Source organism: Arthrobacter sp. Leaf141 (assembly GCF_001424565.1).
In the GTDB taxonomy this organism is placed as follows: Bacteria; Actinomycetota; Actinomycetes; order Actinomycetales; family Micrococcaceae; genus Arthrobacter.
The window spans coordinates 118,316-160,452 of sequence record NZ_LMOL01000002.1 but is presented as its reverse complement, the minus strand read 5'-3'; the positions used below and the strand labels follow the sequence as shown (position 1 = coordinate 160,452).

38 protein-coding genes, 1 pseudogene and 2 riboswitches are annotated in these 42,137 nt (G+C 65.6%); of the genes and pseudogenes, 16 read left to right on the top strand and 23 right to left on the bottom strand.

Features of this window, described 5'->3' with window-relative positions:
• Both ASF72_RS21240 and ASF72_RS00970 read right to left on the bottom strand, forming a co-directional pair.
• Positions 1-195 (bottom strand): annotated as a pseudogene (locus ASF72_RS21240) (hypothetical protein); the annotation flags it as partial.
• Positions 153-599 (bottom strand): Hpt domain-containing protein, encoded by a 447-nt coding sequence (locus tag ASF72_RS00970; protein ID WP_082483888.1) that lies wholly within the window; start codon positions 597-599, stop codon positions 153-155. The gene ASF72_RS00970 and the pseudogene ASF72_RS21240, both read right to left, overlap by 43 nt.
• Positions 600-801: 202 nt before the next feature.
• On the opposite strand from ASF72_RS00970, the gene ASF72_RS00965 reads away from it, so the two are divergent.
• On the top strand, positions 802-2,250 hold the full coding sequence (locus ASF72_RS00965; protein ID WP_235504628.1) for a DUF4832 domain-containing protein: 1,449 nt from the start codon (positions 802-804) through the stop codon (positions 2,248-2,250).
• A 21-nt stretch (positions 2,251-2,271) separates the two neighbouring features.
• Here the strand turns inward: ASF72_RS00965 and galE are convergent, their stop codons facing one another.
• From galE to ASF72_RS00945, 4 genes are all read right to left on the bottom strand, one after another.
• Positions 2,272-3,300 carry a UDP-glucose 4-epimerase GalE gene (galE, locus tag ASF72_RS00960; RefSeq protein ID WP_056595853.1) on the bottom strand — a complete coding sequence of 343 codons (1,029 nt, stop codon included), beginning with the start codon at positions 3,298-3,300 and terminating at the stop codon, positions 2,272-2,274.
• Positions 3,296-4,378 carry a putative glycoside hydrolase gene (locus ASF72_RS00955; protein ID WP_056595850.1) on the bottom strand — a complete coding sequence of 361 codons (1,083 nt, stop codon included), beginning with the start codon at positions 4,376-4,378 and terminating at the stop codon, positions 3,296-3,298. Before ASF72_RS00955 ends, galE begins: the two co-directional genes overlap by 5 nt.
• Positions 4,375-6,066, bottom strand: coding sequence for a GT4 family glycosyltransferase PelF (gene pelF / locus ASF72_RS00950; protein ID WP_082483885.1), 1,692 nt, complete (start codon positions 6,064-6,066; stop codon positions 4,375-4,377). The genes ASF72_RS00955 and pelF overlap by 4 nt, the downstream gene beginning before the upstream one ends.
• 76 nt (positions 6,067-6,142) lie before the next feature.
• Entirely contained in the window at positions 6,143-7,591 is a 1,449-nt protein-coding gene (locus ASF72_RS00945) for a hypothetical protein (protein WP_235504627.1), read from the bottom strand.
• A gap of 879 nt (positions 7,592-8,470) precedes the next feature.
• On the opposite strand from ASF72_RS00945, the gene ASF72_RS00940 reads away from it, so the two are divergent.
• The gene (locus ASF72_RS00940) at positions 8,471-9,280 is read left to right on the top strand and encodes a response regulator transcription factor (protein WP_327019582.1); all 810 of its coding nucleotides are present in this window, start codon (positions 8,471-8,473) and stop codon (positions 9,278-9,280) included.
• A gap of 19 nt (positions 9,281-9,299) precedes the next feature.
• Here the strand turns inward: ASF72_RS00940 and ASF72_RS00935 are convergent, their stop codons facing one another.
• Positions 9,300-9,842, bottom strand: coding sequence for a heme-degrading domain-containing protein (locus tag ASF72_RS00935; protein WP_056595708.1), 543 nt, complete (start codon positions 9,840-9,842; stop codon positions 9,300-9,302).
• A 72-nt stretch (positions 9,843-9,914) separates the two neighbouring features.
• Positions 9,915-10,056: riboswitch (TPP riboswitch) on the top strand.
• Between the two features lie 68 nt (positions 10,057-10,124).
• Between ASF72_RS00935 and ASF72_RS00930 the strand changes: the two genes are divergently transcribed.
• The 5 genes from ASF72_RS00930 (at position 10,125) to ASF72_RS00910 (ending at position 16,112) form a co-directional block, all read left to right on the top strand.
• A complete protein-coding gene (locus ASF72_RS00930; protein ID WP_050686280.1) occupies positions 10,125-10,748 on the top strand; it encodes an ECF transporter S component in 624 nt (207 codons plus the stop codon).
• Complete coding sequence (locus tag ASF72_RS00925) at positions 10,748-12,295, top strand: ABC transporter ATP-binding protein (RefSeq protein ID WP_056595705.1); 1,548 nt, start codon at positions 10,748-10,750, stop codon at positions 12,293-12,295. Before ASF72_RS00930 ends, ASF72_RS00925 begins: the two co-directional genes overlap by 1 nt.
• Complete coding sequence (locus ASF72_RS00920; RefSeq protein ID WP_056595702.1) at positions 12,292-13,092, top strand: energy-coupling factor transporter transmembrane component T family protein; 801 nt, start codon at positions 12,292-12,294, stop codon at positions 13,090-13,092. Before ASF72_RS00925 ends, ASF72_RS00920 begins: the two co-directional genes overlap by 4 nt.
• A gap of 88 nt (positions 13,093-13,180) precedes the next feature.
• Positions 13,181-14,482: an ABC transporter substrate-binding protein gene (locus tag ASF72_RS00915; RefSeq protein WP_056595699.1), complete on the top strand. Its 1,302-nt coding sequence runs from the start codon at positions 13,181-13,183 to the stop codon at positions 14,480-14,482.
• Between the two features lie 106 nt (positions 14,483-14,588).
• Positions 14,589-16,112 (top strand): UDP-N-acetylglucosamine 1-carboxyvinyltransferase, encoded by a 1,524-nt coding sequence (locus ASF72_RS00910; RefSeq protein ID WP_050686286.1) that lies wholly within the window; start codon positions 14,589-14,591, stop codon positions 16,110-16,112.
• 96 nt (positions 16,113-16,208) lie between these two features.
• Here ASF72_RS00910 and ASF72_RS00905 read toward each other — a convergent pair whose 3' ends face one another.
• Positions 16,209-17,030 carry an endonuclease domain-containing protein gene (locus tag ASF72_RS00905; protein ID WP_056595696.1) on the bottom strand — a complete coding sequence of 274 codons (822 nt, stop codon included), beginning with the start codon at positions 17,028-17,030 and terminating at the stop codon, positions 16,209-16,211.
• Between the two features lie 210 nt (positions 17,031-17,240).
• On the opposite strand from ASF72_RS00905, the gene ASF72_RS00900 reads away from it, so the two are divergent.
• Entirely contained in the window at positions 17,241-18,413 is a 1,173-nt protein-coding gene (locus tag ASF72_RS00900) for a glutamate--cysteine ligase 2 (RefSeq protein WP_056595693.1), read from the top strand.
• Positions 18,414-18,421: 8 nt separating this feature from the next.
• On the opposite strand, the gene ASF72_RS00895 is transcribed toward ASF72_RS00900, so the two are convergent.
• Positions 18,422-19,045: a LysE/ArgO family amino acid transporter gene (locus tag ASF72_RS00895; protein ID WP_200933600.1), complete on the bottom strand. Its 624-nt coding sequence runs from the start codon at positions 19,043-19,045 to the stop codon at positions 18,422-18,424.
• A 69-nt stretch (positions 19,046-19,114) separates the two neighbouring features.
• On the opposite strand from ASF72_RS00895, the gene ASF72_RS00890 reads away from it, so the two are divergent.
• The gene (locus ASF72_RS00890) at positions 19,115-20,041 is read left to right on the top strand and encodes a LysR family transcriptional regulator ArgP (protein WP_056595687.1); all 927 of its coding nucleotides are present in this window, start codon (positions 19,115-19,117) and stop codon (positions 20,039-20,041) included.
• Here ASF72_RS00890 and ASF72_RS00885 read toward each other — a convergent pair.
• From ASF72_RS00885 to ASF72_RS00875, 3 genes are read right to left on the bottom strand one after another with little or no spacing between them, the layout of a single operon-like run.
• Positions 20,028-21,236: an O-succinylhomoserine sulfhydrylase gene (locus tag ASF72_RS00885; protein ID WP_056595684.1), complete on the bottom strand. Its 1,209-nt coding sequence runs from the start codon at positions 21,234-21,236 to the stop codon at positions 20,028-20,030. The genes ASF72_RS00890 and ASF72_RS00885 overlap by 14 nt on opposite strands.
• Complete coding sequence (locus tag ASF72_RS00880) at positions 21,237-21,647, bottom strand: rhodanese-like domain-containing protein (RefSeq protein WP_050686294.1); 411 nt, start codon at positions 21,645-21,647, stop codon at positions 21,237-21,239.
• Positions 21,644-21,901: a DUF1737 domain-containing protein gene (locus ASF72_RS00875; RefSeq protein ID WP_050686296.1), complete on the bottom strand. Its 258-nt coding sequence runs from the start codon at positions 21,899-21,901 to the stop codon at positions 21,644-21,646. Before ASF72_RS00875 ends, ASF72_RS00880 begins: the two co-directional genes overlap by 4 nt.
• Positions 21,902-21,914: 13 nt before the next feature.
• Positions 21,915-22,029: riboswitch (SAM riboswitch) on the bottom strand.
• A gap of 247 nt (positions 22,030-22,276) precedes the next feature.
• Here ASF72_RS00875 and opgC point away from each other — a divergent pair.
• A complete protein-coding gene (opgC, locus tag ASF72_RS00870; protein WP_056595846.1) occupies positions 22,277-24,664 on the top strand; it encodes an OpgC domain-containing protein in 2,388 nt (795 codons plus the stop codon).
• Here opgC and ASF72_RS00865 read toward each other — a convergent pair.
• Both ASF72_RS00865 and ASF72_RS00860 read right to left on the bottom strand, forming a co-directional pair.
• The gene (locus tag ASF72_RS00865; protein ID WP_056595683.1) at positions 24,651-25,247 is read right to left on the bottom strand and encodes a GNAT family N-acetyltransferase; all 597 of its coding nucleotides are present in this window, start codon (positions 25,245-25,247) and stop codon (positions 24,651-24,653) included. The two genes, opgC and ASF72_RS00865, sit on opposite strands and share 14 nt — an antisense overlap.
• A gap of 21 nt (positions 25,248-25,268) precedes the next feature.
• Entirely contained in the window at positions 25,269-25,523 is a 255-nt protein-coding gene (locus ASF72_RS00860; protein ID WP_050686298.1) for a hypothetical protein, read from the bottom strand.
• 227 nt (positions 25,524-25,750) lie between these two features.
• Between ASF72_RS00860 and ASF72_RS00855 the strand changes: the two genes are divergently transcribed.
• A complete protein-coding gene (locus ASF72_RS00855; protein ID WP_050686299.1) occupies positions 25,751-26,464 on the top strand; it encodes a TetR/AcrR family transcriptional regulator C-terminal domain-containing protein in 714 nt (237 codons plus the stop codon).
• 12 nt (positions 26,465-26,476) lie between these two features.
• On the opposite strand, the gene ASF72_RS00850 is transcribed toward ASF72_RS00855, so the two are convergent.
• Entirely contained in the window at positions 26,477-27,406 is a 930-nt protein-coding gene (locus ASF72_RS00850; RefSeq protein WP_056595680.1) for an aminodeoxychorismate lyase, read from the bottom strand.
• A 96-nt stretch (positions 27,407-27,502) separates the two neighbouring features.
• Between ASF72_RS00850 and cls the strand changes: the two genes are divergently transcribed.
• The gene (gene cls / locus ASF72_RS00845; RefSeq protein ID WP_050686417.1) at positions 27,503-28,975 is read left to right on the top strand and encodes a cardiolipin synthase; all 1,473 of its coding nucleotides are present in this window, start codon (positions 27,503-27,505) and stop codon (positions 28,973-28,975) included.
• Positions 28,976-28,990: 15 nt separating this feature from the next.
• Here the strand turns inward: cls and ASF72_RS00840 are convergent, their stop codons facing one another.
• From ASF72_RS00840 to ASF72_RS00810, 7 genes are all read right to left on the bottom strand, one after another.
• Positions 28,991-31,033, bottom strand: a complete 2,043-nt coding sequence (locus tag ASF72_RS00840; RefSeq protein ID WP_056595676.1) for a chorismate-binding protein — start codon at positions 31,031-31,033, stop codon at positions 28,991-28,993.
• 16 nt (positions 31,034-31,049) lie between these two features.
• Positions 31,050-31,172, bottom strand: a complete 123-nt coding sequence (gene ykgO / locus ASF72_RS00835) for a type B 50S ribosomal protein L36 (RefSeq protein ID WP_011693081.1) — start codon at positions 31,170-31,172, stop codon at positions 31,050-31,052.
• Positions 31,173-31,227: 55 nt separating this feature from the next.
• Positions 31,228-32,310, bottom strand: a complete 1,083-nt coding sequence (locus tag ASF72_RS00830) for a GTP-binding protein (RefSeq protein ID WP_056595673.1) — start codon at positions 32,308-32,310, stop codon at positions 31,228-31,230.
• Between the two features lie 59 nt (positions 32,311-32,369).
• Positions 32,370-32,903, bottom strand: coding sequence for a low molecular weight protein-tyrosine-phosphatase (locus tag ASF72_RS00825; RefSeq protein ID WP_056595669.1), 534 nt, complete (start codon positions 32,901-32,903; stop codon positions 32,370-32,372).
• A 140-nt stretch (positions 32,904-33,043) separates the two neighbouring features.
• Positions 33,044-33,667, bottom strand: a complete 624-nt coding sequence (locus ASF72_RS00820; RefSeq protein WP_050686305.1) for a LysE family transporter — start codon at positions 33,665-33,667, stop codon at positions 33,044-33,046.
• A gap of 60 nt (positions 33,668-33,727) precedes the next feature.
• On the bottom strand, positions 33,728-34,546 hold the full coding sequence (locus ASF72_RS00815) for a methyltransferase domain-containing protein (protein ID WP_056595666.1): 819 nt from the start codon (positions 34,544-34,546) through the stop codon (positions 33,728-33,730).
• A gap of 65 nt (positions 34,547-34,611) precedes the next feature.
• Positions 34,612-35,157, bottom strand: coding sequence for a MarR family winged helix-turn-helix transcriptional regulator (locus tag ASF72_RS00810; protein WP_056595843.1), 546 nt, complete (start codon positions 35,155-35,157; stop codon positions 34,612-34,614).
• 167 nt (positions 35,158-35,324) lie between these two features.
• On the opposite strand from ASF72_RS00810, the gene ASF72_RS00805 reads away from it, so the two are divergent.
• A complete protein-coding gene (locus ASF72_RS00805; protein WP_056595663.1) occupies positions 35,325-37,541 on the top strand; it encodes an MMPL family transporter in 2,217 nt (738 codons plus the stop codon).
• Between the two features lie 100 nt (positions 37,542-37,641).
• Here the strand turns inward: ASF72_RS00805 and ASF72_RS00800 are convergent, their stop codons facing one another.
• Positions 37,642-38,916, bottom strand: a complete 1,275-nt coding sequence (locus tag ASF72_RS00800; protein WP_056595660.1) for an MFS transporter — start codon at positions 38,914-38,916, stop codon at positions 37,642-37,644.
• A gap of 102 nt (positions 38,917-39,018) precedes the next feature.
• Between ASF72_RS00800 and ASF72_RS00795 the strand changes: the two genes are divergently transcribed.
• The 3 genes from ASF72_RS00795 to ASF72_RS00785 all read left to right on the top strand — a co-directional run bounded on the left by ASF72_RS00795 (position 39,019) and on the right by ASF72_RS00785 (position 42,123).
• Positions 39,019-39,342 (top strand): ArsR/SmtB family transcription factor, encoded by a 324-nt coding sequence (locus ASF72_RS00795; RefSeq protein WP_050686311.1) that lies wholly within the window; start codon positions 39,019-39,021, stop codon positions 39,340-39,342.
• A gap of 244 nt (positions 39,343-39,586) precedes the next feature.
• Positions 39,587-41,452 carry a molecular chaperone DnaK gene (gene dnaK / locus ASF72_RS00790; protein ID WP_050686313.1) on the top strand — a complete coding sequence of 622 codons (1,866 nt, stop codon included), beginning with the start codon at positions 39,587-39,589 and terminating at the stop codon, positions 41,450-41,452.
• A gap of 2 nt (positions 41,453-41,454) precedes the next feature.
• Positions 41,455-42,123, top strand: a complete 669-nt coding sequence (locus tag ASF72_RS00785; RefSeq protein ID WP_056595658.1) for a nucleotide exchange factor GrpE — start codon at positions 41,455-41,457, stop codon at positions 42,121-42,123.
• Positions 42,124-42,137 lie beyond the last annotated feature (14 nt).

The following is a 42,137-nucleotide window of genomic DNA, read 5'->3' as shown; positions in this document are numbered from 1 at the left end:
GATGGCCGGCCGGTCAACAACCGGCAGCATTTCCTTCGGCATTGCCTTGGTGGCGGGCAGGAAACGGGTCCCCAATCCGGCAGCAGGAATAACGGCCTTGGTGATGGTTTGTGATGCAGTCATGTGTGTTTTCTCTTCTGTTGTGGGATGTGTCAGCAGTGGGCGCGGAGGCTGCGGCAGGTCAGGTCGCCGCATTGTGTGATGTCGTTGATGAACCCGGCAGCATACCGCGGAAGGAGCATTGCAGCATTCGAGGAAGTGGTTTCGTCGCGGATGCCGGACTCAAGTGCTGCGGCCAGGCCGGCCAGCCGGCGGGCGCCGATCATCTGGCTTGATGATTTCAGGCTCAACACCGCATCGAGCGCACGTTCGAAGCTTCCCGCCACCAGGGCCAAGCGAAGTCTTTCGATGCGGTGCGGCATTAAATCGATGAAGGAATCAAAGAAAGCCTTCGTGTAGGCAAGTTCCTCAAGTTCCTCCGTGAACTGGTCAAGAACGGGCCGGTCCAGTAACGGCGGAATATCACTGGAATCAGGGGGCCGGCGTCCGTTGATCGATTCGTCCGGCCGTTCATCATGCCGGGTGGAGCTGTGAATCATATGTCCTTCTCTTGGTCATTTGCGGCTCCCGCAATTTCTGTTGGCTGTACTTGGGTGAAGATCCCCGGAATTGCCCTAGGATCAGTCCGAAGTGAGTGTGAAACGCCGCTTGGGTGGTGGCGTCCGCAGGTCCTGGTCTCATAGGCGCTCCGCGCCGCTCGGTCTCGTCGGTGCTGTGCGCCGTCTGTCAGGGGAAGTGCAATTGAATACTCAGAAAAACCAGCGTTGGCTGAAGCTGCCTCGACGGCGGCTCTCTGTTGGCGCCGTCGTCTCTGGTTTGGTCGCGTTTATGCTGTTGGTGGTGCCATCAGCCTCAACGGTGCCTGCTGCTGAGGCAGCGGCCACGTCCGGCGATTGGGTTCCCCTGGCCGCGGGGCCGGCACCGGCGAGCAGTCCCTTGGCTGGTTTTGTCCCGTTCGCCGGTGCTTACAGTTCGATGCCTCACTCCATGGAATGGTTCTACCTTCCCGTTAATGCGGTTGTTACCGGACCCGGTACGTTTAATTGGGCAAGCCTGGAAACCCAGTTGAACGCCATTGCGGGACGCGGCCACCAGGCGGTTTTTCGTTTTTATCTTGACTACCCGGGTAAGGCCACCGGCATCCCCGCATATCTGCTGCAGTCCGGGCTGTCCACCCACCGCTACGCAGACCATCAAAACCGTGGCGTGAGCGTCTCCCCGGATTATGAGGATCCGCGCCTCGTGTCGGCACTTGAGGGATTCGTTGCAGCCTTTGGGGCCCGTTATGACGGTGATCCACGAATCGGTTTCATCCAGATGGGCCTTCTGGGCTTCTGGGGTGAATGGCACACCTTCCCCCATGACGGTTGGGGCTCTCCGGAGAACTGGTTTGCATCAACGGCCACCCAGGGTCGCGTGCTCGCGAGCTACACCAAAGCGTTCAGGAAAACGAAGCTTCAGGTCAGGTACCCCGACGCAGCCAACAAAAGCCTGAATGTCGGCTATCACGATGATTCTTTTGCCGTGCAGACCTTGCCGGGAATTGGTTGGCACTTTGTGGACAAACTGCGTCAATCCGGGACGACGGGCAAGTGGCTCACGCAACCCGTGGGCGGGGAACTGCGGGTGGAGATCCAGGACTGCATCTTTGAAACGCCGATGCGCTGCCCCGTCATCGAGTCCGGCGCGGACAATGACTTTTCCGGAAGCGTCGCAGCCACCCATGCCTCGTGGCTGCTTAACCACCGTGCCTTCAGTCCGGGATACACCGGTCAGACCCTGGCGAACGCAAAAGCTGCCTCCCAGTCGCTGGGTTACCGGTTCCAAGCGACAGCTTTCGCACTGACCCGGGGAGCCGTCAGCGGGCAGAGCGATCTCACTGTGAAGGTTAACAATGCTGGGGTTGCACCTTTCTATTACGACTGGCCGATCCAGGTTGCTGCGGCCGATCCGGGTGGGAAGATAGTTCGGACATGGACCACCTCATGGAAGCTCTCCGGGGTGAAGCCGGGAACTCCGGCGCAGTGGAAAACAACTGTCGGCGGTGTGCCGCCGGGGTATTACACGCTGCTGATGAGGCCGGTCAACCCGCTTGCGAAGGGCGTCCCGCTACGGTTCGCCAACGCATCCCAGGACAAAACCCTGGCTGGTTGGCTCACGCTGGGACGCAAGTACCTCCCGGCGCCGTGAGCAGGCCGGGCAGCGTCCGGGTCACGGTGCCACGTTTGGTGCCCTGTATCCGTCCGGGTTTCCCTGCTGCCACCGCCAGGCATCGGTACACATGCGGTCAAGGGTCAGCGACGCCGTCCACCCCAGCTCGAGGTCGGCCTTCGACGGATCGGCAAGACTCACTGGCGCGTCTCCCGGCCTGCGGTCCACCAAGGCGTAGGGAATGGTGGTACCGGATGCGGCTTCAAACGCTTTGATTACTTCCAGGACGGAGTAGCCTTCACCGGTGCCGAGGTTCCAGGTATGCAGTCCCTCGTGCCTTGCGAGGTAGTCCAGTGCTGCTGCGTGGCCTGATGCCAAGTCCATAACGTGGATGTAATCCCTGATGCCGGTCCCATCGGGGGTGGGGTAGTCGCTGCCGAAAACACTCACTTTGTCCCTGCGGCCCACTGCCACCTGCGTCACGTACGGAAACAGGTTGTTCGGCGGCCCCTGTGGGTCCTCACCGATCAGCCCGGAGGGGTGGGCGCCCACTGGATTGAAGTAGCGCAGGAGCGCAATCCGCCACCGGGGATCGGCGGCCTGGAGATCCGTGAGGATGTCTTCGATATGCTGCTTGGTCCTGCCATACGGGTTGGTCGCGCGCAGCGGAAAGTCCTCCCTGAGCGGCATATCCGGGTTGGCACCGTAGACAGTGGCCGAGGAGCTGAAGACAAGGCGGCGGACGCCGTGAGCGTCCATGGCCTCCAGGAGGTTCAGTGTCCCGCTGACGTTGTTACCGTAATAGCGCAGTGGTTGGCTGACGGATTCCCCGACGGCCTTGAAGCCTGCGAAGTGGATGACGGCACCAATATCGGCGCGGGCGAAAATATCCTGAAGGCAGGACTTGTCCGCGATGTCCCCTTCAACGAAAGAGATGTCCCGGCCCGTAATTTTCTGTACCCGGAGCAGGGATTCAGAGAGGGAGTTGCTGAGGTTGTCGATGACAGTGATGTTGTGACCGGCCTCGAGCAGATGAAGGATGGTGTGCGAACCGATGTATCCGCAACCGCCGGTGATGAGGATGTTAATGGCTCTGCCCCCGCTGGTAGATAACCCCGCGTTGCGCGGGCAGAACCAGAGACGTCGGGGCAGGATTACCTGCGGCGTCCGCCAGTCCCGGGGGAACGCTGATCCGGCGTTTCCGGCGGCCATCCTTGTTGAAGTTCACTGCAGCCCACCCGCCGTTGAATTCACGCGACCAGACATGCTGGCGGCCTTTCGGTTTCTCCCGGGGTGCGCCAAGGGACCAGTCCAGCTCGGGGATGTGTTGGGTCCGGCTGTAGTCATCGTGTGCTGTCGCAGTGAAGGAGCCTTGGCCGCGGCCGAAAATCCAGAATGCTGCCAGCCCGTATGTGAAATTCGGGTGGTTGTCATCGCCGTTTGTAGGGACGCGCAGAATTGACAGGCCTGGGCCATCAGCCTGCGGGAGCTGTGCCTCTGCCGTCACCGGGTCAAAAAGGTCCCGGGCGCCGTAGCCAAGCCAGACTTCTTCGAACCCGCCGCCGTACGCGGCGTGGGAAGCCCACCTGCCCGGCACCCGGCGCGACTCGGCGATGTTGGGCACCAGGATTTTCCCGATGCTGTTCAGGGATTGGCCCGCTGCGTGGACAAGGTGATCGAGCCCGTCCCGAAGATCCGCCATCGAGGAAGCTGACTGAATGGGCAGGTTCAGCTGGTAGTAGTCCTCAAAAACATCGTTGTCAGCCATCACTCCGTCGAACGGCGACTCCAGGAGTTCTGCGGTGACGTTTTGAACCCAGCGCGCACGGTACCCGGCGTCGCGTACGTTCATCTGCCAGTGCCCGCCGTACCCGTTCCACTCGATGCGGGTGCCATCCAGCCGGGTAGCGAACCACGCCCCGCCCTCCTCCTCGGCTTCGTTGTACGCAACGCCCGAACTGTAGACCGGCCCGGGTTCGTAGTCACGGGTGGATGAGAGGCACTTATAACAAAGGACCGTCATGTCCGGCCGGAGCCGCTTGAGCTCTGCCGCGGCGTCCGTCTCCCAGGGTTGGAGGATGGCTGCGCGATAGTGCTTTGCCGCGAAGGCTACCTGGTCCGCAGGGATGGGATCACCGTAGCGGATCCACGCGCCCACGCCGCTCACAGTTCCACCGGAGCCAGCTCTTCGCCCCGGACCGGGGCCGCTTCCCCGATGACCGGGAGGTCGCCGAGGGCGCGGTAAATCTGGTTGTAGGAGGACATAACCTCGTGCATCTGGAACAGCTCCTGGACGCGGGTGCGGGCATTTGCCGCGTATGAGGCGTAGTTGGCCAGGTTGCCGATGACGGCCTGGATGCCGTCGGCCATCTGTTGCACGTCGCCGGGCGTGACCGTTTCGCCGCAGGGACCGATGACCCGTCCGTCCGCGGTGGTGAGGTTGTCGGAGATCTGCTGTGCGACGCCGCCCACATCGGAGCCGACGGTAGGAATTCCCGCCGCCATGGCCTCAAGAATGACAATGGGCTGTCCCTCGTTGTAGCTGGGGAGGACCAGGAGGTCGAACTGGTCCAGCATGTCCCGAACGTGGACAGTGCCGTGGACGGTGACGTGGTCGTTGAGTCCCAGGGCATCAATCTTCGCGAGGCAGGCCTCGTAGTACTCCGGCACGTGTTCGGTTGGCCCCAGAACGTCCAGGTGCAGGTTTGGATACCCGCGGTCGCGCAGGATCTCCATGCTGGACAGCAGATCCAGCAGTCCCTTGATGGGCACAACGCGGGCGATATAGACAAGGTGCCAAACGTAGTCGGGGCCTTCCGCTTCCATCTTCGCCAGTGCGTCCTGACGCGCCCGGAACTTCTCGTCGAACTCGGCAATGACCATGCCGTTTGGCACAACCACCGACTTGTCCATGTCGGCGCCGAGCCGGGCAGCTTCGGTGATGGCACTCGGGTAAAGGTACGTGATGAGTCGTGCGCTGGGGTAGCAGAAACGGCCCATCTCGGTCCACCACGCCATCCACGCGCGCTGCTCTGCGGTCACGTCGAAAGTCCGGTAATCCTCCGCCGTGATGGACAAAGCCATGTTCCGGTCCAGCAGGGTGTTGACCGTGTCGCGGACGTAGAGGTTGTGCTCGGTCAGCAGGAATGACGTGTTGTGGTCCCTTGCCGCAGCTGCGCCGAGCAGCGAGGCGTAGCCGGTGGTATGGGCGTGGTAGACACTGGCCCGGGGCATTGTTTCGCCCAGCACCGCGTAGGCCAGGGAAAAGAAGTTGCGCAGGGTCCAGAAGGAGTTTGCCAGTGACAGGTTCAACTGGGGCATACGATCCTGCAGGGTCTGCATAAACTCCCTGGAACCGAGAAGGGCCCAGAGGGGGTACTGCCGGGTGCGTTCGTTCATCCCCTCGTCAATCAGCTCCCACAGGCCCTCGACGTCGCCGTGTTCCGAAAGTGCGTACAGGGCATCAAAGAACCTGTGCGAGAGCGCTTCGCGCTCCGGTGCCGTCATTCCCAAATCCCTCGATGAGACGCCCTGGAAGTCCTGCCGGTGCTCATCCATGCTGAGGAACACGGTGCGTACCCACCGGACGTTCGACGGCATGCCGTAGAGGTCCGTCAGCGGCGCGTCCGAGTCCCACGTGATGTGGATGATGCCGTAGCTGAGATCGGGGTTGTGGGTCACGATGTCGTGAACCACGGCGGAGACTCCGCCTTTGAGGAAGGGATAGGTGGACTCCATCACGATGGCAACATCCACGTCCTCATAAACGGGCTTGGCGGCTGTTGCCGGCTCGATGGCCGCCGCCGGAGACAAGGTCCGTGGCTTCTTCTTGCCGCTTCTCGCGATCGAGTACATGGTGTTCCCCTTAGCATTTTGGAAGTCAGTCGTGGCGTTGCTGGGTAAAGCGGGTCCTTGCCGGGTGATGGGCTGGTTACCAGGTAGTGGCGTGGCGCCAGAAAAGCGTGTATTCCGGTTGGCTCCAGTGACGCTTGTAGAGCGTCCAGGCGATGCCGATGAGGACAAAGTCCACAGCGCCCAACAGCAGGTAGCCGCCGGCTGCACCGGTGAGTGGGCCAAGCAGTCCGCCGGCGGCGAAGGCAAGGACGCAGACCGCCAAGTGAACGGCTCCAATGATCTGGGGGGTGGTCTTCTCGCCGATGAAGTCCAGTTCGTAGCTGAGCAGTGTCAGGACCATAAAGGCCCAGGAAGCCAGGGTGGCGGTCACCGCCAGCAGGGACTGCTGCGGATCAACCCCGGACATCACCAGGGACACTGACAGTGCCAGCAGCGCTGCGATGGCACCCGTGAGCAACACGGAGCGGTCAACCACACGGCTCAACCGGCGCGAGCTCCCCTTCAAAGCGCTGATGGGAGCCTCCGCAATGTCCCGGTGCAGGCCGTTGAGGGCCCTGTCCACGCCGGGCGCAAGGTGGACGAAGTAGTAGTTGTAGGCGACGACAGCGGGCAGCATCGCTGCGAACACGGCGACGACGTTGAAGTCGCCTTTGGTGACCAGGAAGAGTGCAAACTTGTCAGCCCAAAGAACTGCTCCCATGAGGAGTCCGCGGACAAGGTCGAGACCGAACACCCGCATGCCGAGCCGCTGGGTAAACCCCAGGTGCCGCAGGCCGGAGCGCATGGCCAGGAGCTGCGTTGCCGTGCCCACCAGGGGCGGAAGCCACCACACTGTGGGGGCGATAAAAAGCGCGGCGGCGTAACCGGACCACGCCGCTGCCCACAGGCCCCGGCGGTTTGCCACGTTGGCCAGTACCAGGGACTGCACAAAGAGAAGATGCAGGACGCAGAGCACCACATAGTCGAGCATCACGGTGGCGGACCACCCTGAGGCCAACCACATGGGAACGGCGAAGACGGCAACCAGCGGCAGTGACTGGACGAACATCATGGGCCAGTAACGGCAGAATTTCCGGGTGATGGCCTCAAGGTTCCGCTCGGCCATCAGATCGCCGAGGACCCGGTAGATGGGAAGGCATGCCGCCTGGGCCATCCACGGCACCGTGATGGAGGATGCCAGCACCACCAGCGTCAGGGGTACCCCATCCACGTCAACGGCAGCCATTGTGGGGCTGACCAACGGGTAGACAACGTTGAGCAAAAGAACGGGTGAAAGGTACAGCAGGAGCGCAGAGCCCAACCTTTCAGTCGAGGCAACTGCCCCGCTGTTGGGACCGGCAATGCCTGGCTTGATGATCAGGGCGAGAGCCAGCAGGAACGGGACCGCTGCTGCGGCAAGAACGGGAAAACCGGCTGAGCCGGGAAAAAGCTGCACGGTTGCGGGCACAAGTGCGGACAGCGCCAGTCCCACCACAACGATCAACGACATCTGGCGGGTGTAGGAATCGTGAAATAAGGACTTCAAGATGATCTGGTTCTTTCCTCTGGATCAAGCCCCTGCCCTCGAACTGCAGGCATGGAAAAGCCCACCGGGCTCTCTCGTCAGCGATTGAGGCGCGGCAGGCGCGATGGGCACTCGTGTTGGTGTTTGGGTCGGTTCGGGCAGGAGAAGGGGAGTCGACGGCGGACTGGGGGGCCGGCCCGGTCTCAGAGGCAGGCTTCCGCCGTCGACTCCGGCTGGTACCGGCCCCACTTGGAGGCCGGAAATCTACAAATCTAATTCCACGCAAAACTTCGCGGAAAAACCCGAGTAGGCAGTACTCTATTTTTTTCCAATGCACTACTTGGTTTCTTCGCGGCGCCGCTGGAATGACCCAACCCAGCGGTCTCTGTTGGTAAACCATTGCGTCCGGTTCAGCCAACAAGAAACATTCAATCAACCACTCCTCAGAAACTACTTTGAGAAAGATCAAGATCTGATCAATGCTCGAAAAGATTCTCAGGAATTCCTCAGTATTATCCAAGGCCCGTTGCTGAGGATCTGTGCGCCCACGTCAGCAGCTGATGGCCTGCTGTTTTGCCGCGCTGTGACGCTGTTCACAAATGACCAACGCGCATTATCGTCGACCCCATTCACAACCTGGGTAATGTGATGCGGATCGCACGCCGTAAACTTTTGTCCGTATCAAATGCCGGCACCCTGCCGGGCCTGGAAATTGACGGAGAATACCATTGAAGACACCCCAGGAGTCCGCATCAGAAAGGGGCCTGACGCCAAGGCTGGTGTTTACCTGAATACCCCACTGAGCCATCCGCGGGGTTGGCGGTGCCGAATCCACTGGTAATGCATAAAGTCAGGGCCGGCTGTGCGTGCGGGGCAGTTACTACATGGAAGGAAGCAGTTGTGGAGCGCGGTGTAGCAGTAGTGATCGAAGACGACAACGACGTAAGAGCTGCGCTTGCTGCGATTTTCCGGCAGGCAGGGTTCGCCGTGCACCAGGCGTCATCGGGTGCTGAAGGACTGGACCAGGTACGGACGCACAACCCTGACATCGTGACCCTCGACATCGGCCTGCCGGACTTTGACGGGCTTGAAGCGTCCCGGCGCATCAGGACCTTCAGTGACGCTTACGTGGTGATCATCAGCGGGCGTGCAGACGAGGCGGATGCGTTGCTTGGCTTTGAGGCGGGCGCTGACGATTACATCGTCAAACCCTTCCGCGCCCGGGAACTTCGGGCCCGTATCAAGGCGATGCTCCGCAGGCCGCGGGCCTCCAGCCCGGGTGGGTCGGGCAGCAGCCAAGGGGGCGCCACTGCCGGTTCCGGCGACGGGACGTCCACGCGGGAGGCGACGTATGACAGTTTCGACTACGTCCACAAGGGCCTGGCTTTGCACGAGGGAACCCGGCAGGCTGCCGTGGACGGCGTACCCGTCGCCCTGACGCGGAGCCAGTTCGACATCCTCCTGGTGCTGATGAAAAAACGGCGGACCATCCAGGCGAAGGCCGACCTGGTGCGCTACCTTCGCCATGACAGCTACGACGGCTCCTTTGTGGGCGCCACGGAGGAACGCGCGGTGGAGGTCCACGTCAGCAACCTCCGTAAACGTCTCGGGGAAAACCCCAGGAAGCCGCGGTGGGTGGAGACGGTGCACGGTGTGGGCTACCGCCTCACGCCGCCGGTGCCGCGCCGGCAGGGCAGGCAACAGGACTGAATGCTGAACCCGCTGCTTTTCAGCTGCCCTGGGCCGGGGTGAGGATTTCGCGCAGGGCTTCGACCACCAGGTTGTGGTCCTGGACCTGCGGGAGGCCGGATACCGTGACAGTGGCGACGGACCCGACGCCGGCCACGTACAAGGGGAAAGACCCGCCGTGGGCTGCGTAGCGGGACTGGTCGAACCAGGCGTTGTCCTCGATCCGGCCGCCGTTCCGCCGGCCCCGAAGGCCGACCAGCAGGGACGGCACCTCGTAGCGGGCCGCTGTGGCCTTCTTCGCCCGGATCCACTGCTCGTTGTCCGGAGTGGCGCCGGGAAGCGCCACGTGGAAGAGCACCTGCTCACTCCTGGAAATATCAATGGCAATGGGCAGGCTCCGCTCCTTTCCCAGCTCCACCAACAGCAACCCGAGGTTCAGGGCGTCATCCAGCGAAAAGCCGGGAAACTGCAGTTCCCTGGTCTCGGCTTCGATCCTGGCAATGAAGGCGTCCAGCGAACCCTCAGGCTGGGCATCGGCGGAGTCCGGATCGAAGTCGGTCACAAGCGGTGAATTGGCGGTCATGGCCCACAATCTACCCCGCCCAGGTGTAAACTGGGCAGGCCCAACAGGGCAGCTTTAACCAACCACTGAAACATTCAACGACAGGGGAGCGCAGCCGTCGGGCATCACTGGCATTTGCCAGGATCCGCAGGTGGGCGCTGAGAGTGCGGACAGCCGCAGACCCTCGAACCTGATCCGGTTAGTACCGGCGCAAGGGAGTCGAGTTCTCGAAGTGCGCGGAAAATGGCGGCAGCAACCGCCACCCGTGTCCACTTTCCCCTCCTGTTACCCAGGAGGACCACCATGAGCACTGCAGCAATCAAGAAGACCACCAGCAGGTCCTGGCGCGTCGTGGACATCGTCGTCGCAGCCCTGATCGCGATTGCCGGCGGCATCATTTTCTGGGCCTGGTCCCAGGGTGCCGCGGCCGTTTCCGCGCCGATGAACGCCGTCTATCCGCCCCTGACCGGCCTCCTGGCCGGCGGCTGGATGATCCCGGCCGTCCTGGGCATGCTGATCATCCGGAAACCAGGTGCCGCACTTTTCTGCGAAACCATCGCCGCGACGGGTGAGCTGTTTATGGGCTCGCAGTACGGCGCGTCGGTGCTGTTTTCCGGGTTCGTCCAGGGCCTGGGCGCCGAGATCATTTTCGCCATCTTCGTCTACCGGAAGTTCAACCTTCCTGTCTCCCTGCTGGCCGGCGCGGGTGCCGGACTCTTCTGCGGCCTGAACGATTCGTTCGCGCCGTGGGGCTGGAACATTGCCTATTCGGGCGGCGACAAACTCGCCTACATCGTCTTCACCGCCATCTCCGGCGCAGTCATCGCCGGCGCCCTCTCCTGGATCGCCACCCGCGGCCTGGCCAGGACCGGCGTGCTGGCTTCCTTCGCCTCCCGGAAGGCCGCATCGGAGCCTGCCTTCTCCTGATGCCTGCACCTTCCCAGCACGGCAGCCCGGCGGTCCGGCCCGCAGCGGTCAGTGCCCACGGGTGGGGCTGGCGCCATGCCGGCCGTACCAGGCCCGCCGTCCACGCCCTTGACCTGGATATCCGGCCCGGCGAGCGGGTCCTCCTTTTGGGCCCCTCCGGAGCCGGTAAGTCCACGCTGCTTCACGCCCTCGCAGGGGTGCTGGGGGATGCGGACGACGACGGCGAAGCGGCGGAGTCGGACGAGTCCGGTTCGCTGCTGGTGGACGGCGCCCCGCCCAGGTCCCGGCGCGGGCGCGCCGGCCTGATGCAGCAGGACCCGGAAACGCAGGTGGTCCTTTCCCGGGTGGGCGACGACGTTGCTTTCGGCGCCGAAAACCTTGCGGTGCCCCGCGACGACATCTGGACCCGCGTGCACGAGGCGCTGGCCGACGTCGGGCTTTCCCACCTTTCGCTGGACCACCCGACGTCGGCCCTCTCCGGCGGGCAGAAGCAGCGCCTGGCGCTGGCGGGAATCCTTGCCATGCGGCCCGGCCTGATCCTGCTGGATGAGCCAACGGCGAACCTGGACCCGGCCGGGGTGCTGGAGGTCCGCGACGCCGTGGCCAGGTGCCTCGACAAAACGGGGGCCACCCTGGTGGTGGTGGAGCACCGCGTGGGCGTGTGGAAGGACCTGGTGGACCGGATTGTGGTGCTCCAACCGGGATCAGCGTCGGACCCGGCCGTGCTCCTGGACGGGCCACCGGATACCGTGCTGGAAGGCGCCAGGGAGATGCTGAAAACCGCCGGTGTCTGGGTCCCGGGGTATGTCCCCGCCACGCGCCACCGCACGGCGGCATCCCCGGCCGACGGCGACCTGCTCCTGGCCGCGGACAATCTGGCGGTGTCCCGTGAACGGCCCCGCCGCAGCAGGTTCCGCAAAATTCCGCCGGTTCCCGTCCAGGAAGGGATCGCCGCGCAGGTAATTTCCGGGCAGGCGCTGGCCATCACGGGTCCCAACGGTGCCGGAAAATCCACCTTCGCCCTGACGCTGGGCGGATTACTGGCTCCGGTTGCCGGGACCGTCGGGGCGGAGCCACGGCTGGGCCAGGGTGCCGGCCCGGATCCCTACCGCTGGAAGGCCGAGCAGTTGATCGAGCGGATCGGCACGGTGTTCCAGGAGCCTGAACACCAGTTCGTCACCGGCCGGGTGCTGGACGAACTGCAGTTCGGTCCCAGGCACTTGGGCCATGGCGCGGAACGGGTGGATGAGCTGCTGGAAAGGCTGCGGCTGACCGGTTTGGTGGGCGCGAATCCCTACACGCTCTCGGGTGGCGAGAAGCGGCGGCTTTCCGTGGCCACCGTCCTGGCCGCGAGTCCCAGGGTCCTGATCCTGGACGAGCCCACGTTCGGGCAGGACGCCAACACCTGGGCCGAGCTGGCATCGTTCCTCACCGAACTCCTGGACACCGGCACCGCTGTGGTCTCGGTGACGCATGATGCCGAATTCACCGCCGCCCTGGGCGGGGCCGAGCTGCGACTGTCAGCTCCGGAGCGGGTGGCGCCATGAGGCAGGAGCTGAACCTTTCCGGCGGAACCGCCGTGCTGACCCGCGCCAACCCGCTGAGCAAATTTGCCGCCGTTTTCCTGGTCACGCTGGTTCTGGCGCTGTCCATCGACTGGGTTTCCGCGTCCGTTGCGCTCGCCTGCGAACTGCTGCTGTTCCCCCTGGCGGGGCTCACGCTGACGCTGCTGTGGCAGCGTGGCTGGCCGTTGATCCTGGCGGCGGCCGTCGGCGGCTGGAGTACCTCCATCCTGGCAGCGGACAGCGGAAGGACGCTGATCGACGTCGGGATCTGGACCATGAGCGAGGGTTCGCTGGAAACCGGCGCCGGATTCCTGCTCCGCGGCCTGGCCATCGCCCTTCCCGCTGTGCTGCTGATGAGCTGTACCGATCCCACTGACCTGGCCGACGCGCTGGCCCAGAAGGCCCGGCTGCCGCACCGGTTTGTCCTGGGGACGCTCGCGGCAATGCGGCTGGTGGGGCTGATGGCGGAGGAATGGCAGACCATCGGGATGGCGCGCCGGGCCCGCGGCGTGGGTTCGCGCGGCAGCGTGGGCCAGCGGATCAAGGCCACGCTGGGACAAAGCTTCGGCCTCCTGGTGCAGGCGATCCGGCGGGCCTCCAGGCTCGCCGTGACCATGGAAGCGAGGGGTTTCGGCGGCGGCGAACGGACCTGGGCCCGTGAGTCCACCTTTAGCGCGCTCGATGTGTGGGTGGTTGCCGGTGGTGCCCTGATCTCCGGCCTTGCCGTCACTGCTGCCGTGTCGGCCGGAACGTGGAACATGGTGTGGCTGGGGCAATAGGTCCTTATCCTGTTGGCAAAACCATTGATCTTCCCGAAACACACTGATAGTTTCGGGAAATCGGTTTCTCGACAAAGGTGGATACCCAATGGCGCGTAAAAACATCCGTGGAACCCGGAAGATCATTGCAGTGGCAACAGCCCTAAGCCTTTTGGGCTTCACCGTTGCCTGCTCCAATGATTCGTCCGGCGAATCAGGCTCAGGGCAGCAGGAGATCCGGTTCGCCTGGTGGGGAAACGCCACCCGCGCGGACCTGACCAGCAAGGCCATCGCCGCCTTCGAAGCACAAAACCCCGATATCAAGGTCAAGCCCGAGTACGGCGACATTTCGGGCTACTTCGACAAGCTCGCCACCCAGGTCGCGGCCAATGACGCCCCGGATGTGATCACCATGGGCGGCGCCTACCCCGCCGAGTACGCCAACCGCGGGGCCCTGCTTGACCTGTCCACGGTGGGCGACGCCCTGGACCTGTCCGGCATCGACCAGGGCGCCCTGCAGAACGGGCAGGTGGATGGCAAGCAGTACGGCATCTCCACCGGCGCCAACGCGCTGGCCATCGTGGCCAACCCGGCCGTCTTCGAGGCCGCCGGCGTCCCCATGCCCGACGACGGGACGTGGACCTGGGAGGATTTCGCCCGGATTGCCGCAGGCGTGACCGCCAAAAGCCCCAAGGGCACCTACGGGACTGCCACTGTCCTGACCCACGACTCGCTGGACGCCTTCGCACGGCAGCGCGGCCAATCGCTGTACACCAAGGACGGCGCGCTGGGCCTCGAGGAGGGCACGGTCCGGGACTACTTCGACTACTCCCTGGAACTGAGCCAATCGGGGGCCGCGCCCGGTGCGTCCGAAACGGTGGAAAAGCTCAACGTCAGTACCGAGCAGACCCTGATGGGGACCGGCCAGGCCGCCATGATGCTGACCTGGTCAAACTCGCTGACGGCCCTGAGCAAGGCCTCCGGTGCCCCGCTGGAGCTGCTTAAGCTGCCCGGCGAAATCCCCACCCACGGCATCTGGCTGCAGTCCTCCCAGTTCTACACGGTCTCGGCGCGGAGCAAGCATACGGAGGCGGCGGCCAAGCTGATCGATTTCCTGGTCAACAATGAGGAATCGGCGCGGGTGGTCCAAAGTGACCGTGGTGTGCCCAGCAATGCCGACATGCGTACCGCCATCGGTGACCTGTTGACCCCCCAGGGCAAGGCCGAGGCGGCCTACGTGGACGAGATCGGAAAGCAGGATTTTGCCCCCACCTTCATCGGACCCACCGGCTCCACGGCCGTGGCTGAAATTACGGCACGTATCAACACCGAGGTGCTTTTCGAGCGGCTGACACCCGAAAAGGCGGCAGGCCAGTGGCTGAGCGAGAGCAAGGCTGCCATCGGGAAATAGGTGCCAGCGATTGCCTGGTATCGCACGTAACGGGTATACGGCGCGCCGCTGGGCCCTTGGGTGGCCCAAGCGGCACGCCGTAACTCATTCATGATATATTCGCGGCATGAGCCAGGAGACTACCGAACACGTTGCCGCCATGTTGAGGAACGCCAGGAGCGAGAAGGGCTGGACCCAGGGACAGCTGGCTTCCGAGCTTGGCACCAGCCAAAGCGCAGTGGCCCGGATGGAGCAGGGCAAGCAGAACCTGAGCCTGAAGATGATCCAGCGCCTGGAAACCATCTTCGACCGCAGCATCGTTAACGTTGGTAAACCGCGGATGACGCACCTTCGTGTTGAAGGCGGCCGCACCCTGTCCGGCTCGGTGGACGTCAACAGCAGCAAAAACGCCGGCGTTGCCCTGCTGTGCGCCAGCCTCATCAACCGGGGGACCACCGTCCTCCGCCGGCTTGCCCGGATCGAGGAGGTCAACCGCATCGTTGAGGTGCTCAGCAGCATTGGTGTTGAGTGCACCTGGCTGAACGCCACTGACCTGCGCCTCCGCCGCCCCGCCGTGCTGGACCTGGCTGCAATGGACGTTGACGCCGCCCGCCGGACCCGCAGCGTCATTATGCTGCTGGGGCCGCTTCTGGACGAGACCGCCGAGTACCGGCTGCCCTATGCCGGCGGCTGCGACCTGGGCACACGGACCGTTGAACCGCACATGCAGGCTCTGCGTCAGTACGGTCTGTCGGTGGAGGCCACGGCAGGCTTCTACAGCGTCCAGGCGCCATCCGCCGATACCCGCGACCGCTCCTTTGTGCTGAGCGAGCGCGGGGACACGGTCACGGAGAACGCCATCATGGCCGCTGCCCACCGCGAAGGCACCACCGTGATCCGCAACGCCAGCCCCAACTACATGGTCCAGGACCTCTGCTTCTACCTGCAGATGCTCGGCGTCAGCATCGAGGGCGTCGGCACCACCACGCTTCGGATCGTTGGCCGGCCGCACATCGATGCCGACATCGAGTACTTCCCCTCCGAGGACCCCATCGAGGCGATGAGCCTTATTACCGCAGGCATCGTGACCAACTCCGAGGTGACGGTCCGCCGGGTTCCCATCGAGTTTATGGAGATCGAGCTTGCCACCCTGGGCCAGATGGGCCAGCAGCTGGAGATTTCCGGCGAATACGTGGCCCGCAACGGACGGACCAGGCTGGTGGACGTAACCACCAAGCCTTCCGCGCTGCGCGCCCCTGAGGACAAGATCCACCCGATGCCGTTCCCCGGCCTGAACATCGACAACCTGCCCTTTTTCGCCGTGATCGCCGCCAACGCCCACGGCCAGACCATGATCCACGACTGGGTCTACGAAAACCGGGCCATCTACCTCACGGAGCTGAACCGGCTGGGCGCCCAGGTGCAGCTCCTGGATCCGCACCGGATCTACGTCAACGGGCCCACCAAGTGGCGCGCAGCAGAGGTCGGCTGCCCGCCCGCCCTGCGCCCGGCCGCGTGCCTGCTGCTGGCCATGCTTGCCGCCCGGGGAGTGTCCGAGCTGCGGAACATCTACGTGATTGAGCGCGGCTACGAGGACCTCGCGGAGCGCTTGAACACCATCGGGGCCAAGGTGGAGTACTTCCAGGACTAGTTCCGGCGGATTCTGCACGATCATCCGCGCCCAGGCCCGGGTGGGCCCCGCCAGTCCGGGCTTCCGGCCCGGCCCGCGGCGGATGATGGTGCAGAATCAGGCAGGACGGCCCCGCCGCAGCACAGCCCGGATGTCCCGGAGCACCACATCGGGGGCGTTCCAGACCTGCTCGGGCGCGAAGCTGAGGGTTGCGTAACCCAGGGCCTGCGCGGCGTTCAGGCGGGCCATGTCCTTGCGCCAGGCGTCCCGCGAGCTGTGGAACTGGTAGCCGTTGACTTCCACGATGAGCCAGCCCCCAAGCATAAAGTCCACCCGCCCCACTCCGGGTACTTGGACCTGTCGGCGGAACTCAAGCCCCGCCGCGTCGAACAACAGCTTGGCACTGATCTCCGGCACGGATTCGGACAAGCCGTCCGCCTTTGCCAGGCGCCGCCGGGCCACACCGTAGTACCTGGCGCCCAGCTGGGCTTCCAGCGCAGCCCGGGACACACCCTGGAAGCGCATTGCGGACTGGGCGATCGCTATCGCATCGACTTCCGGCAGGCAGGTCAGGGCGTGGATCACAATGTCCTCGATGCCGGCGATGGGCAGTTGGTGATGCGGCTCGAAACGCAGCCCGCCGTGCCTGGGGCGATGCGTTCCGCGCCGGTGTTTGGCCGCCAGATGGAGCCGGACCGGCCTGTCCTTGATCCACAGCCCGTACCGGATGGCCCCGGAAGCGCAGGTCAACAACGAATCGCTGACGATTGCCTGCAGGAAAGCGGGATCGGCGTCCGGCAAGGCCCAGACACCCTTGCGCGGCTGGGCTGCTCCGGCTGTGGCGAGATTCCGCACCGCGCGCTCCGAGTAGCCTTGGCGGCGGAGCAGGCCAACCCGTGCCACGCCGCCGACGGATTTCAGGTAGTCCAGGGGGTCCATGGAACGAGCCAGCCATCTTTTGGGCCGGTTGGGCACCGCCGTCGTGCCCTATGTGGAGAACGGGCGGCGGGTTCTGCCCACTCAACCACGACAAACCCGGGCCCCGCCGCCCACTGGCCCGCACGCCGCGCCCGCCCACCGCATTGATTGGGCAGAATCCGCCGCAATCCGGAACCGGTTACCGGCAGGGAAGTGCCGCACAATGTAAGCATGCGAACATTCGGCGTTGAGGAAGAGCTCCTGATCGTTGACCCGGAGTCGGGCGAACCGCTGGCGCTCGCGGATGCGCTGCTCTCCGGCCGGCACCTGGCCGCCGATGATTCGCCGGCCGGCCAGGGCATGGGGCTCAGTGCCGAACTCAAGCTGGAGCAGATCGAGACCCAAACCCGTCCGTGCGGCGACCACGCCGGGCTGCTCCCGCAGATCAAGGCCGGGCGGCTGCTGGCAGACCAGGCCGCCCGCAGGAACAACGCCCGGGTGGCTGCGCTGGCCACGTCCCCGCTGGCCTCAACCACCCACACCACTCCTGACCCGCGGTACGCGTTGATGCAGGAGCGGTTCGGCCTCACCGCGCAGGAGCAGCTGACCTGCGGCTTCCATGTCCACAGCTTCGTGGCCTCGCCGGAGGAAGGCATCGCCGTCCTGGACCGGATCAGGGACAAACTGGCTGTCCTCACGGCGCTGAGTGCCAATTCGCCCTTCTGGAACGGGATGCCCACCGGGTTCGAAAGCTACCGCACGCAGGCTTGGAACCGCTGGCCGACTTCCGGCCCGGCCGGCATTTACGGGACGTACCCTGCCTACCGGCGGGTGGTGACCCGGCTGCTGGACAGCGGTGTGATGCTGGATGAAGGCATGCTGTATTTTGATGCCAGGCTGTCCCGGAACCACCCCACGGTTGAGGTGCGGGTGGCGGACGTCTGCCTCCGCGCAGAGGATGCTGCGCTGATTGCGGTGCTGGTGCGGGCCCTGGTGGAAACGGCCAGCAGGGAGTGGCGGGACGGCATTGACCCTGTCCCGGTGCCCACGGTGCTGCTCCGGATGGCGGCCTGGCAGGCCAGCAGCAGCGGGCTGCGCGGGGAACTCCTCGATTTTGGGACCTTCCGCCCTGCTCCCGCCGTCATGGTGGTGCGGTCCCTGGTGGACTACCTGGCACCGGTCCTGCAGGAACAGGGCGAACTGGCCCTGGCCCGGCAGGGTACGGAGGACATCATTGCGCGCGGCACCGGCTCGGCTGAGCAGCGCCGGGTGCAGGAAGCAGCGGCCGACGACGGCGGGCTGGGGGCCGTGGTCATCCATGCCGTGGGCGTCACGATGCACGGCACTTCAGGGCTGGCTGACGTGGCGGGGACGCCGGAACTGCTCCGCGTACGCCAGTCCTGAAGCACCTGTCAGAGACCCGCCGCCAGGCGCAGGCCGAGCGTGAGCATCACCAGGGCGATGAGGCCGTCGAGGAAGCGCCACGACGATGGCCGGGCAAAGAACGGACGCAGGACGCGGGCGCCGAAGCCCAAGGCGCTGAACCAGGCTCCGCTGGCGGCGATCGCCCCCGCACCGAACCACCAGCGCAGGTCCTGCTCCTGCTGGTTGGCCACCGACCCGAGCAGCAGCACCGTGTCCAGGTAGACGTGCGGGTTGAGCCAGGTCAGGGCCAGCACTGTGGACAGGGCGGCACCGGCGCTGAGTGCCTTCCGGGAACCTGACGCCGTCAGCACCCCTGGTCGGATGGCGCGCCGGGCAGCCAGCACACCGTAGGTGACCAGGAACGCGGCCCCGGCATAACGGGCCACGTCCACCACCACCGGGCTGGTTTGGATCAGGACACCGAGGCCCGCGATGCCCCCGGCAATCAGCAGCGCGTCGGAGACGCTGCAGACGATGACAACGGCGGCCACGTGCTCGCCCCGGATGCCTTGCCGGAGCACAAAGGCATTCTGGCTGCCGATGGCGACAATCAGCGCCAGCCCTGTGCCGCAACCAAGCATCGCCGCGCCAAACCCAACAAGTATGTCCATAAAGCCAAAGCTACGGTTGGGCTCGAAATTACTCCAGCTAAAGATAATTAGGACTACTAAGCTGAGCTAATGAAGAAGTTCCAGCTCGACCAGTTGAAGACCTTTGCCGCAGTGCTGGATGAGGGGACGCTGGAGGCTGCCGCTCGCACCCTGCACGTCACGCCGTCTGCGGTGTCGCAGCGGCTCAAGGCGATGGAGGACGCAGCCGGCCAGATCCTGCTGCAGCGAACCAACCCGGCCCGCCCCACCACGGCGGGCGAGGCCGTGCTGCGCTACGCCCGCCAGCTCCGGCAACTGGAAGGGGACGCGCAACGCGAACTCGGTGGCGCCGCCGGTAGCCCCAGCACGCCCATCCCGCTGGTGGTGAATGCCGATTCGCTTGCCACCTGGTTCATGGCGGCGCTGGCAAGCCTCCCCCCGGAGCCGGGTGTCACCTTTGAGCTGCGCCGCGAGGACGAGCAGCATTCCACGCAATTCCTCCGGACGGGAGCGGTGATCGCCGCCGTCACAGCGAACCCGGAACCGGTTCAAGGCTGCAGCGTCGAGCCACTCGGGGCGCTGAGATACCGTGCCGTAGCCAGTCCCGGGTACGTCCGGCACTGGTTGCCCGGCGGGCCGGAGCTCGTTGCGGGCAGCACCGCCCCGGTGGTGGACTTCGACCGGAAGGACGACCTTCAGGGTGGGTTCTTCCGCAGGATGACCGGGACGGCCCTCGGTGCCCCGCGGCACTACGTCCCGTCATCGGCAGAGTTTGCCCAGGCCATCCGGCTGGGGATGGGCTGGGGACTGCTGCCCGAAGCGGAATGCCTGCCGTGGCTTGGCAGCGGCGAGCTGGTGGAACTCGCGCCCGGGCACCCGGTGGACGTGGCCCTCTACTGGCAGCGCTGGAAAATTGACTCGCCGGTGCTGAACCAGCTCACGGCGGCCGTCCGGGCGACGGCTGCCCACGAGCTCCGGCAGCCCGCCCCGGGACCGGGTTCCGTCAGATCTGCTTGAGCGCTTGCTCCAGGTCGCCGATCAGGTCATCGGCGTCCTCGAGCCCCACGGACAGCCGCACCACACCGTCGCCCAGCCCGATCGCTGCGCGGCCTTCCGGCCCCATGGCCCGGTGCGTGGTGGTGGCAGGATGGGTGATGAGGGACTTTGAGTCACCCAGGTTGTTTGAGATATCGATGATGCGCAGGCCGTCCAGCAGGGCAAAGGCGGCGTCCTTGGCCGACCGCCCGGGAGCCGAACCCAGGTCCAGCGTAAGGACGGTGCCGCCTGCCTTCATCTGCTTCGCGGCAAGCCCGTACTGGGGGTGCGATCTAAGCAGCGGGTATTTCACCCAGCTGACCGCCGGCTGCTGCTCCAGCCACTCGGCCAACCGCAGGGCCGTGGCCGACGAGTGGTTGACCCGCAGTGCCATCGTCTCCAGTCCCTTGTTGAGGACCCAGGCGTTAAACGGGGAAAGCGAAGGCCCGGTGTGGCGCATGAGCTGCTTCACGGGACCGTCAATGAACTCCCTGGTGCCCAGGATCGCCCCGCCCAGGACGCGGCCCTGGCCGTCGATGTGCTTGGTGCCGGAGTAGACAATAACGTCGGCGCCGAACTGGCCGCACCGCTGGAGCAGGGGAGTGGCAAATACATTGTCGACGACGACTGTTGCGCCGGCAGCGTGGGCCAGGTCGCTGACGGCGGCGATGTCCACAATCTCCTGCATGGGGTTGGACGGCGACTCGAAAAACACGGCAGTGGTGGGCTGGGACAGGGCTTCGCGCCACTGGTCCAGGTCCGGCCCGTCAACAAACACCGTTTCCACGCCCCACCGCGGCAGGATCTCGTTCAGGATCACAAAGCAGGAACCGAACAGCGACCGGGCGGCAACCACGCGGTCGCCGGCAGCGAGGAGGGCGCCCAGGGCGGTAAAGACCGCTGACATTCCGGAGGCCGTGGCGAAGCACGCTTCGGTGCCCTCCAGCAGCCGCAGCCGCTCCTGAAAAGTGGCTACCGAGGGGTTGCCGTAGCGGGAGTAGACAAAACGCTGGTCCTCGCCGGTGAACGCCCGCTCGGCGGCGGCAGCGGATTCATAGACAAACCCTGAGTTCAGGAACAGCGCCTCGCTGGTCTCCTGGAAGTTGGTGCGGTCCAGGCCACCGCGGACCGCCTGCGTATCGGCGTTCCAACCGGCAGCGTCGTCATTAAAAGCCATTTAGTTGGTTCCCAGGTTGGTAGGCAGGCCGCGGTTCTTCCAGCCGTTGACGGTCCGTTCGCCATACCGGTCAGGCTCGCCCTCGAAGCCCTCCAGCACGTTGTATGAGGTGAAACCGGCCTGCGTCGCCGCGGTGGCAGCCGCGATGGAGCGCTGCCCGGAACGGCACAGGAACAGCAGTTCCGCGGCTGAATCCTCCGGAGCCTGCTGGCTGAGGTCGCTGATGAAGGCGGGGTTCGGGACGCCGCCAGGGAAGGTCCACTGAATAAACAAGGGATCGTTGTCCGTGGCCTTGGTGTCAGGAATGCCGATATGGGCCCATTCAGCTTCGGTCCGGACGTCCACCAGGATGGCGCCCTGCTCCAGCTTGGCCCATGCCTCCTGCGGGGTCAGGTCTCCGGCGTAGCTCATGCGTGCCCCTCGCCGTCGAATTCGAGGCTGTCCACTGCGGTTGCCACGGCGGCGTCGGCCGTGGCGATGGCGGCCGGCAGGACAACTGCCTGGGCCACAATCACACCTCCGCCGTTGTACGTGGCGGCGGGGCTTCCGTGCAGCACGTAGCCCTCCGCCAGTGCGGCCGAGATCCGCTCGCAGAACTCGCGGTTGTCCGGGCCGCTGATGAGGCGGTAGGACAGTCTCTCTTCAGGGGCAGGTGCGTCGGACACGACGGATCTCCTTCTCTCACGCTTGCAGCTCGAATGGTCGATATGCCGAGTATTCACCTGAGGCACCCCGCCGCGGAAGGGAGGGTTGCCGACCGGCCAGTCAGGGCTTAGTGCCGGTACTCATTACTCCCCAAAAACGTAACACTTGCTGCCCGGTGCCGCACGGCCGCCGTCGTCATGTTCCGTAACCGAGCCGCGCCGGGCACGGGGTCCTGGCGCGGCGGCCGGACCGATAAGGTTTGCATGGGGGCGCCGCCCCGACAGCTGGCTTCAGACCGGGGGGTTCCCATCAGCAATCGATCAGCCGCGCGGAGTGGCGGCACTGCCGTGCCCGGCACCCGGATTTTCCGCGCCTGTGCTGCCCTGCTGGCAGCGATGATGATGACAGTGCTGGCCATCGGGCTGCCGGCCGGGGCGGCACACGCTGCTGCGCCGGTTCCGGACGACCGCGGGCCCCTCCTTGGCGCCGTCCTGGAATGGGGCGAAGATACCGCCGCAGGTTTCGCGGACCGGCTGGGTGCACGGCCCGCAGTCCTGGGTCACGACATTGACTTTCCGTACCGGGATGCGGAGCGTAACGACCTCAAGGGCTTCCTGTACCAGGCGTCCGCCCAGGGCGCGCATGCCATGCTCACCGTCCGGCCCACCGTCCCGCTGGACCAGGTGGATTCAGGCTCTGCTGCCGCCTTCGCGGCGGAGGTGCGCACGCTCGCCGGCGGGTTCAAGGGCAAGCTCCTGATCCGGTTCGCCCCCGACATGAATTCCAGCTGGGTGGAGTGGGGCCAGCAACCGGCAGCGTACCGGGAGGCGTTCCGGACGCTCGCCGGCAAATTCCGGGCGTCCGACGGCGGCGCCCTGATGGTGTGGGCCCCTTTCCTTGGCAAGGACTACCCGTTCGAGCGGAGCAGGGCAGCCCCCGGTCCCGGAAGCGACGGGTTCAGCCTGCTGGACAGCAACGGGGACGGCAGTTGGAACGGTGCCGACAGCCCTTACGGGCCGTATTATCCGGGCGATGATTCCGTTGATTGGGTGGGCCTGAGTGCCTACCATGACGACACCTCGGGCGGGGCCGCCGTCAACTCCCTGCCCCGCGCTGGTGAGTTGCGGGAAATGCTGACATCGGCCGGCGGTGAGGACTTCTACGGCACGTATGCAGCCGGCAAGGACAAGCCGTTCCTGCTCCAGACCGCCGCCTTCTACAGCCCGGCGTCGGGAGGTGCCGCAGAGTCCGACATCAAAGTGAACTGGTGGGACCAGGTAGTGGGCACCATGACGTCGGCGGAATTCGCCCGGACCGCCGCCGTTGTGTGGGATGAGCGGACCAGCACCAGGGACACCGGGGTCGCCAGCATTAACTGGCTGCTGACGGGGAAACCGGACATTGCTGCAGCTGCCTCGGAGCGGCTCAAAAAATCCCCTGTGGTGACCGGGCCGGTGACGGAGGTGTCCACGGACGGCAGTTATTCGCATCCCAACACGTTGTCCGGCGTTGCCGCGTGGAGTGTTGGAGCGGCTTTGCTGATCCTCCTTGCCGCGCTGTGGCAGATTCCCGGACGGATCAACAACGCTTCCTCCTGGGCCTATGCGGATCCGTCCAAGCGTGACTCCCGCGTGGATCTGCTGCGCGGCATGGCGATCGTCTTTGTTGTGGTCAACCACCTGGGCATGACATCCCTCTTCCAGCTTTTTACCCAGGAAGCGGTGGGATTCGTCTCGGGAGCCGAATTGTTTGTCCTGTTCTCCGGCCTGGTGGTGGGCATGGTCTACGGGCCGCGCGTCAAGGACGACTTCGGCCGCGTGCTGGAGTTGACGTCGCGCCGCGCAGGCAAGCTGTACGTGACGGCACTTGTGGTGCTGATCGGTGTCTTCCTGCTTTCGCTGCTGCCGGTTTTCCGTTCCGAGGTGCTGACCACGTTCGTGGACCAGGGAACGGGTGGAGCCGGCCATGGCGGTGCGGGCCGCACCTACGACCTTTACGCCGGCATGGGCTCCCTGCTGCAGTTCCCCGTACCGCCGGGGATCCTGCCCGCGATCCTGCTGCTGCAGTTCGGGCCGTGGCAGTTCAACGTGATGGGCCTCTACGTGGTGCTGCTGCTCGCCAGCCCCCTGATCCTTGCCGCGCTGGGCCGGGGCAAAGGGCTGTATGTGCTGGGTGCATCGATTGCTGCCTACGCCGCCGGCGCAACCACCCGTTTCCGGCTGCTCCCCTCGCAGTTCGAGGATTCATTCCCCCTGCTGGTATGGCAGGTGTTGTTTGTGATCGGGCTGGTGGCGGGGTACCACCGGCACCGCATCATTGCCTGGTTCTCGGCCCGGGTTTGGGTGGTGGCTGCCTGTACCGTCCTGGCCGTTGTCTTCGCGTTCCTGTCCTGGGGCAACCCGTACCTGGCCAATGGCTTCGACGTCCGGCTCGCCGTGATCCCGGACGCCACCTACCGCATCATGTACGACCTGTTTTTCGGCCGCACCTACCTGGCACCCGGCAGGCTGCTGAACGTGCTGGTCCTGGTGGTGGCGGCCTACGCGTTCCTGACGGCGTATTGGAAGCCGGTGCAGCGGACACTGGGGTGGTTCCTGATTCCGTTGGGCCAGGCAACCCTGTATGTGTTCATCATGCATGTGGTGCTGATTGCCGTGGTGGCCAACATTCCGGCCCTGCTGCAGGAGAACGTCCTGCTGAATACAGCGGCCTACGCCGTGCTCCTGGGGCTGCTGTGGGTCATGGTCAGGACCAAGTTCCTTTACCGGATCATTCCCACGTAGGCCCGGTCCGCAGGCCGCTGACCGCCTGGGGCAGAATTACCTGATGCAGCAGATGGTCCTGCCATTTGCCCGCGATCTTGAGGTAGTTGGGAGCCAGCCCGATCTCCTGGAATCCGGTGCGGTCCAGGATGCGACGGGATGCTGCATTGTGGACCAGCGTGGCGGCCTGGACGCGGTGCAGTCCCAGTTCCGCGCCGGCATAACCGAGCGTGTAACGCACACCGGCCGTGGCAATGCCCCGGCCGGTGAGGTCGCGGTCCACCCAGTACCCGAGATTGGCGCTCAGGAACGGCCCCCGGACGATCCCTGTCAGGGTGATGGCGCCGACTATCCGGTCCCCGTGAAGTTCTGAGCCCGGCTGGTCGGTGTCGACCAGGACCCACGGCACCTCGGTTCCCGCGGACAGGTGCGCCCGTTTGGCGTGGATGATGTCCAGCTGGTGGGAGGCAGTGAAGAACGGGTCGAGCCGTTCCGGTTCCCAGGGTGCGAGGTGCCCCCGGTTGCGGAGATAGGCAGCTGACATTGCCCCGGCGTCGGTGGCAGCAAGCAGCCGGATCCCGACGCCGGGAGCAATCCCAGTCATTGAACCGTCCAGTGGGTGCTCCTAGACCAGACCCGGGTAGCTGGCCATGATGTAGTCCGTCGCGGCGGGGCCCTTCATGCGCAGGCCGTTCCGGCCAGAGCCCACCCTGGCCTTCATGGCAGTCCAGAAATTGGATTCGGGGCCTGGTGCCTGCTGGTTGATGAAGCACCAGCTGGTGTACAGCCCGTACAGGCGGTCCCGGTCGAGGCTGGTTTCGTTGACGGTGTCGACGTGGGTGGCTTCGTGGAGAAAAAGGTCAAACTGCGAATGTGCCATGATGGCGTCCCTTCGCTCAGTGCGTGGCGCCGCCGTTCGGCTACAGCAGCCATGACCGGCGCCATGCACGGGGCGCCGGAGGGTTGATGCGGGCAACTTCGGTTGTTGCGGCCCTGAGCGGCGCTAATGCTCCATCTACAATGTAGACTTTACCTGTAGACCAGGAATCGGGCAAGCGCCCGGCAATTTGCCGGGAGGCAGCACAGCTCCGGTCCGGAACGGAATCCATGACTTCCCCGAGCGCAACCACCGAAGGCGGCCGGTCCCGCAAGGCAAGGCTGAGCAAAGAGGTGGTGCTCGCCAAGGCCCTTGAACTGGTGGACGCCGACGGCCTCGAATCGCTCACCATGCGGCGCCTGGGACAGGAGCTGGGGCGGGACCCGATGAGCCTTTACCGCTACGCCGAAAACCGGGCCGCACTGCTGGACGGGGTATCGGAACTGGTGCTGAACGAGCTGCCGGTCCATGCCGATGACCCGAACTGGAAAGGCCAGCTGAGGCTGATCGCCCACAGCTTGCGCCTCATTGCGTTGGAGCATCCCAACGTGGTCCCGCTCCTGGTCACGCGGCCTCTGTCCACCCCGCTGGGTCTCCGGCCGTTGGGGACCCTTCGCCCCCTGGAACAGATCCTGGCACTTCTCATTGAGGCCGGGTTCCAGCCACCGGATGCGCTGCACGTGTACCGCGCCTATTACGGCTTCCTGTATGGCCACATCCTCAATGAGCTCCAGGAGTTTGTGGTGGATCCGGAGGAGAATGAGGCCCTCCTGCGGCTGGGCCTGCACCGGCTCCCGGCCAAGGACTTCCCCCGCCTCCGGGCGCTGGCCCCTGCTCTCGCTGACTACGACGGGTACGCCGAACTGGACCAGGGCCTGACCATCCTGCTCTCGGGCCTGGAGTCCCAGCTGTTGAAGCAGGAAGCGGCGCCGACGCCCGTTTAAGGCCCGCCGGTCTTATTCGATGCCGGCAAACAGCAGGTTCAGTTCGTCCGACAGTTCCTTCCGCAGCGCAGGAGTGCCGATTTCCTGGCCATCGATGCGGTTGACCGGGGCGAGCAGGCGCACGCTGGAAATCAACCACACCGCGTCCGCATCCAACAGGTCGCGCGGCTCCAGCGGGCCGTAGCCGAGCTCCCAGCCGGCGGCCTTCGCGGCGATAAAGAGGGCGCCCTGCGAGGTGCCCGGCAGGATGCCGCTGTCCAGTTGAGGTGTGATCAGGCGTTTGACGGTGGTTCCGTCCGCGGACTTTTCCACATGCGCCAACAGCACCGTGGACGTGGGTCCCTCCAGGACGCGACCATCGGAGGAGTGGAAAATAACGTCGTCGGCACCCTGCTTGTGCGCGTGGCGCAGGGCGGCCATGTTGACGGCGTAGGAGAGCGTTTTGGCGCCCAACAGCAGCCAGGGCGCTCTTTCCCCCACTTCACTGTCGTAACCCCTGTCCAGGAGGATCACGTCGATGCCGGTTTCCCGTTGCCGCCGGCCCAGCTCACCTACCGGTGATACCTGGACCCAAGCGGTGGGCGCCACTGCCCCGTCCACACCGCGGGTCACCACCAGCTTGACCGCCAGTTCGTCTGCTGCCGGCGCGGCCGGCGGATGCTGGACGTGATGTTGGCCCAGCCCGGCCGCGATCGCGCGCCGCCACTGGTCCTCGCCCGGCACGTCCAGGTCCAGCGCTTCGGCGGAGCCGGCCAGCCGGTCCAGGTGGGCCTGGATCTTGCGGACCTTGCCATCCACGGCCAGCATGGTCTCGAAGATCCCGTCGCCGCGGGCGGCGCCCTGATCGGTGACCATCAGCTGGGGCTGCGACGCGTCTGCCAGGCGGCCGTCAGGAGCATCAGGGTCGAGAAAAACGAGAACCACGGGCGAAGGAGAGGTCATGGCTCCAGCTTAGTGCGGCGTTGCCCGGATAAGCTGGGCTGACGCCGTGGCCGGAATCCGTCCGCCGGGCGCTCATTCTCCGGGGGTCTGCTCGTGTTGTGGCCGTTTTCGCTTGCCGGTACCGCTCCGGGGTGGGTGGTGACCCTCCTGGCCGTGGCGGACCTTGTGATCAGGGTGCTGGCCATCGGCATCATTCCCGGCAACAGGCGGCCCACCACCGCCATGGCCTGGCTGCTGGGCATCTTCTTTGTGCCGTTCCTCGGCATTGTCCTATTCCTGCTGTTCGGCAATTTCCGGCTCTCCAGCCGCCGCCGCGAACAGCAGCAGCAGGTCAACGACAGGGTCCGGTCCGGGATATCCTCCCTGGCAGCCGCCGAAAGCGAGTACCACGGCCCCGAGTGGGTGAAGTCCGCCGGTGAACTGAACCACAGGCTGGGTTCGCTGCCCATGGTGGACGGCAACTCCGTGGAGCTTATCCCCGGCTACCCGGACTCGATCCTGGCCATGACCGAAGCCGTGCGGAAAGCGAAGAAGTTCGTCAACGCCGAGTTCTACATCATGAGTTCGGACCACATCACCAACGACCTCCTCACGGCCCTCGAGGAGGCCGCAGAGCGCGGCGTCGAGGTCAGGGTCCTGTTCGACCACATCGGCACCCTCCGGGTTCCCGGCTACCGCAACCTGCTGAAGCGGCTGAGGGCGGGCAAAATCCAATGGAAGCGGATGCTTCCGTTGCTGCCCATCCACGGCCAGTGGCGCCGGCCGGACCTCCGGAACCACCGCAAGATCATGGTGATCGACGGCGAAATCGCCTTCTCCGGGTCGCAGAACCTGATCGAGCCCTCCTACAACAACGCGCGGCACCGCCGGGCCGGACGCGAGTGGGTGGAGCTGATGGCGTGCCTGCAGGGCCCCATCGTGACCACCCTGAACGTCGTTTTCGCCACGGACTGGCTCAGCGAGACGGACGAGTCGCTGGAGGACCAGCTGCAGTTGCCGGCCAACACCGCACCGGGCAACGTCACGGCACAGGTTGTTCCCAGCGGTCCCGGGTTCATCACCGAGAACAACCTGCGGCTCTTCAACACCCTTATCTACTCGGCCCAGCAGCGGATTTCCATCTGCAGTCCGTACTTTGTTCCCGACGATTCCCTGCTCTATGCCATCACCACCGCAGCGCAGCGGGGCGTGGAGGTGGAACTTTTTGTCTCCGAGAAGGGCGACCAGTTCCTGGTCCATCATGCCCAGCGGTCCTACTATGAGGCGCTGCTGGAGGCAGGAGTGCGCATCTACCTGTACAAGGCGCCTTTTGTCCTGCACGCAAAGCACTTCACGATCGACGACGAAGTGGCGGTGCTGGGCTCCAGCAACATGGACATGAGGTCCTTCTCGCTGAACCTTGAAGTCTCGGTCATGCTGATGGGCGCCGACATCGTCACCAAGATGCGGGCAGTGGAAAACACCTACCGCGGCATTTCCCACGAGCTGAAGCTTGCCGACTGGCTCAACCGGCCGCTGGCCGCCCGCTACGTGGATAACGTGGCCAGGCTGACGGCGACAGTCCAGTAGCAGCGGTCCGTCCGCCTAGGGGTCCGGAAAGTGCGCGCCCAGCGTGGACAGGACGCCGTAGGCTTTGGTCCGGATTTCCTGGTACTCGTCCTCAGGATCGGAATCCGACGTGATGGCGCCGCCGATGCCCAGGCCCAGTTCCATGGCACCGCCGGGGCCGGCGCTGATCACCAGGGTCCGGATGGTCACGGCCAGGTCAGTGGCCCCGTTAAGCGAAAAATAGCCGATGGCGCCCGAGTACAGCCCCCGGGGCCCGGTCTCGAGCCGGTCCAGGATGGCCATGGTACTGATTTTCGGGGCGCCCGTCATGGAACCGGCCGGAAAGCAGGCCGCCACTGCTTCGGCGCGGGAGGAACCGGGCAGCAGCCGGGCGTCGATGGTACTCACCATCTGGTGGACGGTGGCGTAGCTTTCGATGGCGCACAGTCGGCTGACGGTGACGGAACCGGGGACAGCAAAGTGGCTCAGGTCGTTCCGCAAGAGGTCAACAATCATGATGTTTTCCGCCCGGTCCTTGGGCGAGGACGCCAGGTCCGCCTGCAGCGCCCCGTCCTCGGCGGGGTCGGCACCCCGGCGGCGGGTGCCCTTGATCGGTTCGGCGCGCATCCCGCCGTCGGCCGCGATTTTCAGGAAACGCTCGGGCGAGGTGCTGGCCACCGTCAGGCCGCCGAACCGCAGGTAGCTGGCAAACGGTGCCGGGTTGCGGTGCCGCAGGTCCAGGTAGGTGGACCACGGGTCCAGTGTCCCGGCCGGCACCGAGGCTTCCAGCGCCGTGGTCAGGCAGACCTCGTAGGAGTTGCCGTCCGCGATCTGGTCCTTGGCGGCATCGACCTTGCCCCGGTATGCGGCAGCCGAATCGCGGCTCCGGAAAGACGGCGCAGGGCGGCTGCCGGCAGTGGGGCGTCCGACGCCGGTGCTGCCACCGTCTGCCGCCGGCACGGCAGCCACGGCGGTCCTTGCCGTGTGCAGCCAGTCCCGGGCGTCCGGGGCCTCCAGTGCCAGCAGCCAGACCGTGCCTTCTTCGTGGTCAATGACCACTGCGCGACCGGCAAAAATCAGGGCAGCATCGGGGGTGGCCGCGGACAGGTCTGAACCGCCGGTTTCGCGTTTCAGCTCAAAGCCCAGGCAGCCCAGCCAGCCCAGGGCAAACTGGGCCGGATAGCCGTCCGGTGTCCGTACCGCCCGGCGCCCCCACACGGTGTGCAGCCAGCGGAAAAACGGCCCGGGTACGGTGGCTGCCGCTGAGCCGGTGCTGATCAGGCTGGTGCCGGATTGGTGCGTGACGAATTGGCCGAACGTCCCGCCGTCGTCCGCCATGATGCTGAAGCGGTTGCGTTCCGGAACAGCGGCGGCTGAATTCGAGGAGTCGAGCCAAACAGCGTTGGGTGATTCGGAATACAGGGCGCGGAAAAGGGCGGGCGCGTCCGGCAGGCCCTCAAGCCGTTCCGTGAGCAGCTGCAGGCCCCGTCGCGCCGAAAGTTCGGGGGCCAGCACCGGGGCAAGGGCTGGGAGGTAGGGCAGGAGCTGCAGCACGTGCTCCGGGGCCGACGTGCCTGCGGAGTTGTTGACCCGAATGCCCGCCTGGTGCGGCGCATCGTCCGTGGCAAGCCACTCATCCTCCTGGGCAGCCCACTGGTCCCAGAAGGGTTCATACGTGGCGCCATCGCGGTCCATGGCGCGGGATTTGCGAAGCCCGGGAGGTGCTTCCGCCCAGATGGCGGCGCTCAGGAAGGGCCGGGCAGCGGCAGCTGCCGCACCTACCCCTTCCACAATCACGATTTCCGCCGGAAGCGTTACCTGGGTTCCGCCGTCGTAATGGTTTTCCCAGTCCCAGCTGGTCCACGTTGCTGCCTCGCCGCGGGCCAGGGGAGTGAGCACTGTGGCCACGTACCGTTCGATTCCCGCCGCGAGCCCGTTCCACCCGGGGTAGATGTCCTCCAGGTGGAACAGGGAAACCCTGTGGTGGGCCCGCAGCCTGGCCGCCAGTTCCACGGCCAGCGTTGTCTTCCCTGCGCCGGAGCGCCCGTCGATGGCGATGATGACGGGGGCTGGGCTCATGGACTGAAGCGTACCGCTAACCCTGGCGGGCTTTCATCCGGGGGTTCTTTTTATTGATCACAAACGTCCTGCCGCGGCGCCGGACAATCTGGGCGCCCGGGATCTTCTTCAAAGCCCGCAGCGAATTCCGTACTTTCATGGTGTTCTCCTTGTTCCGTTGGGTGGGTGGCGTTGGGGGCGACGCTGCCGGCGCCTTACGTGGCCGGCGTCAGCCCGAATGGGTCCGGCAGGCGGTGCCCTGCTGCCAGTTCCCTGTCGGTGAGCTCGCAGTCCTTCAGGAGCCGCGAGATTTCGGCGGGGTCCAGGTCCTCGCCTGTCGCGGCGATGAACGAGTCCGGCGCCGTGGCCGGGACGCCCGCAGCCGCTCCGGGGCTGTCCGAGGGCCAGGTGCCGGCGTTTTCCAGCCAGACCCGGGGTCCGATGCCCTGGAGGGTGATCCGGCAGCCCGGCGCCGATGCCACGTTGAACTGGCCCCGGAGGACGCAGCAGCCCGCCGCCAGGGTTCCCAGGGCCAGGCGGAACCTGCCCGGATGCAGTTCCCTGTCCAGGCGGTGGACGACAGTGGTGAACGGGGACGCGGCGCCAGGCCGGGCCCGCCCGGTCTGTGCCGGGGCGGTGCCCGGTTCGCACCGGGCCGCGGACGCCCCGTAGTGGAACCGGCCACGCCTTAGGTCCGCGCCGGCCGCCGCGATGTGTGCGTGCGGCGCCAGCGCCTGGACCAGGTGCAGGCCGCGCTCCTGGCCGGCCGGATGTGCGGGCATGATGTCCGGCTGGGCAGGGAGGATGGTGTCGGCAAAGTCCAGTTCCCGCACCATAAACTCGCCGGGTGTGCGTTCATCTCCCGGCGCGGGGGTGAAGCCCGATTCGAAGAGCGTGTGGGCATCCCAGAGGTGGTCCTCCATGGCATCCGGAGCGCAGGCCAGAATGACGGACCCCACCAGGGCAGGCCGGCCCAGGCCCCGGTTAAGGGCGGCGATTGCAGTCGCTGCCGGCAGGGCCGGGGGCAGCCCGATGATGATGGGCCGTGCGTTGGCGGCAAGCAGTTCCTCCACCGCGGGTACCAGGTCCAGCCGCACGGCGCAGCTGAGGCAACTGTGTTCCAGTATGGTTTCCGTGCGGTCCTGGCGCCCTGCGGCGTCGACGGTCCTGCGGATCACCAGGCCCTCGTCCAGCAGGTCCTGGACCACCACCACGCTGCCGGGATGTGCTGCTGCCGCGGCCTCGCATGCCTGCTGCCGGCAGAGGGCATCGAGAGAGCTGATGACGAGAATGTCCATGCCCACAGTTTAGATGAGAATCATTCTCATTTGCAAATACAAGGGGAAGGGGAGTCGCCTCAGTGGTTGCTGAGCTGCGGGTCCCTAGCCACGGCGTTTTTGAGGTGCCTTAGGAGTCCCGGAAGGGCTGTGTGGATCTGATGCCACACCGCATCAAAATCCGCGCGCCCGCCGTACCAGGGGTCCTCGATGCCCTGGTCCAGCAGGTCGTGTCCCGCCATTGCGGGATCGAAGCTCCGGAGCATCCGGATCTTCCGCAACGCATCACCGTCCGGGGCGGCCTCGCTCAGCCAGGCGTAGTGGTCGATGTCCAGCGCCAGGATGAGATCGCGTTGGCGGAACCATGCCTGGTCCCACGCGCGGGCAACGTGCTGGCCTGAGCTGAGTTGGGTATCCGCCAGGCGGCGGGCGGCGCGGGGGTCGATGGGCCGGCCGGCTTCGTAGCCGGTGGTTCCCGCGGAATCCACCTCCACCAGCCCCTCGAGCCCTTCGCGTTCCAACGCTGCGCCCAGCATGATCTGGGCCATGGGCGACCGGCAGATATTGCCAGTGCAGACGGCGATGACGCGGTATGGGCTCGACGGTGAGTTCATTGCTCTAGCATGCGCGCTGGGACGCCAGTTGGCCAGAGGTGCGTTCATAAAGGTTTACGGGCTTGTAAACTCCTGTGAATTTCCGTCATATCCGTCGTTGCGGGCAACGTCGGGCGACGCGGACAGTGCGGGCGCGAAGGTCAGTGGATCAGGGCCAGCAGGATTCCCACGGCAATGAACAGGGTGCCAAAGACCTTGCTCAGCACCAACTGGCCCCGCGGCGTTTGGGTGAACCGCTGGAAAGACCGTGCGGCGGCCGCAAAGAAGAACCACATCACCAGGATGTCGATGACCACCACGGTGGCCGTCAGGACCGCGTACTGCACAAGCAGGGGTTCGTCCGTGCGGATGAACTGGGGCATAAACGCGAGGAAAAAGACGATGGCCTTGGGGTTCAACAGGTTGACCCAGAGGCCGCGGCGGAAAATCGACCACGCCGGCTCGTTGCGCAGCGCGGCCGCCTCCTGCTTTGCAGGGTCCGGCTTGCTGAGGAACTGCCGGATCCCCAGGTACACCAGATATGCGGCACCGGCGTAGCGGATCACGTTGAAGGCGACGGGCGAACTGGAGACCAGGACCCCCACTCCCAGCGCAACAATCGCCACGTGGATCACCAGTGCCAGCTGCTGTCCCAGGATGCCCCAGATTGATCGCACAAAGCCGGCGCTCAGGGAATTGCTCATCGTATTGATGGCGCCTGCTCCCGGCGTGAAGCTGATCAGGACGCCGGCGCCGGCCAGGGCCAGCCAAAGGGAGAATTGCACCAGACAATACTAGTGCCCCCAGGGCGCCGCTGCTGAGGCGGGTGGGGGCTTGGGGCCGGATCAGGCCCGGGCGATGACCTCGCCGTTGGGGATCAGGAACCAGCCGTCGTCGGTGGAACCCCAGCGGTGCCAGCCGGCGGAGATCCGGGCCAGGTCGGCGGGGTTGGCGAAGTCGTACTCCAGGGCCTGCTCAGCGAAGGCCGAATGCAGGACGCGTTCGCCCCAGACCCGCGCCTGCCACCGGCGCTGCTGCCCGGTGGCGTACAGCCAGTTGCTGCTGGTGGGTGCAACGTCGGTGAACCCGGCGGACTGCGCCCACGAGACCAGGCGCCGGCCGGCATCGGGCTCGGCGCCGTTGCGCCGGGCGATGCGCTGGTACAGCTCCATCCATTCGTCCAGTTCGGGGATGGCGGGGTACCAGCTCATGCCGTGGAAGTCGGCGTCGCGCACAGCGACGATGCCGCCGGGCTTGGCCACGCGGCGCATTTCCCGCAGTGCTTCGACCGGGTCCGTCAGGTGCTGCAGGACCTGGTGCGCGTGGACGACGTCGAACACGCCATCCTCGAACTCGAGGTCGTAGATATTACCGGCCACAAAATCCACGTTCTCCACGCCGCGCTCCACGGCCAGGGACTGCGCCTGGCGGATGATGTCCGGCGAGCGGTCCAGCCCCGTCACTGCGCCCGGAGCCACCAGGGCGGCGAAGTCGCAGGTGATGCTGCCCGGCCCGCAGCCCACGTCCAGCAGCGTGGTCCCCGGCGGAAGGTGGGGCAGGACAAACGCCGCGGAATTCTCGGCCGTCCTGGCGGCGTGGGCGCGGACCACCGATTCGTGGTGGCCATGCGAGTAGATATCTTCCTGGGGCTGTTCCGCACTCATAGCCAAACGCTACCCCCAGGGGCAGGGATCCGTGCCGCAAACGTGCCGGTGCAAGGGTCCGCGGCTCAGCCGGGCCGGCGGGCGTCGGCGGAATGCACTTCCCGGGCCGAGACGGTGGCCTCCACCATGGCCGTCATGAACCGGGTCACGGTGTCCAGTTCGGCTGGCGAAAACCCTGCCATGGCGCCGTTCATAAAGCGGGACAGGGGCGCGAAGATGGCCCCGCCGTCCTCGAAGGCCTTGGGGGTCATTTTGAGTTGAACCTGCCGGCGGTCCGCGCTGTGCCGCTCCCGGACCACGTGGCCGGAGTGGTCCAGCCGGTCGATCAGGGCGGTGGTGGCCGGTGAGCTCAGGTGCAGCTCCTTCCGCAACAGCCCGGGCGTGACGGTATTGCCCTTCGCGGTGTGGCGCATGATCACCGCCAGCGCGTTCAGGTCCGTGCGGTGCATGTCCTGGCGTCCGCCGGCAGCATCCACGTACCGGTTGGCTTCAAGGGTGAACTCCTGCAGGAGCCGGATCAGCGGGTGCGGTCCGCCGCCCTGGCCCTGGCCCGAGCCGGAGGCCGGGCCGGGCAGTGGCGCAGGGTCTGCGGAGGGAGTGTTGCCGTCCATGTTCACCATCTCCTTTCCGGTGTCGGATTGCGCCAGCCGTACTGACGGATATTACTTCACCAAGCCGGGAGCCCCGCTCACTTGCAGAAAAGCTTGACTGGCACTTATCTCCATCATGGAGATAGTCTATTCTGGAATCAATAGTACGCCCAAGCCCGGAAGGCATCATGAAAAATCACATCCCAGGAACGGAACGCGTCCCGTTCTGGCTTCGCTGGCTGGTCCCCGTCCTCCTGGTGCTGACGTGGCTCGCGGTGGCCGGCGTCGGCGGGCCCACGTTCGGCCGGCTGGATGAGGTCTCCTCCAATGACCAGGCCTCTTTCCTCCCCGCCAGCGCCGAGGCCACCGCCGCCCAGGAGTGGCAGTCAAAATTCCGGGACTCGGATGAGGTCCCCGGCATCATCGTGATCGAAAACGCAGATCCCATGACCCCGGCCCAGCTGGGTGAAATGGCGGAACTGAAGACCCGGCTGGCTGAGCTCAAGCTGGGCAGCGCCGTCATCGGCCCGATCCCCTCCGAAGACGGCCGGGCGGTGCAGTTTGTGGCACCCATCGATTCCTCCGGTGAGCTCAAGGAGGCAGTGAAGGAGCTCCGGGACACCGTGGCTGAAGCCGCCCCGGACGGCATGCAGACCTACGTCACGGGCCCGGCAGGCCTGGCGGCGGACCTCACCGCCGCCTTCGCCGGAATTGACGGCATCCTCCTGCTGGTGGCCCTGGGCGCCGTGTTTGTGATCCTCCTGATCGTCTACCGGTCCCTGCTGCTGCCCATCGTGGTGCTGCTGACCTCGGTCTTCGCATTGTGCGCCGCCATCCTGCTGGTCTTCGGCATGGCAAAGGCCGGTTGGATCCAGCTGAACGGGCAAAGCCAGGGCATCCTGTCCATCCTGGTCATCGGCGCCGCCACGGACTACGCGCTGCTGTTTGTGGCGCGGTTCCGTGAGGCGCTGACCCACACCACCAACCGGACGGCGGCAGTCCTCAAGGCCTGGAAGGCATCCTTCGAGCCCATCCTCGCCTCCGGCGCCACGGTGATCATTGCCCTGCTGTGCCTGTTGTTCTCGGACCTGAACTCCAACAAGGCGCTGGGTCCCGTGGCCGCAGCCGGCATCCTCTGCTCGCTCTTTGCGGCGCTCACCCTGCTGCCGGCGCTGATGGCGCTGTTTGGCCGGGCCGCCTTCTGGCCCTTCCGCCCCAAGCTGGTCCCCGCAGGAGAGCGCGAGCCGGAGCTTGTGACCGGATTGGAAGGCCAAAAGGGCCTCTGGCGCGCCACAGGCTCCCTGGTTTCCCGGCGGCCACGCATCATCTGGGTAGGTTCGGTGCTCCTGCTGGTGCTGGCCGCAGGTGGCCTGCTGCAGCTCAAGGCCAACGGCGTGCCGCAAACGGACGTTATCCTCACCGCATCCAATGCCGTTGACGGCCAGGACGCGCTGGCTCGGCACTTCGACGCAGGCAGCGGCAGCCCCGCCGTCGTGGTGGCGGACGAAAGCAAGGCCGCGGACGTCCTCGACACCGTAAAATCGGCCGACGGCGTAGGGGAGGCCTATCTGCTGGCTCCCGGCAGTGTGCCCATCACCGGCGCCCCGGGGACTCCCGCGGACCCGGACGTCCGCGACGGCAAGGTGCTGATCAACGCAACGCTGAACTCCGCGGCGGACTCGCTGGAGGCAGAGGAAGCAGTCAAGGAGCTCCGCACCGATGTCAGGGACGTGGACCCGGGTGCGCTGGTGGGTGGTGTCACGGCCACTGCACTGGACACCAACACCACCGCCCAGCGCGACCTGGTGATCATCATCCCCGTGGTCCTGGTGGTGATCCTCTTCATTCTGATGCTGCTGCTGCGATCCGTGGTGGCGCCGGTCCTGCTGGTGCTTTCGGTGGTGCTGTCCTACGCCGCGGCCATGGGCGTTTCGGCGCTTGTTTTCAACAACATCTTCGGGTTCTCCGGAGCCGACGCCACCGTGCCGCTGTTCGGCTTTGTGTTCCTGGTGGCCCTGGGTGTTGACTACAACATCTTCCTGATGAGCCGGGTCCGCGAGGAGTCCCTCAAGCACGGCACCCGTCCGGGAATCCTGCGTGGCCTGGGCGTCACCGGCGGCGTCATCACATCCGCGGGTGTGGTCCTGGCCGCAACGTTTGCGGCTCTGGGTGTCATTCCCATCATGTTCCTGGTGCAGCTTGCCTTCATCGTGGCATTCGGTGTCCTGCTGGACACGGTGCTGGTGCGCTCGCTGCTGGTCCCGGCCCTGGCCTACGACCTTGGCGCAAAGATCTGGTGGCCCAGCAAGCTGGGCCGCGGCCTTCCCGCCGGCCCCGCCCAGCAGGCCCAGCACATTCCGAAGCATTCCGCTGAGGAGGAGCCCGCCGCCGAAGCGGCCCGCTGAGTTCCCGGGCTTCGGTTCCAAAAGTTGCTGCCGCCACCGGTCACCGGTGGCGGCAGCGTCGTTTCCCGCGCGAGCCCGGGCTGGCTTGAAGGCGACCCGTTTACCGGCCGGCGTCGGCCCCAACCGTGACGGCGGCCCGGCCGGCTGTTCCGTCGGCGCTGCTGTCCTGCCGGTCCGGATCGCCGGCGCGTGCGCGGCTGATGGCCGCGAACGCCGCCAGGACCGTGACGATCCCGCCGTAGAGGTAGGTGGTGGTGGGCAGTGACAGGACCGGTGCCAGCAGGCCGGCCAGGACGGCGGGAATGCCGAACGCCGTGTAGGCCACCACAAACAGGGACGCGAACGTGCCGGCCCGTTCGTGGTCCTCCACCAGCGGGCTGATGGAACGGATGACGCCCATAAAGGCCGTACCGAAGCCCGCGCCGGCCACCACAACGGTGGCGAGGAAGATAGGAAACGAGTTCAAGCCCAGGGCAACCATGCTCAGGGCAGTGCCTGCCGCCAAGGCCGTGGTGCCGAAAATGGTGATGGTGCGTGCGGGGAAATGGTGCAGGACTGCCGCTGCGATGGAGCCGGTGCCGGCGAGGGTGGTGATAACGATGCCCTGCCACACGTGTTCCTGGATCCCGAAGGTGGTGTGCACAATCGCGGCGCCCAGCGAGAGGTAGAGTCCGCCGGTGGCCCAGCCGGCGAAGACGGCGGGAGTGCCGCTGACAAAGGCGCCCCGGGCTGCGGCCGGGATGGTGATGTGCGGCCTGAGCGAGGCGGCCCAGCCGGATGTACGCGGCGAGGTCTCCGGGACTGCCCAGACCAGGGCTGCAAACACAACGTAGAGGCCTGACAGCGAAATGAACACCAGGGCGCGGGGTTCGGCCAGCAGGTCCAGGAGCAGTCCCGATGCGAGGGCGCCCAGGGCGAGGCCGCCCAGGGGCGCCACCGTGTTCCACGCTGCACCGGCGCCGGGTTTGTCCTCCGGCTCCAGGTCGGCAATGGCCGCCGAGAGGGTGGTCAGCAGCACCCCGCTGGCGATGCCCTGCAGCACCCTCGCCACCAGCAGCATGGCCAGCGAATCCGCCAGGAGGAATGCGGTGACACTGGCAGCCAGCAGGATGAAGGCAGTACTGATGACCGGGCGCCGGCCCAGGTGGTCCGAGATGGACCCAAACACCAGCAGGGCGGCCAGCAGGGCAACGGCATACACGGCGAAAACGCCTGTGGTGGCAACCGGCAGCAGGTGCAGCTGCTCCTGGAGCGTGGGGTAGAACGGCGAGGGTGCACTGGCGCCCGCCATCATGGCTGCCGTGGCAGCGGCGACCAAGCCGAAGCCCAGCCGCCTGCGTGCCTGGGGACGACCGTTTCCGGGGACGGGACTCACAACCGGCCACCTTCCTGTTTGCCCTCAAAGGAGCGTTGGTTCGAAAAGACTCGAAGTGTCAGCGTACTGGCATCACTGCGAAGGTTCAACTAATATCGAACCGTGGCGACAACGGCGAACCTTCCGCACCCCGACCGGGCAGGCCTCCTGCTGCCGGGAGTGCTGTTTGCCCTGAGCGATCCCGATCGCCTGGACATCGTCCGCCAGCTCCGCTCCGGCCCGCTGGACATGGCCGACTGCTCGCTGAGTAATCCGGACATGCCCAAGTCCACCAAGTCGCACCTGATGAAGGTGCTCCGCGAGGCCGGCGTCATCCGCAACGAGGCCAACGGCCGCGGCCGCCGTTTGACCCTGCGGTCCGAGGACCTGGAGGCCCGCTTTCCCGGCCTCCTGGCCGCCGTCCTGGACGCCCCCGCCGCCGGTTGACCGCCGGGGCAGCCCGGCGCAACGTTCTCCGATAGCGAACGGAAGGGCCGCCGTCGTCCGCTCCGGCTGCCCGGAAACTGCGGATTTCCGGACCCCTGCCAGCGTTCAATGGCACCTTCCTCGCCAAGGTTGAGTGCACCTCACTCAACTTTCGATTGACAACTTTCCGTCCATGAGTAAAGTTGAGTGCAGAACGCTCAATGATCGGGCGCCATCCAGTTTCCAAGAAAGAAGGAAGCAACACATGTCACGTGCAGTAGGTATCGACCTCGGAACAACCAACTCCGTCGTCTCCGTTCTCGAAGGTGGCGAGCCCACCGTTATTGCCAACGCCGAGGGTGGCCGCACCACGCCGTCCGTCGTTGCATTCTCCAAGTCCGGCGAAGTCCTGGTCGGCGAGATCGCCAAGCGCCAGGCCGTCAACAACATCGACCGCACCATCGCCTCCGTCAAGCGCCACATGGGCACCGACTGGACCGTTGCCATCGATGACAAGAAGTACACCCCGCAGGAAATCTCCGCGCGTACGCTGATGAAGCTGAAGAACGACGCCGAGTCCTACCTGGGCGAAAAGGTCACCGACGCCGTCATCACCGTCCCGGCCTACTTCAACGACGCCGAGCGCCAGGCCACCAAGGAAGCCGGCGAGATCGCGGGCCTGAACGTCCTGCGCATCGTCAACGAGCCCACCGCAGCAGCCCTGGCGTACGGCCTGGACAAGGGCAAGGAAGACGAACTCATCCTGGTCTTCGACCTCGGCGGCGGAACGTTCGACGTCTCCCTCCTCGAAGTCGGCAAGGACGAAGACAACTTCTCCACCATCCAGGTCCGCTCCACGGCCGGCGACAACCGCCTCGGCGGCGACGACTGGGACCAGCGCGTTGTTGACTACCTGCTGAACCAGCTCAAGGTCAAGGGCATCGACCTGTCCAAGGACAAGATCGCCCTCCAGCGCCTCCGCGAAGCTGCCGAGCAGGCCAAGAAGGAACTCTCCTCCTCCTCCAGCACCAACGTCTCCCTGCAGTACCTTTCGGTCACCGCAGACGGCCCCGTGCACCTGGACGAGCAGCTCACCCGCGCCAAGTTCCAGGACCTCACCAAGGACCTGCTGGAGCGCACCAAGAAGCCGTTCCACGACGTCATCAAGGAAGCCGGCATCAAGCTTTCCGACATCGACCACATCGTCCTGGTGGGCGGCTCCACCCGTATGCCCGCCGTCTCCGAACTGGTCAAGGAACTGGCCGGCGGCAAGGAGCCCAACAAGGGCGTCAACCCGGATGAGGTTGTGGCCGTTGGCGCAGCCCTCCAGGCCGGTGTGCTGAAGGGTGAGCGCAAGGACGTCCTCCTCATCGACGTCACCCCGCTGTCGCTGGGCATCGAAACCAAGGGCGGCGTCATGACGCACCTGATCGAGCGCAACACCGCGATCCCCACCAAGCGGTCCGAGACCTTCACCACGGCCGACGACAACCAGCCGTCCGTGGCCATCCAGGTCTTCCAGGGCGAGCGTGAGTTCACCCGGGACAACAAGCCGCTGGGCACGTTCGAGCTGACCGGCATCGCACCGGCTCCGCGCGGCGTCCCGCAGGTCGAGGTCACCTTCGACATCGACGCCAACGGCATCGTCCACGTGTCTGCGAAGGACAAGGGCACCGGCAAGGAACAGTCCATGACCATCACGGGCGGCTCCAGCCTCTCCAAGGAAGACATTGACCGCATGGTCAAGGACGCCGAGGAGCACGCAGCAGAGGACAAGGCGCGCCGCGAGGCCACCGACACCCGCAACACCGCCGAGCAGCTGGCTTACTCCGTGGACAAGCTGATCGCGGACAACGCCGATAAGCTGCCCGAAGAGGTCAAGACCGAGGTCCAGGCCGATGTCGACGACCTCAAAAAGGCCCTCGAAGGCACTGACGACGCAGCCGTGAAGACTGCCTTCGAGAAGCTGCAGGCTTCCCAGGGCAAGCTCGGCGAGGCCATCTACGCCCAGCCCGGTGCCGCTGACGGCGCCCCCGGTGCTGAAGGCGCTGACGGTGCCGCCGGTGACAAGGCTGCCGACGAGGACATCGTCGACGCCGAGATCATCGACGAAGACGAAGCGAAGAAGTAGCCATGCCGCACCACGGTAACGAGGAAGAGCACAACTCATCCGCGGGACACGAAGGCAAGGGACCCGAGCCGGTCATCCGGGACAACCGCAAGGTTGATCCGGAAACCGGTGAGGCCCGGCACCCCGAAGGTGCACAGGCCGGCGGCGCTGAGCCCGCAGCAGCGGACTCAGAAGGCGACGCCCTGTCCCAGGCCGAGGAGATCCTCAACGGCATTGACGTGCCGGCAGAGGAATCCGTGGCCCAGGGCGCAGGCACCGCTGAGGCGGCCGAGCTGAAGAACGACCTCCTCCGCCTGCAGGCCGAGTACGTCAACTACCGCAAGCGCGTTGAACGCGACCGCGCCGTGGCAGGGGAAATGGCCGTCATCGGCGTCCTGAACTCCCTGCTTCCGGTCCTGGACGACGTCGACGCCGCCCGCCAGCACGGTGACCTGACCGACGGCCCCTTCGCCGCGATCGCCACCAAGCTGGAGAACGCGCTGAAGACCTACGGCCTGGTCCGCATCGATGAGACAGGCGTGGAGTTCGATCCCACGATCCACGAAGCCCTCATCCAGCAGCCCGGCGAAGACATCGAGGTTGACACCGTCAGCCAGGTGCTCCGTTCAGGCTACAAGTCTGGCGAACGCGTCCTCCGGGCCGCACAGGTCATCGTCGCAGTTCCGGCCTGATCCTCACCTCGGCG

What these genes read in the sequence shown, in the direction of transcription:
- ASF72_RS00970 (WP_082483888.1), bottom strand. Translation starts at nt 599, where the DNA reads ATGATTCACAGCTCCACCCGGCATGATGAACGGCCGGACGAATCGATC.
- pelF (WP_082483885.1), bottom strand. Translation starts at nt 6,066, where the DNA reads ATGTACTCGATCGCGAGAAGCGGCAAGAAGAAGCCACGGACCTTGTCT.
- ASF72_RS00935 (WP_056595708.1), bottom strand. Translation starts at nt 9,842, where the DNA reads ATGACCGCCAATTCACCGCTTGTGACCGACTTCGATCCGGACTCCGCC.
- ASF72_RS00930 (WP_050686280.1), top strand. Translation starts at nt 10,125, where the DNA reads ATGAGCACTGCAGCAATCAAGAAGACCACCAGCAGGTCCTGGCGCGTC.
- ASF72_RS00925 (WP_056595705.1), top strand. Translation starts at nt 10,748, where the DNA reads ATGCCTGCACCTTCCCAGCACGGCAGCCCGGCGGTCCGGCCCGCAGCG.
- ASF72_RS00920 (WP_056595702.1), top strand. Translation starts at nt 12,292, where the DNA reads ATGAGGCAGGAGCTGAACCTTTCCGGCGGAACCGCCGTGCTGACCCGC.
- ASF72_RS00915 (WP_056595699.1), top strand. Translation starts at nt 13,181, where the DNA reads ATGGCGCGTAAAAACATCCGTGGAACCCGGAAGATCATTGCAGTGGCA.
- ASF72_RS00910 (WP_050686286.1), top strand. Translation starts at nt 14,589, where the DNA reads ATGAGCCAGGAGACTACCGAACACGTTGCCGCCATGTTGAGGAACGCC.
- ASF72_RS00905 (WP_056595696.1), bottom strand. Translation starts at nt 17,030, where the DNA reads ATGGACCCCCTGGACTACCTGAAATCCGTCGGCGGCGTGGCACGGGTT.
- ASF72_RS00900 (WP_056595693.1), top strand. Translation starts at nt 17,241, where the DNA reads ATGCGAACATTCGGCGTTGAGGAAGAGCTCCTGATCGTTGACCCGGAG.
- ASF72_RS00895 (WP_200933600.1), bottom strand. Translation starts at nt 19,045, where the DNA reads ATGGACATACTTGTTGGGTTTGGCGCGGCGATGCTTGGTTGCGGCACA.
- ASF72_RS00890 (WP_056595687.1), top strand. Translation starts at nt 19,115, where the DNA reads ATGAAGAAGTTCCAGCTCGACCAGTTGAAGACCTTTGCCGCAGTGCTG.
- ASF72_RS00885 (WP_056595684.1), bottom strand. Translation starts at nt 21,236, where the DNA reads ATGGCTTTTAATGACGACGCTGCCGGTTGGAACGCCGATACGCAGGCG.
- ASF72_RS00880 (WP_050686294.1), bottom strand. Translation starts at nt 21,647, where the DNA reads ATGAGCTACGCCGGAGACCTGACCCCGCAGGAGGCATGGGCCAAGCTG.
- opgC (WP_056595846.1), top strand. Translation starts at nt 22,277, where the DNA reads ATGATGATGACAGTGCTGGCCATCGGGCTGCCGGCCGGGGCGGCACAC.
- ASF72_RS00865 (WP_056595683.1), bottom strand. Translation starts at nt 25,247, where the DNA reads ATGACTGGGATTGCTCCCGGCGTCGGGATCCGGCTGCTTGCTGCCACC.
- ASF72_RS00860 (WP_050686298.1), bottom strand. Translation starts at nt 25,523, where the DNA reads ATGGCACATTCGCAGTTTGACCTTTTTCTCCACGAAGCCACCCACGTC.
- ASF72_RS00855 (WP_050686299.1), top strand. Translation starts at nt 25,751, where the DNA reads ATGACTTCCCCGAGCGCAACCACCGAAGGCGGCCGGTCCCGCAAGGCA.
- ASF72_RS00850 (WP_056595680.1), bottom strand. Translation starts at nt 27,406, where the DNA reads ATGACCTCTCCTTCGCCCGTGGTTCTCGTTTTTCTCGACCCTGATGCT.
- ASF72_RS00840 (WP_056595676.1), bottom strand. Translation starts at nt 31,033, where the DNA reads ATGAGCCCAGCCCCCGTCATCATCGCCATCGACGGGCGCTCCGGCGCA.
- ykgO (WP_011693081.1), bottom strand. Translation starts at nt 31,172, where the DNA reads ATGAAAGTACGGAATTCGCTGCGGGCTTTGAAGAAGATCCCGGGCGCC.
- ASF72_RS00830 (WP_056595673.1), bottom strand. Translation starts at nt 32,310, where the DNA reads ATGGACATTCTCGTCATCAGCTCTCTCGATGCCCTCTGCCGGCAGCAG.
- ASF72_RS00825 (WP_056595669.1), bottom strand. Translation starts at nt 32,903, where the DNA reads ATGAACTCACCGTCGAGCCCATACCGCGTCATCGCCGTCTGCACTGGC.
- ASF72_RS00815 (WP_056595666.1), bottom strand. Translation starts at nt 34,546, where the DNA reads ATGAGTGCGGAACAGCCCCAGGAAGATATCTACTCGCATGGCCACCAC.
- ASF72_RS00810 (WP_056595843.1), bottom strand. Translation starts at nt 35,157, where the DNA reads ATGGACGGCAACACTCCCTCCGCAGACCCTGCGCCACTGCCCGGCCCG.
- ASF72_RS00805 (WP_056595663.1), top strand. Translation starts at nt 35,325, where the DNA reads ATGAAAAATCACATCCCAGGAACGGAACGCGTCCCGTTCTGGCTTCGC.
- dnaK (WP_050686313.1), top strand. Translation starts at nt 39,587, where the DNA reads ATGTCACGTGCAGTAGGTATCGACCTCGGAACAACCAACTCCGTCGTC.
- ASF72_RS00785 (WP_056595658.1), top strand. Translation starts at nt 41,455, where the DNA reads ATGCCGCACCACGGTAACGAGGAAGAGCACAACTCATCCGCGGGACAC.